This is a genomic window from Kitasatospora sp. NPDC004531, assembly GCF_053602195.1.
The window spans coordinates 1-52228 of sequence record NZ_JBSGDD010000019.1 but is presented as its reverse complement, the minus strand read 5'-3'; the positions used below and the strand labels follow the sequence as shown (position 1 = coordinate 52228).

Here is a 52228-nt window from a genome sequence, read left to right as displayed (position 1 = left end):
CGGCGAACGAGGCGGCGACCGGATCGTGCGTCACCATCACCACCGTGGCGCCCAGGCCGTCCACCGCATCGCGCAGCAGACCGAGGACCTCCTGCGCAGTACGCGTGTCGAGCGCGCCGGTGGGCTCGTCGGCGAAGATCACATCGGGCCGGGTGATCAGGGCACGGGCCAGGGCGACGCGCTGCTGCTGGCCACCGGAGAGCTGAGCCGGGCGGCGGGCGGCGAGCTCACGCACACCGACCCGGGCGAGCAGTTCGTGGGCCCGCGCCTTGTCCTGCCGGTCGCCCGCCAGCCGCTGCGGAAGCAGTACGTTCTGGAGGACCGTCAGCGAGGGCAGCAGGTTGAACGCCTGGAAGACGAAGCCGATCCGGCTGCGCCTGAGCTTGGTCAACGCCTCCTCGCCGAGCGAGCTGATCGGCTGGCCCGACAGCAGCACCTGCCCCGCGTCGGGCCGGTCGAGGCCGGCGGCGCACTGCAGGAAGGTGCTCTTGCCGGAGCCGGACGGGCCCATCACGGCGGTGAAGGTGCCCGCGCCCAGCGCCAGATCGATGCCGCCGAGGGCGTGCACCGCGTCTGTGCCGCGACCGTAAGTCCGACGAACCCCGCGCAGTTCGACTGCCGGCTGTCCGACCGGCTGCCCGAAACCGGCTTGTCCGACCGGTGGGTGCCCGAACGCCGGCTGTCCGATCGGCGGCAGCCCGCTCGGCGGCCGTCCGGGCTGCGGCGCGTGCCCAGGGGCGTAGGCGGGCGCCGCGGCAGCGTCGAAGTCGGGGGAGTGGGCAGGCCGGCCGGGCTGGGAGCGGCGCAGGCGGGGCGACATGATGAGGCCTTCCTCGGAGGTGACGCCCCGGTGGTCCTCGCTTTCGGGGCATCGCCAACGCTAGGAAAACCGCACGTCACTCACCATGAAGGGGACAGGAGGCTTCGAGGTGGGGTTATCCCCACCGCCGCCCGGCTGCCAACCCCCGGTGCGTTCGGAGTGGGAGGGACTGGTTCCGGAAAGCGGCCAGTGAGGAGCTCAGACCGGTCTGGTCGCGTGCGCCGGGACTTGGTTGGTGGCCGCCAGTACCTCGCCCTGCGGCCGCGTCCCGCCGGCGCGCCGCAGTTCGGCCACCTCCGGGTCCGCCACCGAGACCGTGACGGTGAACGGCGCGGGGCCGGTGACGGTGCTGCCGTCGTCGGTGCGGGGCACCAGTCCGGCCGCGAGAGCCTGCCCGTCCACGCCCGGGCAGAGGGCCGCCGCCGGCAGGACGACGTGCGCGACCGCCCCGTGGGCGGCCACCAGCCAGCCCCGCCCATCGGCGGTGTGCGCTGCGCCCTCAACCGTCGCGGGCAGCCCGTAGGCGCCGGCCACCAATCCGTCCGGCCCTTCGATCTCCACTGCCACACCGTCCGTGCCGAGCGGCGCCGACAGCACCATCGGCGTCGTGGAGCCCGAACCGAGCCGCAGGTCGAAGGTGAACTCGCCGGGGCGGCCCGCGTCGAGGCTCCGGTAGCCGTGGGCGGCGAGCAGCAGCGCCGGTCCTGACGACCCGTCGACGCTGAGCGAGACCGGCGCGGTCGGGAAGCGGTGGTAGCCGTGCGTCCCGCACCGGCTGCCGGTGAACACGCCGCCGCCGGGCAGCGCGCGGTCCACCGACGGCGAGGGCCGGCCCAGGTCACCGGTGGGGCGGCCCAGTTGCGGAGTGTGGGCGCGCTGCGGCACCAGCAGCACGCCGCCGACCACCAGCAGGACGATCAGCAGTCCGAGCGCCACCGTCCACTGCTCGCCCCGACTGAGCAGGCGGAACCGGCTCAGCCGCCCGAAACGGGTCCTGCGGTACAGGGGTTGGGTTCCGTCGTCCGGGCGACGGAAGCGGTGGCGGAACCGACCGGCAGACCGGTGCCCGCGCCGGGACGGGCCGGGGCCGTCGGGCGTCCAGCGGCGGCCGCCCGGATCGACCGGCGGTTCGTGGCGCCAGCGCTCGGCCAGCATCCGGGCCCGCGCAGACGGCTCGCTCACGGTGGCGGAGCGGATGAATTCCTCGTCCAGGACCAGACCTTCGAACGGGTCCGGCGGCTCGACGGCATCGGGCGGGCGATGGTCGGACATTGCGCCAGTATGCCTGCCGACGGCGACATCGCGGGGCTATGTTTTCGATCACGGACGCCACTCTGCCTCGGGAAGGTCCCGGGGCCGCCGCAGTTCCAGGAGGACTCCCCGCCATGCCGCAGATCCTGATCGACCACTCGCCCGGTCTCGACTTCGACGCCACCGCCTTCGCCAAGGAGGTGCACCAGTTGATCCCCGAGGTGATCGACACGGCCACCGCCGACTGCAAGACCCTGGTGCGACCGGCCGCCGGCCACCTGGTCGGGGACGGTTCGACGGGTGAGGCGGTCGTCCTCGTCGAGATCAAGATTCTGGCCGGGCGCAGCGCCGAGGCGCGCGGTGAGCTGTCGGCCCGGGTCACCGATCTGCTGCGCTCGCACGTTCGGGTGCCGGCCGCGTTCTGCGTGGAGGTGAGCGAACTCGACCGCGAGACCTATGTGTTCGTCCACCACGCCGGGCACTGAGGGTGCAGGTGCACCCCCCGTTCGGGGCCGGTGCGGAGTGTTCCGCCTCGGCCTCGGACAGGTCCCGGCCCTTTCGGATTCGGGGAGAGACCGAAGCGGGGCCGTCGGCGGGGGCGTTCGGTCGGCGGGCGCGTTCGGTGGGCTACTGCTTCGTGGGGACGCTGCCGGTGTCGGTCTCGGCGGGGGTGTCGAGCTTGACGAGGCGCTTCGGCTTGGCTCGGGTGCTTTTGGCGCGCTTCGGCAGGAGTTCGGGGTCGAGGGCTTCGCGGCCGTTACGGGCACGGAGGGGATCGGTGGCCTCGTTGAGGACGGAGAGGATGCGCGGGCGCCCCGGGGGATCCGGCAGTTCGGGCGAGGACGGGCCGTCCGGGAGGAGGTCGGCGAGGGAGAGCACGGTCTTGCGGGTGATCGCGAGGTGTTCGAGATGGACCTGCGTCTCCTGCAGTCGGCCGTGCAGGTCCTCGATCTGCACGTGGAGTTCGTCGGCCACGTAGTGTGCGGCCTTCTCCTGGAGGTCGAGTACGTCGAGCAGGGGCTGGATGTTCATGCCGTCACCGCTTTCGGGTCGCGCCGGGTGGGGGTGTTCGTGCCGCTGGGGCGGAAGGCCGTGGAGGCGGGGTCCAGGACCGTCAGGGTTGGGTCGTGCGGATGGCGGGCCGGGCGGGGGGACGGTTCGGGGATGACGTGGTCGGTCCCGTCGTTGCGCCGGGCGGCGAAGCAGTGGTTCGGCGTGCTCTTCGGGGGCAGGCCGAGCGGGAGGTGGGCCCGCTGGCGGCCGGTGCCTTGAGGGCCGCCTGCCGGTAGTACCGGTCTGACCAGCAGTAACTGCTCGTGTGCCAAGTCGGGTGGACAGGGCTTGGGTTCGCTCACGCCACCACCCCAGCAGAACACCGCCCCTGGAAGGGCGGACTCCGTTCCTCTCCACACCATCAGGTGACAGGAAATCAGGTCAAATCGAGATGAACGGCACGCTTGGCTTGATCTTTAACCTGTGGCTACTGGGGGTCCGGACGGGGAGGCTGGGTCCATGGCTGTTGACCCGTCGTCCGACTCGGCGAAGGCACGAGACCGGAAAGCTGTCGAGCGCATCCTGTGCCGTCCCCTGCACCAGGCCTGGCCGGCGGACGCACTGGCGCCCGGCAGTCGGGTAACGGTGATCCGCGACCCGGCGTGGGACGGGCCGTGGCAGGTCGAGTTCCTGGGCACCGTGGACGACCTTGGGGCACCGGAGTCGGTCGAGAACCCCCGTGCGCAGGTCGGCGAGTTGTCGTACTGGGTCGTCTTCGACGAACCGCAGTACGACAGCAGCGGCAGCGGTCCGTATCGCAGGGCCCAGATCTGGGGCCGGCACCTGCGGCCCAAGCCGACCTCTCCGGCGTAACCGGAGCGAGGCCGCTGTCGCCTCCCGTCCGCTCGTTCTGGTTCTGGGCTTTGGACCGGGCGAGCATCGCCGTTCGTTGGATGGTGGGACGGCCCCTGGCGTGAGCACGTGCGCCGTCGAGAGGATGGTGGCCCAACTCCGAGGGTATAGGCGGGAGTTTGCCGGACGATGGCGTCCGCATCTAGGACATGACCGTGCTGTCGATCTCGCCCTGACGCCCGAGCTCAGCCGACAGTTCGGGCCGCTTCGGACGATGGGTGGATTCGGATCGTCTCAAGTCCGGTTGCTTCGCAGGGCGTTGGCGAGGGCGTTGGCTTGGGTGTGGGTGAGGTTGGGTGACCATGGGGTGGGCGAATGGTGGGAGGGGTGGCTGCCGCCGCTCAGTGGGGAGTTGGTGGAGCTCGGGTGGCGGGGGGAGGGGCGTCGGTTGTGGAGGAGGTGGGCGGATGCGGTGGGGGCGAGGTCGGTGGGGGTGCCGGTGGTGGTGAGGGCGGTGCTCAGGAGGGGTGCTGCTTGTGGGGGCAGGTGGTCGGCGGAGAGGAGGGGGAGGAGGAGTAGGAGTCGGGCGGCGGGGTCGTGTATGCCGGGGGTGGTGGGGGCCGGTGCTTCGGCGATGTGGACGAGGTCGCGCCAGGAGAGGCCGGGGCCGTACCAGTCGCCGTTGAAGCTGGAGAGGGGTTCTGCCCGGGGCCAGGTCGGGTGGGTCAGGAGGTAGTCGATGCCGGGGTCGCCGGTGAGGTTGCGGTAGACGACGACGGCACTGTGGCCGCCCTGGAACGGGATGCGGAAGGTCGGCCAGGCCCGGTGGTCGAGGAGAATCTCGGAGAGGGCGTCGGTGTCCGCACCGTCGGCTCCGAACCACTCCGGTTCCGGCCGGGCCTCGTCCGGGGTGAACCGGCACATGGCCAGCAGGTGGTTGGGCCAGAACCCGGCGCGCTCAAGCAGCGGTTCGCCGGCGACCAGCGGGCCGTGGTTGTATCCCTTGATCAGCACGGACGGGAGTGTGTCAGACCCCACCGACGGGGCTTCCATGGCGACTGCCCCTGGCGCCGGTAACTTCTCGGTGGGAAGACCGTTTTGCCGGCTCCAGCGGCGGACGGCGGACGGGCGCGACGCGGGTTGGGACGGGCTGCAGTGGTGATGGATCGTGAGGCCGCCGTGTCGACGGTGCAGCGGATCATGGACGGGGAGTACGCCGATGACGCAGAGGTCGACCGTGCGCTGGTGGCTCTGGCCAGGGGGCTCGGGTGTCCGGGCGGGTACGTCAGCAACTTGATCTTCTGGCCGGAGGGGGGTTCGCCGACGGCCGCGGAGATTGTCGAAAAGGCCCTGGCGTACCGGCCCTTCGCCCTGTGAGCGGTGCCGTCGGGGGAGGGAGGCTCCCGGTCGCGGGGGGTGGGGTTATGCGTATTTGAGGAGCAGTTGCAGCATGCGGGGGTCCTGGTGGGTGAAGCCCAGGCCGGGTTGGTGGCGGTCGAGTTGGGTGAGGGCGTGCATGTCGTCGGGGGTGAGGTGGAAGTCGTGGACGGCGATGTTCTGGCGCAGGCGGGCGGGGTTGGTGCTCTTGGCGACGAGGGGGATGCCGCGTTGGAGCAGCCAGCGGAGGACGATCTGGGGGACGGACCGGCCGTGGGTGGCGGCGATGTGCTGGAGGACGGGGTGGGAGTACAGGTCGGGGTTGCCCTGGGCGAGCGGGCCCCAGGCCTGGAGGACGGTGCCGTGGGTGTCCTGCAGGGCCCTGGTCTCGTGCTGCTGGTGGAAGGGGTGGACCTCGCGCTGGTTGACGGCCGGGACGACGCGGTGGTGGGTGACCAGGTCGAGGTAGCGGTCGGGGTGGAGGTTGGAGACGCCGATGGCCCGGACGCGTCCCTCGTCGAGGAGCTCCTCCATGGCTCGCCAGGCCCCGTAGTAGTCGTTGAAGGGCTGGTGCATCAGGTACAGGTCGAGGTAGTCCAGGCCCAGGTTGTCGAGCGAGACCTGGAAGGCCTGCTTGGTCGTCCGGTAGCCGTAGTCCTTGAACCACAGCTTGGTGGTCACGAACACCTCCTCGCGCGGGATGCCGTGGTCGCGCAGGGCCGCGCCGACGGCCTTCTCGTTGTAGTAGCGGGAGGCCGTGTCGATCAGCCGGTAGCCGGCGTCGAGGGCGGCGGGGACGGTCCGGGCGACCTCTTCGTCGGTCATCCGGAAGACGCCCAGACCGATGCTCGGCAGCTGCACGCCGTTGTTGAGGGTGGTGAATTCCATGGGTTCTCCCGGTGCGTCGAAGGGTGGCACGGACCAGGCAACACCGGGCGGCGACGCGGTGGGAGGCCGCGCCGTGAGGGGTACTGGCAGGGACCCTCACCCGGGGCGCGGGCTGCCTAGGCTGGCGGGCATGGACAACCGCGAAGAAGCCGCCGCGTTCCTGCGCTCCCGCCGCGATCGGATCACCCCCGAGCAAGCGGGTCTGCCGGTGCACGGCCTGCGACGGGTGGCGGGGCTGCGGCGCGGCGAGGTGGCGATGCTGGCCGGGGTCAGCGTCGAGTACTACACCCGGCTGGAGCGCGGCAATCTCAAGGGCGTGTCGGAGAGTGTGCTGGACGCCGTCGCGCTGGCGCTGCGCCTGGACGACACCGAGCGGATGCACCTGTACGACCTGGCTCGCGCCGCCGGCTCGACAACTCGGCTCAGGAGGAAGGGAGTTGAGGAAGGTCGGGTGGTGCGGGCGAGTGTGCGGCGGATCATCGAGGGGATGCCGGACCTGCCGGCCTTTGTGACCAACGACCGCCTGGACACGCTGGCCGCCAACCCGCTCGGGCGGGCCCTGTTCGCGCCGATGTTCGCCGATCCCACGGGCTCCCCGAACACCGCGCGGTTCGTCTTCCTCGACCCCGCCGCCCGCCGGTTCTACGCCGACCGGGAGCAGGTCGCGCGCGACGCGGTGGGCGGGCTGCGGGTCGCGGCCGGCAAGAACCCGTTCGACCCGGAGCTGACCCGGCTGATCGGCGAACTGTCCACCCGCAGCGCGGAGTTCAGCAGGCTCTGGGGCGCCGGGGACGTGCACGTGTTCCGGCGCGGCGTGAAGCGGCTGCGGCATCCCGTGGTCGGCGAACTGGAACTCGACCACGAGAGCATGCGGCTGCCGGACGAGAACGGGCTGAGCGTGGTCGTCTACAGCGCGCCCCCGGGCGGCCCGGCCGCCGACGCGCTGTCCGTGCTGGCCAGTTGGGCCGCGACGGCCGATCGACGGTCGGAGGCCGTCGCCCGGGAGGAGTGACCCGGCTCACATCCGGCTGCTGTCAGCAATCGGCGCGCCGTCCCGTTCAGAGGGCACGCGAACCAGACAGGAGCACTGAGATGAGGCACCGCATCGTCGTCCTCGGCGCCGGTTACGCCGGAGCCTTCGCCGCCGGCCGGCTGGCCCGCCGGCTGTCGCCCGCCGAGACCGGGATCACCGTCGTCAACGCCGCCCCCGACTTCGTCGAGCGGATGCGCATGCACCAGCTCGCCAGCGGCCACCGGCTCCCACACCGGCCGCTCGCCGAGCTGTTCGCGGGCACCGGCGTCCAGGTCCGGGTGGCCCGCGTCACCGGGCTCGACCTCGAACGGCGCAGCGTCGCCGTCACCGACGAGGACGGCGACGCCGAACTCGCCTATGACACGCTGCTGTACGCGCTCGGCAGCGGCGTGGACCGGCACCAGGTGCCCGGCGTGGCCGAGTACGCGTTCGACGTCAGCGGTCTGCCGTCGGCGCTGCGCCTGCGCGAGCGGCTGGCCGAACTCGGCGCGGGGGCAAGCGTGTTGGTGGTCGGGGAGGGCCTGACCGGGATCGAGACCGCCACCGAGATCGCCGAGGCCCGGCCCGATCTCCGGGTGGCGCTCGCCGCCCGCGGCGAACTCGGGGCGTGGCTCTCCCCGAAGGCCCGCCGCCACCTGCGCGCGTCCTTCGCCCGGTTCGGGATCACCGTCCACGAGCACACCGCGATCGAGGCCGTCGAGCCCGGACGGGCGCTCGCCGCCGGAGGTGTCGTCGTCCCCGCCGAGGTGACGGTGTGGACCGCCGGTTTCGCCGTGCCGCCGCTGGCGGCCGCGAGCGGGCTGGAGGTCGCCGCCGACGGCCGGATCGTGGTCGACCGCACCATGAGGTCGCGCTCGCACCCCGAGGTGTACGCGGCCGGGGACAGCGTCCACGCGATCGGCGAGAACGGCCGCCCGCTGCCGATGTCCTGCGCCTCGGCCGGCTTCACCGGGCTCCAGGCGACCGCCGCGATCATCGCCCGACTGACCGGCCGCGACGTGCCGCTCTCCGGACTGAAGTACTACGGCAACCACATCAGCCTCGGGCAGCGCGACGCGATCGTGCAGATGGTGGACGGCAGCGTCCGCTCGAAGTCCTGGTACCTGGGCGGCCGGACCGCCGCCGGGTTCAAGGCGGGCGTGCTCAAGGGCTCGCTGTGGAGCATCGCCCACCCGACGTACGGCCTGCCCCGGCGCAGGCACCGGCCGACGGCCGCGCCGAGCGTCCCGCCGACGGTGCGGCCGGCCCGTCGGGCCGCCTGATCCCGGGCCGGGCGGGCCCCGATCGGCAAGCCACGGGCGGAAGTCGTGCGTGAACAGTTGAGTAGGTTGAGGGCATGGACAGTGCAGCGATCGACCGGTTCGAGGCCAGCCGGAGCCGACTGGCCTCGCTCGCCTACCGGCTGCTCGGCTCGGCCGCCGACGCCGAGGACGCCGTGCAGGAGGCGTTCCTGCGCTGGCAGGGCGCGGACCGGGCGCGGATCGAGGTGCCGGAGGCGTGGCTGACCAAGGTGGTCGCCAACCTCTGCCTGGACCAGCTGCGTTCGGCCCACGCCCGGCACGAGCGGGCGGCCGGCGACCTGCTGCCCGAGCCGCTGCTGGCGGGCGACCCGCTGCTCGGGCCCGCCGAGACCTTCGAGCAGCGCGAATCGGTGTCGCTGGCCGTGCTGACGGTGATGCAGCGGCTCGCGCCGGTCGAACGCGCCGCGTACGTGCTGCGCGAGGCGTTCTCCTACCCGCACGCCGAGATCGCCGGCCTGCTCGACATCAGCGAATCCGCCAGCCAGCAGCACGTCCACCGGGCCCGCCGGCGGGTCGCCGCCGAACACCGCAGCGGCGCGGAGGTGGACCGGGCCTCCGCACGCCGGGTGGTCGAGGAGTTCCTGACCGCCGCCACCTCCGGACGGGTCGACCAGCTGGTGGCGATGCTCACCGCCGACGCCACCGCGGTCTCCGACGGCGCCGGGCTGGCCAAGCGGCTGCTGCGGCTCACCACCCGCGAGCAGATCGCCGCCAACGTGCGGGCCGGGTTCCGCCCCACCCCCGCCAAACGGCGCCTGGCCGGCGGCACCCCCGTCCTGCACATCGCCGAGGTCAACGGTGCTCCCGCGCTCGTCGCCGTGGTCGGCGGCCGGGTGCGGGGCGTCGTGGTGCTCGCGCTGCGTGACGGCAAGATCGCCGGGCTGTGCGGGATCGCCGCCCAGCACCGTCTGGCCCGGGTGGACGCGGCCTGGCAGCGCCTCGCCGACCGGCCACCGGCGGTTGCCAGTTGGTGAGTTCGGGCCCGGGGCGGAGTGGGCACCGAGCTGGGCCAGGGGGCGGAGCCTGGCCGGGGCCGGAGAGCAGGCCGAGGTCGGCGCGGGGAGGCGGCGGCCGGCCCGCGCGGTGGGGCTTGACCTTGACCTCGGGTCAAGCTCCAGGCTGGCGGCATGACGAAGAACGCGAACACGAACGTCGGCCGTGCCGCTGCCTGGTCGGGCCTGGTGCCGGTGGAGGACACCGCTCTGGCCGTCACCGACAGCGGCGGGCCCGGGCAGCCGGTGGTCTACCTCAACGGGTCCTATGCGACGCAGCGGAACTGGCGGCGCGTCATCGCCGAACTCGGGGACGGCTACTACCGGCACATCACCTTCGACGAGCGGGCCCGGGGACGGTCGGGGCAGTCCGGCGACTACTCGTTCGCCGCGTGCCTGCGCGACATCGACGCGGTGCTGGAAGCGACCGGGGTGCGGCGGCCGCTGCTGGTGGGCTGGTCGTACGGGGCGGCGCTGGCGCTGCACTGGGGGACGCGCAATCCCGGGCGGGCCGTGGGGGCGGTGATGGTCGACGGCGGGTATCCGTGGGACTACCTGGCCACCGTAGAGGGCGGCCGGGAGGCGGGGCGCGAGCAGATCAGGGGGATGTTCCGGAAGTTCGGCCCGATCATGCCGCTGGTGCGGCCGCTGGGCATGGCAGCGCGGATGTCCGCCGCCGAGCACGCCGAGATCAACATCGAGCTGAACGAGATCGTGGCCGACAGCGACCCGCTGTTCGACCTGGTCACCTTCCCGATGCGGTTCGTGGTCGCCACCGGCGCCAGCCTCGGCGGCACCGAGGAGGGCCTCACCGCGATGCGCGCCACCCTGGACCCGATCCTCGCCCGGAACCCGAACGTCCGGGTCGGCGCCACCGTCGCGAGCAAGCACACCACCGTCCTGCGCAAGGACTTCCGGGCCGTCGCCGCCACCGTCCGCGAGCTCTGCCAGGACACCGTGCGGTGAGGTTCTCCGACGAAATGACAGACCGGATGTCGGACGGGATCACCATCGGCCAGGCCGCCGCGTTCGCCGGCATCACGGTGAAGACCATCCGGGTCTACCACCGCAGCGGCCTGGTCGAGGAACCCCGCCGCGACAGCTCCGGCTACCGCCGCTACGGCACTGCCGAGCTGCTCCGCCTGGTCCAGGTCCGCACCCTCGCCCAGGCGGGCGTCCCGCTCGCCGGGATCGGTGCGATCCTGGCCGCCGAGGGCGACGACTTCGGCAGCGCGCTCGACCGGGTCGAGGCGGACCTCACCCGGCGGATCGAGGAACTGGCCGCCCGCCGCGCCACGTTGCGCCGCCTCGCCACCGGCGACCGGGTCCTGCTGCCCGACCGGGCCTGCGCGATCCTCGACCGGATGCCCGGCCTCGGCTTCCCCACCGAGGACGTCGCCACCGCCCGCGAAGGACTCGTCCTGGTCCGGGCGCTGATGCCGGCGGGCTTCGACGACTACCTCGCGCAGATCGAGCACGGCCTGGCCGATCCCCGGCATGTCGCGCTGATCGGACTCACCTGGAGCGCGGGCCGTTGGGACGCCGACGACCCGCGGATCGAGGAGCTCGCGGAGGAGGTGGCGCGGCACTTCGCCGAGGACCCGTCCCTGCTGCCGACCCTGGCGGGCCTGCGGGGGACGGCCGACGCGGGCACCCGCCGGGACCTGCTCACCCACCACGGGGAGGACGAGCGGCCCGGCTGGGCCAGGCTCACCGCGCTGATCCAGCAGAAGCTGCGCGCGGCGGGCGTGGACCTGTCCTGACGGCGGGTCGGATCGGCGGGGTCAGCGCCGGAGGAAGGCCTCCAGGGACGCGGCGAGGGCCACCGGGGCCTCGTACATCGGGTAGTGGCCGCTGCCGGCCAGCTCCTCGAGTTCGGCGTTGGGGTAGTGGGCGAGGAAGGTGCCGCGCATCACGTCGGCGGTCAGGGCGAGGTCGTGCTCGCCGACGATCACCTTGACCGGGACGGGGTTGCCGGTGACGCGGTCGGCCAGGTCGGCCGTCGCCCAGTCGTGGACGTAGCCGTCGAAGGCCTTCGGGTCGGACAGCCGGAGCGACTGGTCGACCATGCGGTCCAGCCAGACCCGGCCGGCGCGTCGGCCGGTGACCAGGTCGAGGATCGCCAGCCGCTTGTCGCGGTCCTCGGCGGCCCCGTAGAACAGCGCCTCGCCCGCCTCGTCCAGCGGGTACGCCCCGGCGGGCACGGGCGCCAGGCCGACCAGCTTGCGCACTCGCTGCGGGGCGTCGGCGAGGACCTGCTGGGCCGCCTTGCCGCCCATGGAGTGGCCGACCAGGGAGAAGCGCTCCCAACCGAGTTGGTCGGCGAGGGCGAGTGCGTCGGCGGCGATCTCGGCGAGGGTGTACGCGCCAGGGACGTCCTTGCGCTGCCCGTAGCCGCGGTAGTCGAGGAAGGCGTAGCGGAAGGCGTCGCCGTCGAGGTAGTCCAGGAAGGGGCCCCAGCCGGCGCTGGTGCCGAACCAGTCGTGGAGGACCAGGACGTGGTGGTCGCCGGTGCCGACGGAGTGGTGAGGGATCGTCATGCCTTCGGTCGTTCCCCGCGAGTCGCCTGTCCGAACGGACGGTTCGCGGAGGAACCGGGCGGGGGAGCGGCCGGCAGCCTGCCGGGCATGTTCGAGTACCACGGCCGGGTGACGATCCGGGAGAGCGCCGGAGCGCAGGACGAGGAGGACGTCGCGGTCGAACGGGCGCGCCTGGAGCGGCTGGTGGCGGGGATCGAGGAGCAGGCGCGGGAGGCTGGCGGGCCGTTCGGCGCGGTGGCCGGGGTGCGCCGTGCGTGCCGGTGCTGGAGGCCCCCTGGCCGGGCTGACGGGCGGTCAGGGGCGGCGGGCCAGGAAGACGAACTCGCGGCCCGGGCGGTCGGGCGCGTCACGGACCTCGCGGAGGTCGAAGCCGGCCGTGCGCAGGTCGTCGGCCACCTCGGCGCGCTCGCGGAAACGCAGGGTGGAGTCGGCGGTGAGGTGCTCGCCGGTCGCGGCGAACACGTAGTGCGAACGGTACGTCACCAACGGGCCGGTGGCGTCGAGCAGTTCGACCCAGGCCTCGACCCGGCCGGCGTCCGGGAAGTCGGCGACCTGCCGGGTGGTCGCGCGGGTCCAGCCCTCCCAGGCGCGGCGGGCCGGGTCGCGGGTCTCGAACACCAGGTGGCCGCCGGGGCGCAGCGCGCCGTGGACGCCGCGCAGGGTGGCGAGCCAGTGCGCGGGTTCGGTGATCTCCTGGGCGGCGTTGGCGGTCATGGTGACCAGGTCGACCCGCAGCGGCGGCAGGGCGGTGGCGTCGCCGCAGATCCAGTGGATGCCCTCGCCGCCGGGTTTGGCGCGGGCGATGTCGACGGAGGCCGCCGCCGGGTCCACCCCCGTCACCGCGACGCCGCGCGCGGCGAGCAGGAGCGCCAGCACGCCGGTGCCGCAGCCGAGGTCGAGCACGCTGCGCGCGCCGAGCTCCGCCGCCAGGTCGAGGTAGGGGAGCAGGTCGGAGCGGTCCGGGTCCAACCCGTCGTACAGGGCGGCCAGTCGGGGGTCGGTGAAGCACTCGTCTGCCATGCGGGCGAGGGTACGGCCGAGGGGCGGCCGGGCACCCGCGGTTTTCCGGGGGAGGCGGAAAACCCGTTGCGGGTGGGGCGGGGCGCTGCGTACGGTGAGCGGGTGAACACCGGAACGGCCTTGGGCCACGCACGGATCGGCGACCCGGTGGGCGGCTGAGGCCGCCCCGGGTGCCCGCGGGTTGCCCGCCGGTCAGGGGACCGCCCGGTCCCGGGAGCAGCACTCCCGGCTCGACCAGGCTCGTCAACACCCCCTACCCGGAACGAGGTTCATCCCGTCATGCCTGCCGCTTTCAACCACACCATCATCCCCGCCACGGACCGCGAGGCCTCGGCACGCTTCTACCTGGAGCTGCTGGAGGCCGAACAGGCGCCGTCCTGGGGGCCGTTCACCAACCTGACGCTGGCCGACGGCGTGCTGCTGCAGTTTGCCGAGCCGCCGGTGGAGATCCAGCGCCACCACTACGCCTTCCTGGTGGACGACGACCACTTCGACCGCGCCTACGCGCTGCTCGTCGAGCGCGATATCCCGCACTGGGCCGACCCGCAGATGCAGCGCCTCGGCGAGACCAACACCGAGCACGGCGGGCGCGGCGTGTACGTGCTCGACCCGGCGGGCCACGGGGTGGAGCTGATCACCCGCCCCTACCTGTAGGCCGTACGCGGTGCGGGTGCGAGGATGACCTGATGGACCATCAGGACGTGCGCGCCGCCCTCGCGGAGCTGCAACTCACCCTCGCCCCGCACCTGGACGCCGACTGGAGCGTCCCGGCCGGCGGGCTGGAGTGGTCGTGCCAGGAGACCCTGGCGCACATCGGCCATGACCTGCTCGCCTACGCCGGCCAGCTGGCGGCCCGGCCCGCCGACCGCTACCTGCCCTTCGACCTGACGGTCCGCCCGGGCACCGACCCCGCCACCACCCTGCAGATCGCGCTGGCCTGCGGCGAGCTGCTGGCGCTCGCGCTGGCCGCCGCCGACCCCGCGCTGCGGGCCTGGCACTGGGGGCCGGCCGACCCCACCGGCTTCGCCGCGATGGGCGTCGCCGAGATCCTGCTGCACACCCACGACATCGCCGCCGGCCTCGGCCTCGTCCGGACGCCGCCGCCCGAGCTGTACGCCGCCGTGCTGGCCCGGCTGTTCCCGGACGCGCCGGCCGGCGACCCGGTGCGGGTGCTGCTGTGGTGCACCGGGCGCGGCGAACTGCCGGGCCTGGCGCGGCGCGAGTCCTGGGGGTGGAAGGCCGCGCTGTCCGAGTGAGGCGGCCGGCCCGTCAGGAGGGGGTCGGCACCATGCGGTGCAGGCCCTTGCGGTCGTAGTAGGCGGTCATCGCGAAGCCGAAGACCAGCGCCACCACGAACCCCACCGCGATCATCACCCAGCCGCGGGTCAGCCCGGCGTCCGCCTGCGCGTCGAAGTACAGGATCGCCCGCACCCCGCCCGCGAGCTGCCGCATCGGCTCGAACGAGCCGAGGAAGCGGTAGAAGCCCGGGGTGGCCTGGAGCGGGATCGTCGCGCCCGAGGACGGCAGGGCGAGCGCGATGAAGACGAACATCGCGACCAGCTGGCCGAGGCTGCCGAAGGCCGCGTTGATCGCCTGCACGCCGAGCCCCACCGAGGTGCAGGCGGCGAACGAGAACACCCACAGCAGCGGCAGGTGCGGGGCGTCCATGCCGAGGATGCCGATCGTCGCCACCATGATCATCGTGGCGGTGACGGCGGACAGGCCCGCCGTCATCTCCATCTTCACGATCAGCGTCTGGGTCCGGTTGATCGGCACCGTCGGCCGCCGGGTGTGCCACGGCCCGATCTCGCTGTCCGCGTAGCCGAGCGCCGTGTCCACCCCGTTGTGCACCAGGTTGGCGCTCAGGAACCCGGCCAGCACCAGCAGCAGCGTGTAGTAGAACGCGCCCAGGCCCAGCCCCGTGTGCCGGGCGATCGGATGCCCCTGCTGCACCTGCACGTCGACCGGGTCGGCCAGCAGCAGCCGCGCGGTCGCCGGGGCGTCCGGCACCGCCGCCGTCAACTGCCTGCCGATCGCCTGCGAGGAGCGGTGCGCCGCCTGCTGGGTGATCTGGCCCGCCAGCGAGGACGCCAGCGAACCCGTGCCCGGGTTGGTCAGCGACAGCAGCACCGGACGGGCCGAGGCCTGATCGCCCGCCAGCGCCGCCACCGTCCGGGAGAAGTCCTCCGGCACCACCAGCGCCCCGTACACCCGGCCCGAGGACAGCAGATCCTGCGCCTCGGCGCGCGACACCCGCCGCCACTGCACCTGGCCCGGCGGCGTCCCGGCCGCCACCGCGTCCGCCACCTGCGCGCCGAGCGGCGCGGACTGGCCCGGCAGCGGTGGGCCGGCGTCCGCGTCCACCAGCGCGATCGGCATCCGGTGCAGGTCCTCCGAGGGGGTCAGGATGCCGCCCATGTACAGCAGCGACAGCCCCAGCGCCACCAGCGCGCTCAGCACCCCCGGGATCAGCCACAGTTTCCAGTGCCGCAGCACCTGCCAGGCCTGCACCTTCGGGGGACTTCCGGTCGCCATTGCCGCTCCGCCCAGTTGACGCCAGCTCGGCCCCCGGGCGGGGGCTCCGACGAGGCTAGGGGCGCGGACGGCCGCCGCGGCGGCGACACCGGCGGGGCTCACCCCAACGGGCCAGCGCTAGGGTGGGCGGCATGGACGAGAGGGCTGTGGTGGACGAGCAGGTGACGGTGCCGTTCGGGAACTTCGCGACGGTACGGCGGGCGGTGGACGTGGACCTGGTCGGTCCCGTCGCCGCGGCGCTGAAGCAGTGGGACGCCGAACTCGCGTCCGCCGTACGGTACGTGGACACCGACCCCGAACTCGCGGACACCGCCGTGTTCTGCGCCGCCTACGACGTCCCCGTCGAGGCGTCCGCGAACTGCGTGGTGGTCGCCGCCAAGCGCGGCGGCGAGACCACGCTGGCCGCCGGCCTGGTGCTGGCCACCACCCGGCTCGACGTCAACAAGGCGGTGCGCGGCCACCTCGGCGCGCGCAAGGCCTCGTTCGCCCCGATGGACACCGCCGTCGGCGAGAGCGGCATGGAGTACGGCGGCATCACCCCCGTCGGCCTCCCCGCGCACTGGCCGCTGCTGATCGACGCCGCCGTCGCCGCCACGCCCTGGGTGCTGATCGGCAGCGGGCGGCGGCGCGGCAAGCTGGTGCTGCCCGGCGCGGCACTGGCCGCGCTGCCCGGCGCGCAGGTGCTGGAAGGCCTGGCCGGCTGACCTGTGCCCGGCGGGAACACCGGCCGGGCGGCGGAGGTTGGAGCGGATGGTCCCCGCCCGGCGGCGCCGGGCGGACGGGCCACGCACCGCACCAGGAGTGCGGACGTCCCACGCGAGGAGTGAGAACGAGATGACCACGGACCGGGCTGTCCTGGCCGGCGGCTGCTTCTGGGGAATGCAGGAGCTGATCCGCAAACTCCCCGGCGTCCAGTCGACCCGCACCGGCTACACCGGCGGCGAGAACGCGCACGCCACCTACCGCAACCACCCCGGCCACGCCGAGGCGCTGGAGATCGTCTACGACCCGGAGCGGATCAGCTACCGCACGCTGCTGGAGTACTTCTTCCAGATCCACGACCCGAGCACCGTGGACCGGCAGGGCAACGACATCGGCAGCAGCTACCGCTCCGCGATCTTCTACGCCGACGAGCAGCAGCGCGCCACCGCGCTCGACACCATCGCCGACGTGGACGCGAGCGGGCTGTGGCCGGGGAAGGTGGTCACCGAGGTGACGCCGGTCGGCGACTTCTGGGAGGCCGAGCCCGAGCACCAGGACTACCTGCAGCACTACCCCAACGGCTACACCTGCCACTACCCGCGGCCCGGGTGGAAGCTGCCGGTGCGCGACGCCGGCTGACGGCCGGAGGATCGGGACCGCCGACCGGGACCGCCGCCCGGGTGCGCCGACCGGGACCGCCGATCGGGTGCGCCCGGTCGGCGGTCGCTGCGATTCGGCTGTGCGGCGTCGGCGTCAGTGGCCGCCGCGGGCGCGCAGCAGGGCGTCCAGCGAATCGACGATCCACTCCCAGGAGGACTGCGGATCCACCGGCGTGTGGGCGAACCCGCCGGCGGCCTCCAGCTCGATGTACCCGTGGAACGCCCCGCCGAGCAGGCGCACCGCGTGCGTCCGGTCCGGCTCCGGCAGGTCGTAGCCGCGCAGGATCGCCCTGGTCAGCTGGGCGTGCCGGGGCGCCGCACTCGCCGCCGCCGTCTCCGGGTCCAGCCGCAGCCGGGTGGCCTGGTAGCGGCCCGGGTGCTCGCGCGCATAGCCCCGGTACGCCTCCGCGAACGCCGCCAGCGCGTCCCGCCCCGCCCGTCCGGCGACCGCCTCGGCCGCCCGGTCGGCGAGCTCGGTCAGCGCCAGCAGGGCGATCCGCACCTTCAGGTCCTGCGAGCTCTTCACGTGCGAGTACAGGCTGGCCACCTTCACGTCGAAGCGCCGCGCCACCTCCGTCACCGTGACGTTCTCGAAGCCCACCTCGTCGGCCAGCTCCGCACCCGCCCTGGTGAGGACCTCCGCCGACAGACCTGCACGTGCCACCGGGCCCGCCTCCTGCTTTCTTGATCGGATCGTACGGTCCATGATTATCCATCTGCCTAAGTGATTTAGGTGTCGGGGCACGGCGTTTCGTGAAGGGGCGGGCACGTGGACGAGGTAGACGAGGTGGACGCGTTCGACGCGCTGGAGCGGCGGATCTGGGCCCGGAGCACCGAGGCGTACGGCGCGAGCGTCGGCCGGCTGTGCGCCCACCCGGTGCCCGCGCTGCTCGACGCCGCCGGGGTCCGGCCCGGGAGCGCGGTGCTCGACGTCGGCACCGGGACGGGCACCGCCGCGGCGGGGGCCTGCGCACGCGGGGCCCGGGTGACCGCCGTGGACGCCGAACCCGGCATGCTGGCCGAGGCCCGGCGGGCCGCGCCCGGGGCGGCGGTGCGGGCCGCGACGCTACCCGAACTCCCCTTCGGTGACGGCGAGTTCGACGCCGTGGTGGGCAACTTCGTGCTGGGCCACGTCGGCCGGGTGGGCGCCGCCATCGCCGAGCTGCGCCGCGTGCTGCGCCCCGGCGGGCGGCTCGCCCTCACCGCCTGGGCCGCCCCCGCGCCGCCCGGGCAGTCGCTGCTGGCCCGGGCCTTCGAGGCCGCCGGGGCGGTCCGGCCCGCCGACCTGCCGTCGCCGCCCGCCGCGCTCGCGGCCGTCACCGACCCGGACGGGTTCCGCGCGCTGCTGGCGGACGGCGGGTTCGCGGAGGCGCGGGGCCGGGTGCTGCGCTGGGAGCACCGGACGAGCGCCGAGGCGTGGTGGGGCGGACCCGGCGGCGGGGTGGCGTTCCTGGGGGAGCTGCTGCGGCGGCAGTCGCCGCAGGTACGGGCCTCGGTGCGGCGGGAGTTCGACCGGCTGGCACGCGAATTCGCCTGCGCGGACGGGGAGTTGGCACTGCCGCACGCCGCCGTGCTGGTGTCGGCGCGGCGCTGAGGCCGGGTGCTGCGCTGAGGCCAGGTGCGTGGCGTGCTGCGGTCAGGCGGTGCGGTCGGCCGCCTCGCGGGCGTCCAGCAGTTCGGACAGGTGGGTCTCGGCCCAGGCGCGGGCCGTGGCCAGGACGTCGAGGAGGCTGCGGCCGAGCGGGGTCAGCTCGTACTCGACGTGGCGGGCCGGGGCGGTGTGGACGGTACGGCGGACGAAGCCGTCGCGCTCCAGCGCGCGGAGCGACGCCGTGAGCACCTTGGGCGTGATGGTGCGCAGCGGGACGCGGAGCTCGGAGAACCGGCGCGGCCCGCCCTCCAGGCACTGGACGATCATGCCGGCCCATTTGTCGCCGACCCGGATCGGCATCAGCTCGGACGGGCACACCGGGTCGAACATCTCGGGATCCAGGGGTTCGCGCACGGGCCCACGGTAGTGCGGTATCCCGGCGGTAACCACGGGGGTGACTAGCTTTCGGACAGGTCGGGCGGAGAGTCCGGCGGACGATTCGAGAGATGAGGCGGTTGTCCGATGAGCGAGATCGTGGTGTTCGGCGCGGGTGGACGGGCGGGGCGGGCGGCCGTCGTGGAGGCCGTCCGGCGCGGGCATCGGGTCACCGCCGTGGTCCGGAACCCCGACGCGCACCGGGAACTGACGGCCCACCCGGGCGTCCGCGTGCTGGCCGGCGACGTCACCGACCCCGACGCGGTAGCGGACCGGGCCGCCGGGCACGACGCCGCGATCGCGGCCGCGTACGACGCCGGGGCCCGGCCGGAGGCGTTCTTCACCGACGCCGCGCACGCCCTGCTGGCCGGACTGGAACGGGCGGGCGTCGGGCGGCTGATCACCGTCGGCCTGGGCGCGACACTGGAACTGGCCCCCGGCGTGCCGCTGATGGACGCCCCCGGCTTCCCGGCCGAGTTCCGCCCCTTCGCCCTCGCTCACGCCGCCGGCACCGCCGTGCTCCGGGCCGCGAACACCCCGGTGGACTGGCTGGTGGTCAGCCCAGCCGGCGACTTCGACCACACCGCCGAGCCCACCGGCGCGTACATGGTCGGCGGCGGCGACTTCGCCGGGCGGGTGACGTACGGGGACTTCGCGCTGGCGCTGCTCGACGAGATCGACGCTCCGCGACACCGGCGGGTGCATGTGGGAATCGTCGGGGGCTGAATGGCCGAGCGTGGCGGCGGTGTTGCGGGCGCAGGGTGGTCGCCGGCCGGTTGGGCTGCGGATCCTGAGGAGGGGCGCTGTGGTTCACGTGAGCGATATGACGGTCGCCGAGGGTGGCCCTGCGGACGTGTGGGACTTCCTGTCGATGTTCCACGACGACAGTTCCTGGCTGGTGCCGGTGCCGCCCGTCGACCTGTACGCGGCCCTTGAGCGGGAGGAGCGCCTACCTCTCGTCGACCAAGTGCTGCGCCACGTCCGGGCCGGGCAGACGCGGATCTGCCGCGACCTCCTGAGCCGCGTGACGGGTGGCTCGGTGCTGACCGGCGAGGCCCCGGAGTTCGCCCCGCCGGCCGGGGAGCCCGAGCTCTACCTGCACCACCTGGTGACCAGGAGGCGATTCCGGCCGCTCATCATCGCCGCCCTGGTCGCCGACGCCCGGCCGAGGCCGCCCGCCGCGGTGCGCGGCTGCTCCGGACGCACTGCTGGGCCGGGGAGGACGGCCGCCTGGTGCGCGAGTACGAGGAACACGGCTTCACAGCGACCGTCGAGTTCGACGAGCTGTGGTCGGACGGGTCGCCCCGGCCGGGGCGTGAGGGGGCGGCTCAGGGGACTTCGGCGGAGAGTTGGGTGCCGAGTTCGTGGAAGCCGAGGTGGGCGGCGACGCGGCGGGAGGCCGGGACGCGGGCGCGCCATTGGGGGAGGAGGCCGGCGGCGAGGGCGTGGTGGGCGGCGACTGTCGCGGTGTGGCGGGCCAGGGCGCGGCCGCGGTGGGCAGGGTCGGTGAGGACGGCGAAGTGGGCGAGGTCGAACGGCCAGCGGCGGTAGCCGCAGGCGGCGACCACCTGGCCGTCGGCGAGCACGGCGAAGGCGGGGGAGGTGAGGCCGGCCAGCCCGGCTTCTTCGGCGTCCGTCGGGTCGGTGCGGTGTTCGAGGTCGCGCAGGCGGGGGTCGGTGGGCGCGAGTCGGACGACGACCGGGTCGGTGGCGGGCGGCTGGGGGCGGAGCCCGTCCGGGGCGAGGTAGGCGAGTGAGGCCGGGCCCAACAGCTCACCGACAGGCAGGAGTTGACGCAGCCGGTCGGCGTCTGCGGCGGTCTGCGCCGGACGCTCCCGCAGGGCCGCCCGCACCAGGGCTGCCCGTCGCTCGTCCGGGGCGGTCGCCAGCACCGCGCCGCCCAGCGCGACCAGCCCGACCCAGCCGGGCGGGCACAGGCCGGAGCCCGGGGCGACCACGACGGTGGCCGCGCCCGGGCCGGGGAAGGGAGCCGGTACGCCCGCCAGGGCCTCCCAGCGATGCCAAACGGTTTGCAGCAGTGGGGAGTTCGTCATTGCCGCATCCTGCCCGGCACATCCGGATGCCGGCATCCCGATTTCCCGGCCGTAGCCAGGGGACATGCGCAGAGCGACACCGGTGGTGCACCTGCTGCTCGGGCTGCCCGGGGCCGGAAAGACCGCGTACGCCCGGGAGTTGGAGCGGGGCGGGGTGGTTCGGCTGTCCGTGGACGGGCGGATGGCGGCGCGGCACGGACGGTACGGGGTGGACTGTCCGCAGGCGACGCACCTGGAGCTGCTCGGGGCCGTGGTGGATCAAGTGCGCGAGGAGCCGGCGGAGCTCGTCGGGGCCGGTCGGTCGGTGGTGCCGCACCACGGGCTGGGGACGCGCGCCGAACGGGACGCGTACAAGCGGCTGGCCGTCGGGCTCGGTGCGCGGTGGAGGCTGTCGCACTTTCCGGTGGAGCAGCCGGAGTTGCTGCGGCAGTCGGCCGCGCGGGAGGCGCGGGGCGAGGGTGTGGATCGCCGAGCACTCGGAGCAGCCGTGCGGGGAGGGGAAGGAGCGGCCCCCGGGCCTGCGGTAGGTGGTGGGGCGGGCCCGGGTCCGGTCGGTGGGGCTGGTGCCGGTGCCGTCCGACGTGGATCCGGGCCGCGCGGGGTCAGGGGTTGGCCGGGGCCTGGATGGTGGCGCCCTGGCAGGCGGTGGGGGTCTGGGCGCAGAGCTTCGCGACGTCGGGGAGCTTCTGGTCGGTGCTGGCGGGGTCGCGCTGCCAGTGCTGCTGGGGCTCGGAGGCCGCGGGCTTCGGCGCCGCGCCGGGGTCGGCGGCGTGGGTGGTGCCGCAGGCGGTCAGGGCCCCGGCGGCGAACACGGCGGCGGCGATGGCCAGGACAGGACGTTTCACGGCGAGTGCTCCAAAGGACAGTGGCAGGCCCCGGGCGGGCCGTCCCCCCGGCGCGCATTCTTCCGTGTGCGACGCGGCGACCGCCAGAGGATTCGGGGGCGGATTCGAAAACCTGGGCGGGCGGGGCGAAAGCCGCTGGTGTCCGCCGGGGTTCGGCTGTCACGATCATCGGATGGGTGCTCTGGACGCGGTGGCGGCGAGGGTGGCGGGCGGGGCGACGGTCGGGTTCCGGCCGAGCGGTTCGTCGATGGTGCCGCTGATCCGCAGCCGGCAGCCGGTGGTCGTCGCGCCGGTCGAGGCACCGCTGCTGACGGCCGGTGACATCGTGCTGGCCCGGGTCGCCGGCACTGTGTACCTGCACCTGGTGTCGGCCCTCGATCCGGCCCGGCGGCGCGTGCAGATCAGCAACAACCGGGGCCGCGTCAACGGATGGACGGGCTACGACCGGGTGTTCGGCATCTGCGTCTCGGTCGACGGCGTCGCCCGTCCTGGCGCGGCGGTTCGGACGGCGACAGCGACGGAGGCCCCGGAGTGAGCGATCGGCAGGCTTACGCGACGGGCCCGGCAGAACTGCGTCAGCGGCACCGCTGCTCGTTCGGCGAGGCGGCCGGTGCCTGCGCCGCGCACCGCCCCGACCACGCGCCGGGCGCCGTCCGGTAGGCGATCGAACTCGCGCCCGGCCGACGGGAGTTGGACCTCGGGGCGGGGACGGGCAAGCTCACCGGCTGCCTGCTCGCGGCGGGCGTCGAGGTGGTGGCCGTCGAACCGGACGCGGCGATGCCGGCCCAGCTCCGCCGGGAGCTGCCGCAGGTGTGGTCGCGGGCGGGCAGTGCGGAGTCGATTCCGCTGCCGGACGGGGCAGTTGACGCGGTGGTGTCCGGCAATGCGATGCACTGGTTCGACATGGACGCAGTCGGGCCGGGATCGCCCGGGTGCTCGCCCCGGCGGCGGCTGGTCGAGGAACTCCCCGGCCCGGCACCGCCGGTGGTGGGCGTCGACGAGTACGCGACGCGCAAGGGCCGCTCCTACGGGACGGTGCTGGTCGACGCCGAGACCCGCCGGCCGGTGGATCTGTTGCCCGACCGGGAGGCGTCGAGCCTGGCGTCGAGGTCGTCTGCCGTGACCGCGCGCCGTTCTTCGCCGAGGGCGCCACCGCCGGAGCCCCACAGGCCGTCCAGGTCGCGGACCGCTGGCACCTTCGGCACAACCTCAGTGAGGCGGCCGAGCGGGCCGTCGCCCGCCACCGACAGTGCCTGAACGCGGCAACTCCACTGCCAAGTCGGGCCGTTGCCTTCAAATCCTGTGGGGCGAGACCAGAGTGTGGACCAGCCCTGGCCGACGGGCTTCCGGTTCGCAGACCGCACCCGGACCCGGCACGCCGCGGTGCACGCCCTGCTGGCCGCAGGCCACAGTCGGCGCGCCGTCCAGCGGCAACTCGGCATGACCGGGCGCACGGTCAAAGCCTTGGCCGACGCCGCGAACCCGGAGGAGCTCTTCCGGAGCCAGTGGTAGAACCGGACATCCGTCCTCGACGAGTACAAGCCTTACCTCGACGACCGGTGGGACGAGGGCTGCACCAACGCCTGGAAGCTCTGGGAAGAGATCGTTCCGCTCGGCTACAAGGGCAGTTACCAGCGCGTCAGCGCGTATCTGCGGCAGAAGCGGACCTCACCCCGATCGGTGACCGGGCAGCCGCCGTCGCCCCGCACCGTCGCCGACCGGATCCTGCGGCGACCCACGGCGCTGCCAGAGGCCGAACAGCTCCAGCTCAAGGCCGTGCTGGCCCGCTGCCCCGAGTTGGACGCCCTGACCCCGCACGTCCGCGCCTTCGCCGTCATGCTCACCGAGCGCCAGGGCGAGCGTCTCCCCAATTGGCTTGACGCGGTCCGCCAGGACGACCTCCCCAGCCTCCACACCCTCGCTGCTGGCATCGACCGCGACCGGGACGCCGTCATCGCAGGACCCACCCTCCCCTGGAACTCAGGCGTCGTTGAAGGCCACGTCAACCGGATCAAGATGCTCGAACGCCAGATGTTCGGTCGCGCAGGCTTCGAACTCCTACGCAAGCGCGTCCTGCTCTACACGTGACACCCCACGCAGTACTGGCTCGGCGTCGGTATAGCCTCCGCCTGTGACCGACAACCCCGGCCGGACCGAGAATCCGCACCTCCACGTGCTACCTGACTATCAAACGCTTCTGGACGACACTGATTGGGCGTCGCTCGCCACCGCACGGGGGACAGGCGAATCCCTGCCGGCAGCGCTGGCTCTCATCATCGACCCCGACCCAGCCGTCAGAGCAGCCGCCACCGAGGACGCGCTCAGCGAAGTAACCCACCAGAACAGCATCTACGAAGCCACCGCCCCCGTAGCGCTCTACATCGCAGCCATCCTCAACCATCCTGACATTGCGGTGGACCATCTCGGCCACGATGCCAGCGGGCCACCGCACCGCCCGACCCTCGTGAGGCTGCTCGAGTGGCTCAGCGACACCGCTTACGACGCCGACGACGAGATCGTTTCCATCGGTGAACACCGCGCTCCGGGGTTCCTTGACGACTACTGGGAGATGCGTGCGTTCCGAGACCTGCGCCCGACGATTTTCCACGCCGTCCATCCCCTTCTCGACCACGACAACGCGGACGTACGAAACGCGGCCCTCGTCGCTGCGATCCCCCTCGCAGAGCACCCCGTCCTCACCGCACACCGGGCCGAGCTGGTCGGCCACGCCCTCCGCCTGCTGGCCACCAGCACCGACCGCCACAACCGAGACCGAGTCCTGGACGCCATGAAGGCATGGGGCTACGCCACCAACGCCCTGGAGAACGCCGCCGACATCGCGGCCCGCGAACGCTACGCCCGCCTTAAAGCGGAACACGACTCCTGGTGGGCCCTCGACGGAACAGGCGGCTACTCAGAAGAGCCACCGTTCTGACTCAGGGAAGCACGGCACACCCCAGATCCATCGATGACTCAGCGTGGCCGCGCCACGGAAGTTGAGCCAGAACCACAACTCATGATTAAAGCCACCCCCGCACCGTCTTCATCCGCATTTACCACCTCACGTTGTGGCTGAACTGGCTGCATGAGCGCCGGATCGCCACGCTCGCTGCCGTCACCCAGGACCACTGCGAGGCGTTCCTGCGCGAGCACGGCGTCGTCCGGGACAGGGATTCCGGCGCCGTCCTGCGGGACAAGGCCGGTGGCTCGCTGCGGTCGGTGGTGTCAGCCATGCAGGACATCACCGACTACGGCGAGCTGCTGTCAACCGACCGGCACCGCCCTGGGTTCCGGCCCTGGGGCAAGCGATCACCCCGCGTCGTCTCCGGGGCACCGTCCCGGCCCCACGTGGTGATCAAGACGGAACCGCTGGACGACAAGGTGCTGCGGCCGCTGCTGACGGCCTGCTTGCACCTGGTCGACGTGCTCGGTCCGTACATCGTGGATCTGCGGACCGAGCTGCAGGCCGAGCGTGAGGTCCGGCGGAAAGCCGAGTGGTCGCGGAATCTGCGGGACGCCGACCAGCTCGCCGCGCTCGTCGACGCGCATCTGCGGACGGGCCAGCCGCTGCCACGGTTTGAGGAATCGCAGGTGACCAAGCGCCTCCGGTCCGGATGGGACCCGAAGGATCCGTTGCTGGATGCCAACTTCCAGCACCTGCTTCGGCCGACGGGGCACCGTGACATCGGCAAGGCTCTCCTGATCCAGGCCCGATCGCTGCTGGAGGAGGCGGTCGCCGAGGTCGGCACCGAGTACGTGTGGTGTCGCAAGCCTGCCGACGTCCCTCGCGCGGATACCGGCGAGATGATCCCGTGGTCTCTACCCCTGTCGACCGCCGGCGACGATGCCCTGATCCGGGTCGCCGGCCACGCCTGCAAGGTCGCCACCTCCGCGCTGACCGGCATGCGGTCCAGCGAATTGATGAAGCTCACGGTCGGCTGCCGCCGCACGGACGACGCCGACGGCACCGGTCCGGCCCGGCACCGGCTGGTCGGCAAGGTCGTCAAGGGCCGACCGTGGGGCGGCGAGGCCGACGAGTGGGTTGTCATCGAGGAAGTCGTACGCGCCATCGCGTTGGCCGAACAGCTCACCGACGTCGGCTCCGGTCAGCCGTTGTTCGGGCAGTTCCCCGGCTTCGAGTCCAGGGGGCCATGACCTGGCTCCGGCAGTGGGTCGCCTCGCCCGCTGGCCGACGCATGGGCCTGGAGCCGATCCCCGACAAGCCGGTGCATCCCCGGAACCTGCGGCGGACGCTGTCCGTCGAGATGGCCGCCCGTCCCGGTGGCGTGCTCGCCACCAAGGTCCACTTCAAGCACCTGCAGGTGGCCACCAGCGAGGGGTACGCCGGCCGGCCGGGCGGCGCGCAGGCCGTCTTCCACCACGAATGGAAGAAGGAGGAGGCGAAGGAGAAGCTCAAGCGGACTGTCGAGGCATATCGGCAGTTCGAACAGGGACAACTGCCCGTCGGCCCTGGAGCCGACGCTCTACTGGCGGCTTTCCGCGCCGTCGAGGACGAGCTGGCCGACCATGAGCCGGGTCCGGCGAAGGTGGTCACCGACCGGCAAGTCGAGTTGCTGCTGAAGAAGAAGGCGTCGGTGCTGCACCTGTCCGCGGCGAACTACTGCTGGTTCGAGGACCCGGCGAAGGCGCTGTGTCTCAAGCTCGCCGGCACCAGATCCGCAGCGGCTCCACTGGCCGGGCTGTGTGACAGCTTTCGCTGCCCGCAGGCAACCCACCACCTCGTCCACCGTCCCGTCCGGCAGGCCGCGGCCGACAACGGGGCCGTCCTGTTGGCCGGCCCCCGCATCCCGGTCGGGGAGAAGGAACGGATGCGGGCCGAGCACGAGCGGTCCATGCGGGTCCTCCAGGAGATCGACAAAGCACCCGGAAGGGCCGGATGACATGGCACTCAGCCACCAGCAGCGCGACCAGGTCGAACGACGCATCCGCGCGGCCATCGACCGGCTGTTGGTCGGGCAGATCCCGCCCGGAGGCGCCTGCGACGTCAAGACGCTCGCCCGCGAGGCGGGCATCTCCCGCGCCGCCCTCTACCGGACCTGGGGCCCCCTCAAGGACGAGTTCGAGAAGCGGCGGGCGGCCGCCCAGGCCGCTGGTCAGCAGCCCGATCCGCGCGAGGCCCGCATCGCCCGGTTGCGCGATCCGAACCAGCGGCTCATCGGCAAACTCGCCCGCACCCATGGGGAGTTCAACCAGCTCAAGGAACGCCACCAAATGCGGCTGTCCGCCCTCGCGGCCAAGGACGACGAGCTCCAGCGCCTCCGCCGCGAGAGAAGTACGTTCAGCCGCGAACTCCCCGCCCTGGCCCCCGGCCTGGGGCAGGGGGACGATGCCAGGAGCGTCATTTCCCTGCCCCGCCGCTGAGCGCATACGTGCTTCAGCGGCGGCAGATCCAGTAACTATCGCGGGCCGGGTGCCTGCGTCGCTCGCCATTGGGGCTGGTCACCACGACGTTGCCCTCCTCATACGAGAGCCGGTCGCCCGCTGCGACGAACACCGGCCCGTCCAGTTCGACCTGGAAGTCGGATTGCAGCAGGAACTCGCTGATCAGCAACATTCGCGGCACGGGGGTGACCCCGTCGGCATTCACTCGCATGAGCCGAGCATTCCGGACGGCCCGATGCCGCCGCGACAGGTTTTGGGGTTCAGACAGGCACTGATGTCACACCTGCGGAATCACAAGCGGGTGATCAGGAGCGCGGAGACAAGCAGAGCCAAGGCATGCAGAGCTTGATCAGCCAAGTACATCCCACTGAGCCCGGCCGTCCGCAGGTTGGCGAAGTCCGGCGAGCCGGCGTGCTGCAGCAGCCACCGCACCGGCCAACGTCGATCCAGCACGGCATGGTTGGCCGCCGACCACGCAAAGCCGGCGGCCAGCCCGGTCACGGACAGTGGGAACGGGATGAACAGCCATACCAGGGCGAGAAGTGCGGCCATGACGAGGTGGTACTGGCCGACGTGTGCCAGGCAGGCCATCCAACCCCGGCGCGGACTCACCCCGGCGGACACGTCCTCGGCGCTCGGCGCACCCTTGTTCGCGGCCTGGTGGTCGCTCTGGCCGAGTACGTGGTCCGCGACGTTGTGACCAACGGCCAGCACAGCCCAGACGGAACCGAACGTCGCCAAGGTGGTGATCTGATCGATCGACGTCGTCATGCCGTCACCCCCGAGAGTGCATTCCGAGTCGCAACGTCGACGCCCGCCAACCGAGACACCCGAACAGAATCTCGGGCGGACCGCGCTCGGCGAATGCCCCCGAAAGCGAGACGCCGACGAAGGTGGACACGGCCTTTGCCGCGCTAATCCAGTGTTCGACGACGGCGTGCCGTGGGTGGCCGGGGCTGGCGGCGGTCGGCGGGTGCGAGGCGATCGGCCCGCACGACGTTGTCCGCGTACTTGTTGAAGTGCTCAGCCCAGTTCAGATGAACGTGCTCAGCAAGATGGAGGCTTGATAGCGGCTGTCGTTAGCGCTCCCGCTGACCAGCCGGTGCGTTCGGTCGGTGCCATTCGCTCTCCGGGGGCACCCCGTCCGGCCAGGCGAAGCGCAACTCTCCGTCCATCGCGGCGACTAGCCACTGGGCGAAGGTGATCCCTTGCCGCCAACAGTCTCCGTCTGCGTTGGACCACATCGCGCCGTCCGGGTCGCGGAAGTCGATCATCGACCACATCGTGCAGCCCCAGTCGTAGAGGGGCACGACACCTGCAGGAATGCGCCCGCTGGGATCTGGCCCGTTCTCGTAGGGCACTGCGATGTGCTCCTGCCACGACCCCACATCGACTGGCGGGACCCCGTCGATAGGGCCGAAGCCGCCGTTGGACACCTCCGTGTAGAGACGCCGGAGAAGCGTGGGGAAGGCGAACCCGATGACACGTTCCGCCTCGGCAACGGCCTCCGGCGGGGCTGGCGGGGGCGCCTGCCGTTCCCGGGCGATCCTTCGGAAGGCTTCAATGATCTCGTCATCGGTCACCCGGTGATCGTATGAGCTGGCTCGAACAGTTGAAGCCGGTCCTCCAACGCGACGAATGCGCGTGTGGGTCAGGCCACCTCGCTGTCGCGTTCGATGGCGGCGGGGCGGTTTTTCAGCCGGTAGCTGGGTCCGTTGATGGAGACCACTTCGCAGTGGTGGAGGAGCCGGTCGAGGATGGCGGTGGCGAGGACCTCGTCACCGAAGACCTGGCCCCACTCGCTGAAGGTCTTGTTCGAGGTCAGGATGATCGATCCCTTCTCGTAGCGCTTGGAGATCACCTGGAAGACCAGGTTCGCCTCGGCGCGTTCGAGAGGCTGGTAGCCGACCTCGTCGACCACGAGGACGCTCGGCCGCAGGTAGGTGCGGAGCTTGCTGGTCAGCCGGCCTGCGGTCTCCGCTGCCTTGAGGTGTCCGACCATGTCGTCGAGGCTGGTGAAGTAGATCGAGAATCCCGCCCGGCAGGCGGCAACTGCCAGAGCGACGGCAAGGTGGGTCTGCCGACCCTGGGCGGCCCGAGCAGGGCAGCCTTGGCCTTGGCCTCAACGAAGGAGAGGGTGGCGAGGTCCTTGATCTTGCGGGGGTCGAGCTCGGGCTGGAACGAGAAGTCGTAGTCGTCGAGCGCTTGTGGTGTGGCAGCTTCGACAGCCGCAGGTTCTGGCGGAAGCGGCGGTCGTCGCGGACGCCGAGTTCTTCGCTCAGGACGAGGTCGAGGAAGTCGAGGTAGCCCATCTTCGCCTCGTCCGCTCGCTAGGCGTACTGGTTCAGGCCGTCGGCGAGGTGGGGCAGGCCGAGCTTGGCGGCCGTGGTGCGGATGCGGGTGCCGACCAGCTGGCTCAACGGGACTCCCTCGTCGCGGAGTTGGTGGTGACGGGACGGTTTCCGGTCAGCTCGTCATAGACCGACAGCGGCCTGCGGCCGACCTCGACGTGGGCGGCGGAGGCCGGGCTCAGCAGAGCCTGCAGCGGGCTGGTCTCCTCGACCGCGGAACGATCGCGCCGGGGCCGGGGAAGGACATCCCCCGTGGTGACCCGGCGGGTGTCACCCTTCGGCAGACCGTCCCGGTGGCGTTCGTCGACGACGCGGGTGCCGCGGCCCACCGCCCGAGGATGGATGGCCAGCAGTGTGTTGCCGTTCGCGTCGGGGACAGTGGCGTGGAGCATCACCTGGGACTCCGTGGCCCTGATCTCGACCAGCCGACGGGCACGGACCCTGCGGGCAGGCACCGAGTAGAGGTTGGCGTCGAAGGCGACCAGGCAGTCCTTGCCGACCTGCCGCAGGTGCCGCTGCGTGACGATGTAGGGCGTTCTCGGCATCGGCCGCAGAGCCATGTGGTCCCGGACCGCGCGTAGGCCGATGAACTCCCCGTGGGTGCCGTGGACACGGGATCGCCGCAGCGGCACCCAGGCCGTGAACGCGGCGTCGAGCTCCTCGATCGAGGAGAACGCCCGGCCGGCCAGGACGTGGTCACGGACGATGGCGACCTGCCGCTCGACCCGGCCCTTGCCCTGCGGCCGGTAGGCGGCGAGCACGTCGAAGTCGTAGTGGCCGGCGAACGCCACCGCCTCGGGGAGAGAGAGTGGGACAGCCTCGCCCGGAGCGACGTGCCGACGGACGACGGTCTTGGTGCGGTCGTAGACGATGCTCATCGGCAGCCCGCCGAAGTGCGCGAACGCCTGGCAGTGGCAGTCGAAGAACGTCGCGAGGTCCTGGCTGATGGTGAAGCAGCAGAACGGGTCGCGCGAGTACGACAGCGTCATGTGGAACGAGTAGACGCGCGGGATCCGACGTGGGCGAGGACCTTGCCCTCGTCGCCCCAGTCGACCTGGGCTTGGGCGCCGGGAACGACCTCGAACCGGCGGTGCAGGCCGGCCAGCTCGCCTGGGCTGATGTCGAGCTCCTCGGCGATCCGGGGCCTGGCCTCCTGCAGGTAGATCTTCACGCGCTGGTAGTTGCCCGTGAACCCGTACTCGCTGGCCAGCCGCTCGTGGACGACCGCCCCCTTGATCAGGATCTCGGACCGCAGCATCGCGTCGATCAGCGGCGCGACCTCGTCCACCATCCGTTGCGGGCCTGCCCGTTCGACATCCGGCGGGGCGGCGCGACCGGCCTTGGGCGGAGAGGTACTTGTGGACCGTGCGGCGGTTCAGCCCGGTCTCCTTCGAGATCTCCGACAGGCTCATCGCCCCGGACTCGAACAGACCGCGAAACCGCCGGAGTTCCAACCATCGATGCGGATCCAAGACCATCGTCAGCCGCCCTCCGCCACCCGAACAGGCCACACAGCAGACTGCCGAACGAAAACTCTCCGCACCTCAGGAACTGGGCACTTTCACTCGCACGTGGCTGAGCACATTCACACGTACGCCGACAGACGTCCCGCGAGCTGGTCCGCCGCGACGGCGGCCGTGCACTTGCCGCCGTCCGGCGGGCCTGCCCGGTTCGGGGCGGGCGAGCAGGACCGGTTCCCGTACGGCCGGTGCCGCACCGCGGAGTCGCTGGTGGCGACGCTCGGCACCAAGGCGGGCCTGCTGGTGCTGCCCAAGCCCGAGCAGGGGGTGCGGGCGGGGTGGCCGGAGACTGCGGCGGGTGGGTTCGTCCTGTCGATGCTGACGGGGGTGCTGTGGGCGCGGCGGCTGTGAATGCCGTCAGGGGCGCGGAAGTTCCTCGTTGGGCGGGCTGGGGTGCCTGGGGCGGGGGTCGGTTCGGTCAGGGTGTCGGTCCTGCTCGCCCTTCGGGCGGTGCGGCGCGGCTGCGGGGGAGTGCCTTCGGGGTGTCGGGCCGGGCGGTGGCGGGTCGAGGCAGTCCGCGTCCGGTGGCTGTGGTGGGGGTCGGCGGGCGGGTGGTGTCAGGACGGTTGCTCGTGCAGCGGGACGGCGTAGACCGGCTCCGGGCCGAAGGACGTGAAGCCGAGTCTGCGCAGGATCGGGCCGGAGGTGGTGGGGTTGGCCTTGACCAGGGCCAGGTGTGCGCCGTGGGCCACCGCGTAGGAGAGGCGGGCGGCGAGGATCGCGCGGTACACGCCGCGGCCCCGCCAGGGCGGGGTGACCACGCCGCCGGAGAGGCGGGCGACGCCGTCGACGATCGAGACGCCGCCGGTGCCGACGGGTTCGTCGCCCACGTAGGCGACCAGCAGGCCGCCCCGGCCGGCCGGGACGGTGCCGGTGTTCTTCGCCGCGACCGCCTCGATCCGTTCGGCGGGCGGGAGTTCGCCGCGGAAGCCGGCGGCCTCGATGGCGAGGCCGTGCCGGGCGGTGGGGGCGTCGGTGGCCCAGCGCACCGAGACGTCCGCCGTCGGCGGCTTCGAGCGGGGCGGCCCGGCGGTCAGGTCGGCGGCCAGGATCTCCAGTTCGAGCTTCACCCGGCCGCCGCGGGCGGCCAGTTCGGCGGGCAGGCCGGGCGGGTCGCCGATCAGCACCTGCCAGTCGAGCGCGGGCACCCCGAACGTCCGGGCCCGCGCCACCACCGCGTCCACCGCCCGGTCGAGCGGGCGGGTCGGGGTGAAGGAGACCACCGAGAGGTCGAAGGCGACGTACTCGGGCAGGCGGACCATGGTGAACTCCGGCTCCGCGACGACCTCGGCGTCGTCCGGCATCCACACCCAGGCCGCACCGGCGGCGGCGACATCGGCAGCTGACAGGCTCATGCGGGGGAGCGTACCGGCGGCTGGCCGCGGCGCGGGCCGCGCCCGACTGGTTGTCCCGTTCCGGAGGGGCGTCCGCCGGACCTGCTGTCACTGTTCGTGCGGGCCGGGGGCGGTGGTCCGCTCCGGGTAGGGGCGGTGAGCTCGTCGACGGCCTGGCGGGAGTGGACGAGGCGCATGAGTAGGAGGCGAAGAAGTGCATGTGCGCGGATTCGGTGGAGGTCGGGGTGCGGCTGCCGGACCGGGCGGGGCCGGAGGCGGGCGCGGGCCGGGTCGCGGTAGAGGCGTCCGTGACGACCCGGTCGGAGGGAGGGGAGCAACTGGCCGCGCCGGGGTGTCGGTGTCGTCTGCTTGGGTCTGCGGTACGGAGAGGAGGCGTCGAAATGGCGTGTCGGGGAGTGCTGTTCGCGCTGGCGGCGGACGAGCGGGCGCGGCTGGTGGCGTGCGGCGGGGACGAGGGCGTGCTGGCGCTGGTGGAGGAGGTGGAGGAGCGCTGGGACGAGCCGTGGCTGTGCGAGGTGGACAAGGCGTGGGACGCGCTGCACCGCTGCCTGACGGACGGTCGGCTGGAGTACGGGAACGGGGAGTTCCCGCTGTCGCACGTGATCCTGGGCGGGCGGCCGCTGCACGACGGTGAGGACTACGTGGTCTGCTACGTGGACCCGGAGCAGGTGCGGGCGGTGGCGGCGGCGCTGGAGCAGGTCGACGAGGGGTGGCTGCGCAAGCGGTACGCGGAGCTGGAGTTCGAGGACTACCAGGGCGTCCGGGGCGAGCAGGACCTCGGGTACACGGTGTGCTTCCTGCCGGAGCTGCGGGAGTTCTACCGGCGCGCGGCCGAGGGCGGGCGGGCGGTGGTGTTCACCGTCGACCAGTGACGGCTGCCTTCACGATTTTGCCATCAGATGATCATTCGTTTGCCGGGGCGATGACCACGGGCGGACCACCGGGACGGGTCGGATGTGCTTCGCACACCCGCCCGTCCAGCGAAAGGCGCCCGTCCGATGAGCAGCAGTGCCGACCGTCCCACGCCCGACCAGCAGTTGCGGGCCGCCGCCGCCCGGCTCGACCGGCGGCGGTTCCTGACCGTCACCTCGGCCGCCGCCGCGCTCGCGTTCGGCGTCAACCTGCCGAGCGCGTCCGCCGAGGAGAACGAGCTCGCGCCGCGCGTCCTCACCGAGAACCCGTTCACGCTGGGCGTCGCCTCCGGCGACCCGCTGCCGGACGCCGTGGTGCTGTGGACCCGGCTCGCGCCGCGCCCGCTGGAGCCGGGCGCGGGGCTGCCGCCGACCGGGAACATACGGGTCGGCTGGGAGATCGCCCGGGACGAGCGGTTCCGCCGCGTCGAACGGCGCGGCACCGCACGGGCGCACGCCGAGTTCAACTGGTCGGTGCACGTGGACGCGGACGGCCTGGAGGCGGGCCGCGCGTACTGGTACCGGTTCACCGTCGGCCAGTGGAGCAGCCCCGTCGCCCGCACCCGCACCGCCCCCTCGCACGGCCGCAAGCTGGACAGTACGAAGATCGGGCTGGTGTCCTGCCAGGCGTACGAGGACGGCTACTTCACCGCCTACCGCCACCTCGCGGACGAGGACCTCGACGCGGTGTTCCACGTCGGCGACTACATCTACGAGTACGCCATCGACTCCGCCGGCGGCGACCGCAAGTACACCGACCGCGTGCTGCCCGCCGCCCTCGGCCACGAGACCGCCACGCTGGAGGACTACCGGCTGCGCTACTCGCTCTACAAGGCCGACCCCGACCTGCAGGCCGCGCACGCCGCCCACCCCTGGTACGTCACCTGGGACGACCACGAGGTCGAGAACAACTACGCCGCCGGCGTCCCCGAGAAGAACCAGGACCCGGCCCCGTTCATCGCCCGCCGCGCCGCCGCCTACCGCGCCTACTGGGAGAACCAGCCGCTGCGGATGCCCAAGCCCAACGGCACCGAACTGACCCTCTACCGCCGCTTCCAGTACGGGAAGCTCGCGCAGTTCGACATCCTCGACACCCGCCAGTACCGCGACGACCAGGCCAACGGCGACGGCTGGCAGTACCCCACCCCCGAGTCCGACAACCCGAAGCGCAGCCTGATGGGCGCCACCCAGGAACGCTGGTTCGCCGACGGGCTGCGGCACTCCAAGGCGCTGTGGAACGTGGTGCCGCAGCAGGTGGTGTTCTCCCGCCGCAAGAACACCACCGCCGCCAGCTCCAAGCTCTCCATGGACGCCTGGGACGGCTACCCCGCCGCCCGCGAGCGCTTCCTGACCGCCGTCGAACAGGCCGGCGTCAAGAACCTGGTGCTGCTCACCGGCGACGTCCACGTGGCCTACGCGCTCGACGTCAAGCGGAACTTCGACGACCCGAACTCCCGCACCGTGGGCGTCGAGTTCGTCGGCACCTCGATCAGCAGCGACGGCGACGGCGCGGCCCACCCGTCCAACTGGGCGACGCTGACCGCCGCCAACCCGCACATGAAGTTCTACGACGGCCGGCGCGGCTACACCGTGGTCACCCTCGACCGCCAGCACGCCCGCGCCGACTTCCGCGCCGTCAGCCACATCACCCGCCCCGGCGGCACGCTGCTCACCGCCGCGTCCTTCGTCACCGAGGCCGGCAACCCGGGCATCAAGCCCGCCTGAGAGACCGCCCGACGGCTCGTCCGCGGGCCGGGGGCCATTCGTGGAGACACCGCGCAGGCCCCGGCCCGGGACCGGCCGCCGTTCCCGGGGAGCGGCGGTGCGTGATCTACTGGCCCGGCGTGCTACGTCTCAGGCGGAGGGCAGGTTCAGTGCGAGGGCAGGGATCGGCCGCGCCCGGGCCGGGCGCGGTGCCGGCGGTCGGGGACCTCGGCGGCTACCTGGTGGACGAGGCCGGACGGATCGTCGCCGTCAACGACCGGGCGCTGGAGCTGCTGCGGCTCACCGGCGCGGACGTGCTCGGCCGCGACCACCACGAGCTGCTGCACCGCGACGCGAGCGGGAACACCGGCCCCCGGGCGCTGTGCCCGCTGATGGACGCGGTGCTGTCGCGCGCCGCGTGCAGCGGCGCGGGCGTGTGGTTCGCGCGCGGCGACGGTGGGCTGCTGGCGGTGCGCTGGACGGCCACCCCCCAGCCGGTGCCGGGCGGCGCGGGCACCCTGGTGCTGTTCCACCCCGGCCGCGCGGAGGACCCGGACGCCGCCGGGGCGCTGCCGCAGCTCGAACGCCTCGCGCTGCTCGCCGAGACCACCACCTCGCTGACCTCGACGATGAACGAACAGGAGATGGTGGACCGGCTGGCCCGCCTGGTGCTGCCGAGGCTGGCGGACTGGATGGTGGTGGACCTGATCGCCGAGGGCGGCGACATCCGCCGCACCCGCGTCGTCGAGGACCGCGACGGCGAGGTCGTCCGGCACCCGGAGCTGGAGGGCCCGATCCCCGCCGTCACCGCGCAGTCGCCGCTGCCGCTGTCGCGGGCCCTGCGCGGGAGCGCCGCGTCCCTGGTCGGGCCGCAGGTCTACGAGGGCGAGCCGGACTCCGGGCTCGCCGTGGTCCAGCACGACCTGTTCGCCGCCACCGGCATGCACTCGGCCGCGATCGCCCCGATCCGCGGCGCCCGCGAGGTCCTCGGCGCCCTCACCCTGGGGCGCGCGGCCAACCCGGTGCCCTTCCACACCCGCGACCTGTCACTGCTGGAGGACATCACCCGGCGGGCCGGCCTGGCGATCTCCAACTCGCGGCTCTACCAGCGCCAGCGCCGGGTCGCCGAGACCATGCAGCGCCACCTGCTGCCCCGCCTCCCCGACGTGCCGGGCGTCGAACTGCACGCCGGCTACCTGCCCGCGCCGGACGCCTCCCAGGTCGGCGGCGACTGGTACGACGCGTTCACCCTGCCCGGCGACGCCACCGGCCTGGTGATCGGCGACGTGGTCGGCCACGACCTGGAGGCCGCCGCCCGGATGGCCCAACTGCGCAACATGCTGCGCGCCCTGGCCTGGTCCGAACGCGACCTGCCGAGCGTCCTCGACCAGCTCGACCACGCGATGGCCCGCGCCACCGACCTGTCCTCCGCCACCCTCGTCCTGGGCCGACTCACCCACGACCCGGACGACGGCTGGCAGTGGGAGTGGACCAACGCCGGGCACCCGCCGCCGCTGCTGATCACCCACGACGGCCGCGCCGAGTACCTCAAGGCCCCGCACAGCGTGCTGCTCGGCACCGGCGTCCCGCTCACCCGGGGCCGCGGCAGCGTCGGGCTGCCGCCGGGCTGCACCCTGCTGCTCTACACCGACGGCCTGGTCGAATCCCGCTCCGCCGGCGTCGGCCCCGGCCTCGACCGCCTGCGCCGCCACGCCGCCGCACTCGCCCACCACACCCTCGAAGCCCTCTGCGAACGCCTCCTCGACGAAGTCCGCCCCCCGGACAACGACGACGACGTCGCCCTCCTCGCCCTGCGCGTCCCGGCCCCCCGCCCCACTCAGGCGCCGTAGCGGCGCCGACAGGCCGCGAGGCCGTGCCGGGCACGACGGGGGCCGCCCCGGGCGGGGCGGCCGTATGCGACGGGTCGGTCAGGAGGTGGGGGTGGGGCCGCAGAAGGTCAGGTCGATCAGGGTGAGGACGGCCGGGGTCAACTCGGCGCCCTTGTCGGGGTCGTAGGGGTTGGCCGAGACGGCGAGCTGGCGGGTGCCGGTGCGGGTGCCGAAGAGGTAGGTGACGTAGCCGTGGATGCCGCCCGGGTGGCCCCAGACGTCGCCGCAGGACAGGCGCAGCTGCATCAGGCCCAGGCCGTAGCGGGTGGGGGGCTGTTCGTCGGCCGCGACGGTGGTGGTCATCTCGGCGAGCTGGGCCGGCGGGAGCAGGCGGCCGCCGAGCAGGGCCGCGTGGAAGCGGGCCAGGTCGTCGGTGGTGGAGATCAACTCGCCTGCGGCGCCCGCCATCGACGGGTTCAGCTCGGTGATGTCGGCGGGGCCGTCGGACAGCGCCAGGTAGCCGTGGCTGTGCGGGCCGGGGACGGCGGTGGCGGTGCCCGGGAGGAAGGTGTGCCGCAGGCCGAGCGGCCGGAGCACGCGGCGGTCCACCTCGGTGCGCCAGTCGTGGCCCGTCACCTGCTCGATCAGCTCGCCGAGCACCAGGTAGTCGGTGTTCGAGTAGTGCCAGCCCCGGCCGGGCGCGAAGTACGGGTCGTGCGAGACGCCGACGGCGATCAGGTCGCGGGGCGTGAAGGTCTGCCACCGGTCGGTGGCGAGCAGCCGGCGCAGCGCGTCCTCGGACTCGTACGCGAACCGCGGGTCCTCCAGGAAGTCGAACAGCCCGGCGGTGTGGTTCATCACCTGGCGGACCGTGATGCCCGCGCCGTTCGGGACCAGGCCCGGCAGGTGGCGCTCGATCGGGTCTTCCAGGCCGAGGCGCTGCTCGGCGACCAGCTGGAGGAGGACGGTGGCGACGAAGGTCTTGGTGACGCTGCCCGCCCTGAACTCCCCTTCCACCGGCGCGGGTTGCCCCGTGGCGAGGTCCGCGACGCCCGAGGTGCCGCGCCACACCGTACGCCCGTGGTCGCGCACCTCGGCGACCGCGCCGCTCGCACCGGCCCGCGTCGTCAGGGCGTCCAGGCCCTGCTGGAGCGCGCCCCGCTGCGGCACCGGCGCCGCACCCGCCGCCGGCGCGAGGGCGAACACCGAGGCGCCCGCCACGACCAGGGACGCGGCCAGGCGCAGCGCGGATCGGCAGCTCGCGGATCGGTAGCTCGCGGATCGGTAGCTCTTCATACGAATCTCCTTCGACAGACGTTCCGGTCGGAAGGGGTTCGTCGCCCGACAGCCTCACCGCTGCGCCGCCCGCGCGGCATCCGCCGCCGGGAGGAGGGCGCGGCGCGGAAAGTGGTCCTGCGGGGGGAAGGCAGCGGGGCGCTCAGGGCTTGCGGGCCTCGATCAGGGTGCGGGACATGGTGGAGACGAACGGCCCTTCGCGGCCGATCAGTTCGTGCAGGTCGCGCAGGCGCTCGCGGTGGCGGTCGACGGAGAAGCCGGGCACCGTCCAGATCACCTTGCGCAGAAACCACGCCACCGCGCCGACGTCGAAGAACTCCAGCCGCAGCCGCTCGTTGCGGCACTGCACCACCTCCAGCCCGGCCGCCCGGGCCCGCGCCGCCTCCACCTCGGGCTCGCGGTCGTCGCCGACCTCGAACGGGCCGAGGAAGAACGTGCTCAGCTCGACGTTGGTGCGCCCGCCGACGTGCTGCGCGAAGTAGCTGCCGCCGGGGGCGAGCACCCGGGCGAGCTCCGGCCAGTGCACGGTGGCGGGATGACGGCTGGTCACCAGGTCGAAGGCGCCGTCCGCGAACGGCAGCGGCGCGTCCTCGGGGGCGGCCACCAGCACCGCGCCGAGCGGGTGCAGCAGGCGCGTCGCCCTCGCCGCGTTCGGCGGCCAGCCCTCGGTGGCGACCATGGTGCGCGGGAAGTTCGCCGCCCCGGCGCCGGCCAGCACCTCGCCGCCGCCGGTCTGCACGTCCAGCGCCGCCGAGGCCGCGGACAGCCGCTCGCCCAGCAGCCGCTGGTAGCCCCAGGAGGGCCGCTGCTCGGTGGCACGGCCGTCCAGCCAGGAGAAGTCCCAGCCGTCGACCGGGGCGGACTCGGCCTCGGCGAGGAGGTCGTCGAAGGAACGGTTCATGCCGGGCATCCAAACACGCGGACGCCGCGCCGGACGAGCGGTTTCGGGCGGCCGCGCGGCGCCCGGCCGGGCTCAGCGTTCGTCGGCCAGCACCGCGAGTTCGCACAGGCGGGTGAAGTACTCGCGGGCCTCGGCGTCCTCGGCGAGCTCGGGGAGGATGCGGTGCACGGTGGCGATGCCGTTGCGCAGGGCCTGGTGGCGGCGCTGGTCGAGGGGGCCGGTCAGAGCGGCGGAGACGCAGCCCGCCAGGTGGCTGTCGAGCAGGACCAGGTCCTCGCCGGCGGGGGCCTGCCGGTAGCAGCTGCGCGGGAAGGGCAGGGTGAGGAAGTCCTGCCACAGCCGGGCCAGCGGGTCGGGATGCGTGTCGCTCATGGCGTCGATGATGCCCGAGCGAACAGCGGTCGCCCCACCCCGCCCCGGCCGGGGGACGAACAGTCGAGGTACAAAGGGAATTGACGCTCCGTCAGGCCGGGTCGTCCGGGCGGCGGCGTTCGATCAGGGCGGCCAGGCCGTCCAGGATCCGCTCGATGCCGAAGTCGAGGGCGTTGTCGCGGCCCCCGCCCGGCTCGGCCATCGCGGCGGCCAGCGCCGGGTAGCGCTCCGCGTGCTCCGTCACCAGCCCGCCGAGCGCGCGCAGCAGCTCCGCCTCCGGCGAGCCCGCGCGGGACTGCCGCTGCTGGGCGGCGATCGCCCGGACGTGGCCGACCAGCAGCACGGCCGCGTCCATCCGCTCCGCGCCGCTCAGGCCGTGGCCGTCCAGGGCCGCCACCACCCGTTCCAGCCAGGCCAGTTCGCGCGGGCCGGTGAGCCGGGGCCCGGCGGACAGCGCGTCCAGCACCCAGGGGTGGGCGGCGAACAGCGCGGCCATCCGGTGCGCCCAGTCGGCGAGTTGCGCCCGCCAGGGGGCCGGGCTCGGCGGCGGGGGCTCGCCGACGGTGTGCTCGACCATCAGCGCGATCAGTTCCGCCTTGCCCGGGACGTACCGGTACAGCGACATCTTGGTGTAGGCCAGCAGCCCCGCCACCCGCTGCATGGACACCGCCGCCAGGCCCTCGGCGTCCGCGATCTCGATCCCGGCCCGGGCGATCGCCTCCAGGCTGAGGGCCGGCTTCGGCCCCCGGGTCGGGCGGGCCGGCGGGCCCCACAGCAGCCGCACCGCGGCGTCCTGCTCCGACTGCCCGCCCATGCGCCCTCCCTGATGCCGCGTCGGGACGCTTGCGCCCGAACAGAAACTGCGTCTACCGTACACAGCAGCAAACAGTGTCCGCGAGACACACTTTTTGCTCCGGGCCCGGGGAGGGCCCGTCGGAACAGCTCCGAGGGGGAGACAACCGTGCAGATCCTGATCTCCGGCGCCGGCATCGGCGGACCGGCGCTCGCCCACTGGCTCGGCCGCCACGGCCACCGCCCCACCGTCGTCGAACTCGCCCCCGCGCTGCGGCCCGGCGGGCAGGCCGTCGACTTCCGCGGCCCCACCCACCTGACGGTGCTGCGGCGGATGGGCGTGCTCGACGAGCTCCGCGCGCTCGACACCGGCGGCAGCCCGATGACCTTCACCGACCGGCACGGCCGCGTCCGGCTGCGCCTGCCCGCCGAATTCGCCGGCGGCGAGATCGAGATCCCGCGCGGCGAACTCGCCCAACTCCTGTACCGGCACAGCGAATCCACCACCGAGTACCGGTTCGGCGACACCGTCACCGCGCTCCACCAGGACGACCGCGGCGTGCACGTCGAGTTCCGGCACGGCCCCGCACGCCGCTTCGACCTGGTGATCGGCGCCGACGGCCTGCACTCCCGGATCCGCGCCCTCGCCTTCGGACCCGAACAGGACTACGTGCGCCACCTCGGCTACTACGCCGCCACCTGGCAGTTCCCCAACCGGCTCGGCCTGCCCGCCGGCAGCACCGGCGTCAACACCCCCGGCCGGCTCGCCGCCGCCGGCGCCGACCCCCGCGACCCGCGCCGCGCCGGGGCGTTCCTGCTGTTCGCCGCACCGCGGCTCGACCACGACCGGCACGACACCGACGCCCTCAAGTCCCTGCTGCGGCAGCGCTTCGCCGACCTCGGCGGCCCCGTGGCGCAGCTGCTGGACGGCCTGCGCGACGCCGACGACCTCTACTTCGACTCGATCAGCCGCGCCGACGTGCCCAGCTGGTCGACCGGCCGGATCGCGCTGCTCGGCGACGCCGCCTGCGGCGCCACCATCGGCGGCATGGGCACCGGCACCGCGCTGGTCGCCGCGTACGTCCTGGCCACCGAACTCGCCCGCGCCGACGGCGACCACCGCGCCGCCTTCACCCGCTACGAGCAGACCGTGCGCCCCTACGCAGAACGCTGCCAGCGCGGCGGCGACCGCACCGGCCCGTTCCTCGCCCCGCGCACCACCGCCGGCCTGCGCACCCGCGACGCCCTGCTCGGCCGGCGATGGCTCCTCGACCGGATGCTGCGGCTCGGCCAGGACGTCGCCACCATGGAGCTGCCCGAGCCCCTCCGGGCGAGCCCGGCGCGGTAAACGGGTTGCCCGCGTCCGCGCGGCTCGCCGAAGATCACGCCCATGGAACACGTCATCCGCACCACCACCGTCGAGGACTGGCAGCAGACCAAGCAGCTCCGGCTGGACGCCCTGCGCGACCCGGTCGCCCACATCGCCTTCCTGGAGACCTACGACAACGCCGCCGCCAGGCCCGACGAGATCTGGCAGCAGCGCGCCGCCGGAGCGCGCGGCGAGCTGATCACCCAGCAGTTCGTCGCCGAGCGGCCCGACGGCGGCCTCGACGGGTCGGTGACGGTGATGATCGAACGGGCCGGCCGGCAGGACGTCCTCGGCGGGCGGATCGAGGTCGACCAGGCCCACCTGGTCGGCGTGTTCGTCCGCCCCGAGCAGCGCGGCACCGGACTGGCCCGCGCCCTGTTCGACGCCGCGATCGCCTGGGCGCACGCACTCGACGAGCCCGCGATCTCCCGCGTCCGGCTGTACGTGCACCAGGACAACGAACGCGCCGAGGCGTTCTACCGCAAGCTCGGCTTCGTCCGCAGCGGGCACAGCGCACCGGTGCCGGGCGAGGAGTCCGCGATCGAGAACGAGCTGGTGCTGCTCCGGGACTGAGCGCGGCTCAGCGTCCCGCCGTCGGGCGGCGGGCGCGGGCGCTGCGCCAGGCCGCCGGGGCCATGCCGATCCGCCGCTCCGGGCGCCGGCGCGGCGACCGGCCGGAGCTCGGCCCGCCGCGGTCGGCCACCCGGCCCGACCGCGCGGGGGCGGCCCGAACGTGGCGTGGGGGAGCGGGCCATACTTGGGCGATCCACTCGTCGAGAGGCGTCGCCCCCATGGCCAACAACTCCGCCGCGCCGCGCCCCGCCGCGCGCCCGGCACTGCTGCGACTCACCGGCGTGAGCCGGTCGTACGGCGCCCGGGAGGTGCTCCACCCCGTCGACCTCGACCTGGCGGCCGGCGAGTGCGTGGCGCTGCTCGGACACAACGGCTCCGGCAAGTCGACGCTGCTGCGGATCGCCGCCGGCCGCGACCTGCCGACCGCCGGAACCGTCCGGTTCGACGGCCTGGCGATGAACGAGAACGACCCCCGGATCCGGGCCCGGGTCGCCGTCGTCGGCGACACCGTCGCCTGCTACCCCGACCTGACGGTGCGGGAACACCTGCTGCTGGTCGCCGTCGCCCACGGCGTCGCCGACGCCGCCGACTGGGTCGAACAGGTCCTGGAGATGCGCGCGCTCACCGAACGGGCCGACGCCCTGCCCTCCGCCCTCTCCTCCGGCCAGCACCAGGCCCTGCTGCTGGCCTGCGCCCTGGTCCGCCCCCGCGACCTGCTGCTGCTCGACGAACCCGAACAGCGCCTCGACCCGGAGGCACGACGACGGCTCGCCGACCTGCTGAAGGCCGAACTCGCCGACGGCGTCGCGGTGTTGCTGGTCACCCACCACACCGACCTGGCCCGCGACGTCGCCGACCGGGTGATGGTGCTGGAGGACGGACGGGTCCTCCGGCAGGGCCCGCCCGACACCGTCCTCGGCGCCGAGGACACCCCCGGCGCACCGGCGGGCAACCGATGAGCCGCGAGACGGTGGCCGGGACGGTGGCCGAGTCGGCGCCCGAGGAGTGGACGGCCGACGACGACTGGACCGACGAGGCGCTCGCGCTGCTGCGCGCCCTGCGCGCACCGCACCGCCGCAGCCGGGCCAAGCAGGCCGCGTTCGCGCTCTACTGCACCGTGCTGATCGTGGTGATGTGGGGCGGCCTGCCCAGCCTCGGCCTCTTCGTGCACGCCTCGCTGGGCGCCGACTACACCGGACACGGACCCGACCTGCTCGCCGCGATGCCCGCCGGCATCGCCGCCGCCGGCCTCGCCACCGTGCTGCTCGCCGTCCGCGACGGACTGTGGCGCGGACCGGTCGTGCCGCCCCGCGCCACCACCGACTGGCTGCTCGCCCACCCCGTCCGGCAACGGCCCGTCCTGCGGCCGTGGCTGTGGCTGTCCTGCGGCCTCGCGGTCTTCCCCGGGCTGGTCGCCGCCGTCGCCGGCATGGTCGCGCTCGGCCTGACCGTCCGCGTAGGCCTGCCCGCCGCCCTCGGCTGGTGCCTGGTCGGCGCGGTCTGCCTGCCGCTGCTCGGCGTCTGCGCCGGCCTGCTGGTGCAGCACGACCCCCGGGCCGCGCACTGGGCGCGCCGGCTCACCCCCTGGGCGACCGTGCTGATCCTCGCCCTCGCCGCACAGAGCGCGCTGGCCGTCGCCGGGCACCCCGTCCGGTGGCTGGAACGCGTCGAGATGTGGTCCGGCCCGTGGGGCTGGGCCGCCCTCGCCGCCCTCGCCCCCACGCCCGCCGCCGCCCCGGGCGGCTTGCTCGCCGCCGTCCTGCTGACCGCGTCGGCCGCCGCCGCCCTGCTGTTCGCCGACCGGGCCGCCGCCACCCTCCCGCTGCCGCTGCTGCGCGAACGCGCCCGGACGGCGGCCGGGGTGCTGGCCGCGCTGCGGACGGTCGAACCGCGCGCCGCACGACTCGCCGTGAACGGCGCGTCCGGCGGCCGGCAGTTCCGGGTCCGGCTGCCCGCACCCCGCCGGCCCTGGCTGATCCTGTACTGGCGGGACGCGCTCGCGCTGCTTCGCGCACCCGCCCGGCTCGGGCGCGCCGTCCTGCTGACCGTCCCCGCCGTGCTCTGCGCGGTGCCGGCCGGCGACACCCCGGGCGTGGCGTCCTGGGCCGTGACCGTCCTCGCGCTGGCCTTCGGCTACCTCGCCGTCGCCCAACTCCTGGAGCCCGCGCGGGTGGAGACCGACGACGTCCGCCGGGCGTCCTGGTCGCCGTACCCGTTCGCCGGCCTGATGCTGCGCCACGCCGTGGTGCCCACCGTCCTCGGGCTCGTCCTGGCCACGGCGGGATCGGCGGCGGTGCTCGCGCTCGGCGGCGGGGCGGCCGCCTGGCTGGTACCCGCCGCCGTGCCGCCGCTGGTCGCCGCCGGCCTGGTGAACGCCTGCCGCGGCGCGGCCCGCCGCGACCTGCTCTACCGCTCGTCCGGGGCGGGCGGCAGCAGCGCCGTCGTGCTGTTCACCGCCTGGTACGCCGCCGGCCCGGCCGTCGCCGTCCCCGTCCTGGCGCTCCCGTTCTCGGCGGTCCTGCGCAGCGGCACGGCCGACGCCCTGCCGCAGTCACTGGCCGTCGCCGTGACGCTCGCCCTCACCCTCGCCCACTGGGCCCGGGCCCGGGCGACCCGCCTCCCGGCCCAGGCCCGCCCGGCGGTGGCCGAGCGGGCGTGACGGGCGCGTCAGGTGGTTCCGGCGCCGCTGTTGCGGGACGGGAAGAGGTCTGTCAGGGCCTCGACGGTAATGACGATGACCACGACGGCGGCGAAGACGGTCTGCACCTTCTTCGCGATCGTGCCGACGTGGCCCGCCCCGGCGGCCACGTCACCTGCCACGGCCCTGATGCGGGCCGCGTGTTCGCGCCACTTTCGCGTTCCGTCGCCGGTCGGTGTCCTGTCCATGGTTCCCCCCAGGGGTTCGAAGTGCGGCACCGTGGCAACGACCCCGGCCGCAGAAGGTCACCGTGGACAGCGTTCGGCGAGGAGGTCGGCCAGGGCCTCCGGGGCGGTGACCATCGCGTCGTGGCCGACCGGCAACTCGACGCCCTGCCAGCCGAATTGCTCGGCGATGCGGGGGAACGGCATCGGGCCGCCGGGGGTGCAGAGGACGGCGTGGCACGGGAGGGCGTCGACGGCTCCGGACAGGCGGGTGGGGTCGTGGAAGGTGCGCTGCGGGTGCGGGGTCAGCCGGGGTTCGAGCCGGCGGGCCTGCTCCGGGTCCGTCACGCCGACCGTGGCGGGCGGCGGGGCCGGCACCGAACCGTCCACCGCCGCCGCGTCGAGCCAGTCGACGAACCAGCCCGGCGCCAGGCCCGCCAGCGACTGCCCGTCGCGGCCCGCCCAGGCGTCGACCATGACCAGGCGGTCCACCCGTTCGGGCATCCGGTCGGCGGCCTCGCGGACCACCAGACCGGCGTAGCTGTGCCCGACCAGGACGACCTCCCGCAGCTCCTCGGCGCGCAACACGCCCAGCACGTCCTCGACATGGGTGCGCAGCCCGATCCCGGGGTCGAACAGGTGGGCCCGCTCGCCGAGGCCGGTCAGCGTCGGCGTGAAGACCTGATGCCCCGCCGCCCGCAGCCGCTCCGCCACCGGCCGCCAGCACCAGCCGCCGTGCCACGCCCCGTGCACCAGCACGTACGTCGTCATCGCGGGACCCCCTGGGAACGCTCCCGCCAGGCGGCGAACCGGGCCCCGGCGGCGTCGGTGGACAGGCCCAGCTGCTCGCACATCTGGTTCAGGTCGAAGAAGAACCGCTCGTGCGCGATCAGCCCGTTCCACACCCGCCAGTGGCAGGCGAACGGCAGCGCGTACGTCCGGCCGGTGGGTTCGATCCCGGCCAGCGGCCCGGCCATGGTCGCCCGGACGGTGCCGGCGCCGACCACCAGGCCGCCGGCGGCCTCGTTCAGGTACTCCAGCTCCACCCGGTAGTCCGGGAACGCCCGCAGGAAGCCCGTGAACTGCCGTGCGGCCTCCGCGACTCCGCGCGCGACGGCCTGGAAGGGGACGGTCTCGAAGACGACGTCCGGATGGCAGGCCGTCAACGCCGCCGGGACGTCGCCGCGGCTCTTGGCCTCCGCGTAGGCCCGGACGACCTCCGCCGCCGATCGCGGCACGGACACCTCGCGCTCCTCTCGGGGATGCCAGGTCATCGTCCGGCCCCGACCGGCTCGGCGACATCGAGCACGACCTTGCCGACGGTGCGGCCCTCCGCCACCACGCGGTGCGCCTCGGCGGCCCGCGCCAGCGGGAAGCGGCGGTCGACGTGCACCTTCAGCCGCCCGTTCCGGACCAGGTCGGCGAGCGCGTCGAGGCCCGCGCCGTCCGGGTCGACGAGGTATCCGGCGGCGCGCACGCCGAGTTCGGCGGCCCGCTCGTGCAGCCCGGGCGTCCAGGCCGCCTGGCCACTGACCAGGATGCCGCCCGGCCGCAGGCATTCGAGCGCCCGCAGCCCCGAGCGGCCGCCGAACATCTGGACCACCACGTCCACGTCGCGCACCGCGGTGGGCACGTCCGTGACGGTGCGGTCGACCGCCTCGTCCACCCCGAGACCGGCCAGGAACGCGTGCTTGGCCGCCCGGGCCGTACCGATCACCCGCGCCCCGAGCGCCTTCGCGACCTGGACGGCCAGGTGCCCCACGCCGCCCGCCGCGCCCGCCACCAGCACCCGCTGACCGGGCTCCACCCGGGCGACCTCGGTCAGCATCTGCCACGCCGTCAGCCCGGCCAGCGGCAGCGCGGCGGCCTCGGCGAAGCCCAACCCGTCCGGCATGCGGGCGAAGTGACGGGCCGGCGCGGCGGTGTACTCGGCGTACGCACCGGCCGCGCGCGGAAACCACGGCATGCCGAACACCCGGTCGCCGACCCGGAAGCGGGTCGTCCCGTAGCCGACCTCCTCCACCACGCCCGCGACGTCCCAGCCGTTGACGAACGGCAGCTCCAACACCCGGTTGTACGCGGTGCCTTGACGGGTGTACACGTCCACCGGGTTGACCCCGGCGGCGACCACCCTGACCAGCACCTCGCCGAACACCGGCTCCGGCGTCGGCATCTCGACCAGCGCCATGGACGCGCGGTCACCCCACTCGGTCTGCTGCATTGCGCGCACGACTCGCCCCCTCCTTCGGCCGGCCCGGCCGGCGGCTCCCGAACATACATACCGACAGCATGTATGTAAATGGTTGCCCGACGCACCGGAGGCCGGTAGCGTCACGATCATGACCACGGCACCCCGCACCGACCAGGCGCCCGCGAACCCTGCCGCCACCGACGACACGCTCGCCACCCAGCCGATCGGCTACTGGTGCGGCCTGACCCACGCGGCCGTCACCCGGCAGCTGCGCGACGCCATGGCCAGGATCGACGCCACCCAGCCGCAGTACTGGGTGCTCAATCGCGTCAACGGCGGCCCCACCGCGCCGAGTCGCGAGGAAGTCGCCGCACAGCTCACCCACCTCGCCGACGGGCCGCACGAAATCGCCCGCGCCGTCGACCAGTTGCTCCACCGCGGCTGGCTCCGCACCGACGACGACCGGCGCCTGCACCTCACCGACCCCGGGGAGAGCGCCCGACTGCGCCTGCGCGAACTGGCCACCGAGACGCGCGCCGTGGTCCACCGGGGCATCAGCGACGAGGAGTACGTGGCCGCCCTCAAGGTGCTGCGCACCATGCTGGCCAACGTCGAGGGCGCCGCCGGCCCGTCCTGACTACCCGCCCCCGGGGAGGGCCTTCAGCATGATCGTGGCCAGCGGGCCGGAGGACGCCGGATTCTGGCCGGTGTACAGGTTGCGGTCGACCACCGTGTACGGCTCCCACATCGGGCCGCGCGAGTAGTCCGTGGGCAGGTTCCTGACCTCGTCCTCCATGAGCCACCTGGCCCGGTCGGCGAAACCGACGCCCGCCTCCTCGTCGTTCGTGAACCCGGTGACGCGGTAGCCGGCGAACGGCGTGCCGCCCCGCTCGTCCCGGGTGGCGAGCAGCGCCGCCGGGGCGTGGCAGACCAGGCCGAGCGGCTTCCCGGACGCGAGCGCCCTCCTCAGCAGCAGCCCGGAATCGGCATCGCGCCAGAGGTCCTCCATCGGCCCGTGGCCGCCCGGGTAGTAGACCGCGTCGTAGCCGCCGAGGTCCACGTCCTTGATCGCGAGGGCGTGCCGGAGCTGCTCGGCCTCCTCGATGACGCCCTCCTGCCGGACGGACGCCTCCTCGCCCCCGGTGAAGCTCGGCCGCAGGCTCATCGTGTCGCAGACGGGCACGACACCGCCCGGGGTGGCGACGGCGACCTCGTGGCCGGCCCCGGTGAACACGCCGTACGGGCTGGTGAACTCCTCGGCCCAGTAGCCGGTGGGGTGCCGGTGGCCGTTCTTGAGCGTCCAGTAGCTCGCTCCGGTCAGCACGAAAAGGATCTTGGCCATGGGAGAACGCCTCTGAAGGTCGGAGGAATCTGCGGCCGGCGCGAGCGGTCCGGGCCGCCGGCGTCGTCCACCTGGAGCTTCACCTCGCGCCCGACCGACCGCCACTCCAGCCGCCGCATCCGGGCGACCGCGGCCGCCCCGCCGGGCCGCTCCGATCGGGCAGGATGAGCGGCGTGAACGCCAACCCGAACGCAGCGCTGGAAGACCTCGTCACCTTGCGCGGGAACCTCGACGACCTCGTGCGAGCCGCACGCGGCACCGACCCGTCGGCCCGCGCCGTCGTGGACCGCGCCGCCGTCGAGGCCGTGCTGGCCAGGGCCGTCGGCGGCGCGGTGGCCCGTGCGGAGCTCACCGCCTGGGCGCAGGCCGTGCACCTCCACGACGGCGTGGACCTCGAAGACGGCCATGAAGAGCTCGTCGCGCAGTTCCTCTTCGAGGCATCCACCCCGGAGATCTTCGAACCGGTCACACCCGAGTTCTGCCGCCGCTGGCTGGACCTGATCGGGACCTCGCGTGCGAAGTCGCCGAGTACGGAGGGCTGAACGTCAGGCCGTCCGGTCCCGGTGGGCGCAGCCCGGGGTGACGCGGCCGGCGGCACCGGCGAGCAGGAGGCCGAGTTGGGCCGAGGTGTCGCGCAGGGCGGTGTGTCGGTCGTCGGCGTGGGCGATGTCGAGGGCGCTCTCGCCGATCGCGCCGTAGAGGAGCGAGGTGAGCGGGGCCAGCGGGCGGGCGGGGAGGCAGCCGGCCTCGACGGCGAGGGAGAGACCGGTGCGCAACTGCTCCTTGCAACCGGCCTGGATGGTCCGCATGGTGTTCCGGTCGAGCGCCGCCGGGGCCTCGACCAGGGTGATCCGGCGTACGGCGGGTTCGAGCGACGACTCCAGCAGGGCCCGGCAGCCCGCGAACACGCCGTCCCACGGATCCGCCTCCGCCCGGAACGCCCGCCTGACGACGGCGGCCAGAGCCTTCTGCTCCGCCGTGTACACCTCGCGGAAGATCTCCTCCTTGTTGCCGAAGTGGTGGTAGAACGCGCCGCGGGTCACCCCCGCGCGCTCACAGATCGCCCCCAGCGAGGTGGCCGCGAACCCCTGCTCGACGAAGAACCCGCGAGCGACCGACAGCAGCGCGTCCGTGGTCGCCCTCGTGCGCTCCTGCTGAGTCCGGCGTGAACCCGTGCTCGTCGCCACTCTTCCAACCCCTCTCGGTCCGCGACCGGTCCGCGACCGGTCCGCGGCCCACGGAGAAACATACGCGGACGTTCCCGGGCCGGTGGCCCCGAGCCGGGCCGGCGGCCCCGAGCCGGGCCGGTGGGCCGCCGAGCGGCCGGTTCGCGGCGGGGGCGGAGAGTATCCTCTTCTCCATAGAATTACCGAGAAAGGGGCCGCAGCCATGGCGGACCGGGCCGCGAAAACCGAGCTCTACGAGGCGTTCGCCGCCACCGGGAAAGCCCTCTCCAGCGGCAAACGGCTCGAACTGCTCGACCTGCTGGCCCAGGGCGAACGCACCGTCGACGCGCTGGCGAAGGCCGCCGGACTCAACCTCACCACCGCCTCCGCGCACCTCCAGACCCTCAAGCAGACCGGCCTGGTCGCCACCCGCCGCGACGGCGTGCGCATCCACTACCGCCTCGCCGGCGCGGACGTCGCCCAACTCCTCGACCTGCTGCGCCGCGTCGCCGAACGCCACCAGGCCGCCGTCGCCCCCGCCCGCACCGCCTACCTCGGCCCCGAAACCGCCGACGAGCCCGACGCCGTCTCCCGCGAGGACCTGCTCACCCGCATCGCCGCCGGCCGCGCCGTCGCCCTCGACGTCCGCCCCGCCGAGGAGTACGCCGCCGGGCACATCCCCGGCGCCCTCTCCATCCCCGTCGAGGAGCTCGCCGAGCGGATCGGCGAACTCCCCGAGGACGCCGAGGTCGTGGTCTACTGCCGCGGCGCGTACTGCGCCCTCGCCTACGACGCCGTCCGGCTGCTCACCGCGCGGGGACGGCGGGCGATCCGGCTGGACGACGGGATGCTGGAGTGGCGCCTCGCCGAGCTCCCGGTGGACGCCGGCCCCGCAGGCGCGGCGGCCTGACGCCCCGGCATGTGACCGCAGCGTGTCAGGGGCGTGCGGAGCCCGTGAAGCCCGGGGGCGCGCTCGCGGCCGTGGCGGCGCGCGCGACTTGCGGACGCTTCGTCGACGGAACACCGTTGCCGATCAAGGGCGTTGAGGTCCGCACCGGTGAACGGGCGTGCTCGGGGCCGGGTCGCGCGACGGTGGAGGAGTGGTGACGAGCTTCCGTGCGCCCTGTCGACGGCATGGCTCGGCACTGATTCGGGCCCTATGATGCAGGGACGAAAATTGGACCCGCCGGCGTTGCAGCCGACCGGGGTCACGAACTCACGGGGCCGGCAGTGCGGACGGCGGCCCCGGCGTTCCGAGTCGGGGGCGGGCATGTCTCAGCAGATTGTGGTCGATTCGGGGAGCCTGCGGACCGAGGGCCGGAACATGGCCGCCGTCGGGCAGGACTTCCTCGCCGCCCTCGAATCCCTCTCGGGCCGGCTCGAAGCCCTCGAACAGGGCGACACGCCCCCCTGGGGCGACGACAGCCTCGGCGAGAAGTTCGGCATCGTCTACGAGGGCCTGCGGGACGGCATGAAGGAGTCGATGGACTCCCTCGGCACCCGGATCGGTGAGATCGGCGACAAGCTGCAGAGCATGGCCGACAAGCACGAGGCCAACGAGAGCCAGACCGAGGGCGACCTGCGCACCATGGAGGCCCGCGCGGGCGAACTCGGCGGCCAGATCGGCTCCTTGCAGCGGCCGCGGGTCTACTGACCCGTCCGTCCCGACGGGCGCGGCGCCGATGCCGCCGCCCGTCCCCTTGCCGTCGCGCTGGTTGACGGTCCGTCGGTCGAACCGGCCCGTTGGAGCCGGTCCGTCCGTTTGTTCTGTAGTTCGTTCCCGTGAGGCGCAGGGGGTTTGGCGAAGTGTCGCTGATGTTGCCGGACAGTGTCGAGTGGGTCCTGGAGATGCTCGGCTTCGACTGGCCGACCGCCGACGAGGACAAACTCCGGGAGTCCGCGCAGGTCTGGCGGGACTTCGCCGACCAGGTCGAGGAGCTCCACTACCGGGGCGCCGGCATCGCCAACAACGTGCTCGCCACCAACTCCGGCGACAGCATCGACGCCTTCGGCAAGACCTGGGAGAAGTTCTCCGGCGGCGGTTCGGACGGCTACCTCGCCGACGCCGCCATGGCCTCGCGCCTGATCGCCGCCGCGTTCGACGCGGCGGCCGTCATCGTGGTCACCTGCAAGATCGCCGTGATTGCGCAACTGGTGGCGCTGGCGGTCGAGTTGATCGCCGCGCAGGCGGCGGCGCCGTTCACGCTGGGTCTGTCGGAGCTGGGCGCGGCGGGCGCGACGGCGGCGACCAAGATGATCGTCCGACGGCTGCTCAAGGAACTCCGTGAAGCGCTGATGGAAGCGATCATGGAGACCCTGAAGGAGCCGGCCGTCTCGGCGATCCAGGGCATGATCAGCGACCTGATCGCGCAGACCGTCAACCAGGGCTTCGGCGCGCAGAAC

General features: G+C 73.3%; 62 protein-coding genes and 2 pseudogenes (1 of these 64 cut by a window edge). 35 read left to right on the top strand and 29 right to left on the bottom strand.

The window, feature by feature from the left end; all coding sequences use genetic code 11:
- A protein-coding gene (locus ACWEMJ_RS11425; RefSeq protein ID WP_452136773.1) for an ABC transporter ATP-binding protein crosses the window boundary here: on the bottom strand, positions 1-820 show its 5' portion. It extends 119 nt beyond the left edge of the window; the window shows 820 of its 939 coding nt (coding positions 1-820); it begins with the start codon at positions 818-820; its stop codon lies beyond the left edge, outside the window.
- Positions 821-1018: 198 nt separating this feature from the next.
- Entirely contained in the window at positions 1019-2092 is a 1074-nt protein-coding gene (locus ACWEMJ_RS11420) for an SCO2583/SCO2584 N-terminal domain-containing protein (RefSeq protein WP_452136772.1), read from the bottom strand.
- A 113-nt stretch (positions 2093-2205) separates the two neighbouring features.
- Here ACWEMJ_RS11420 and ACWEMJ_RS11415 point away from each other — a divergent pair, with 113 nt between their 5' ends.
- Entirely contained in the window at positions 2206-2556 is a 351-nt protein-coding gene (locus ACWEMJ_RS11415; RefSeq protein WP_452136771.1) for a 5-carboxymethyl-2-hydroxymuconate Delta-isomerase, read from the top strand.
- Between the two features lie 142 nt (positions 2557-2698).
- Here the strand turns inward: ACWEMJ_RS11415 and ACWEMJ_RS11410 are convergent, their stop codons facing one another.
- A complete protein-coding gene (locus tag ACWEMJ_RS11410; RefSeq protein ID WP_452136770.1) occupies positions 2699-3103 on the bottom strand; it encodes a hypothetical protein in 405 nt (134 codons plus the stop codon).
- A 480-nt stretch (positions 3104-3583) separates the two neighbouring features.
- Here ACWEMJ_RS11410 and ACWEMJ_RS11405 point away from each other — a divergent pair, with 480 nt between their 5' ends.
- On the top strand, positions 3584-3937 hold the full coding sequence (locus ACWEMJ_RS11405; RefSeq protein ID WP_452136769.1) for a ferrous iron transport protein A: 354 nt from the start codon (positions 3584-3586) through the stop codon (positions 3935-3937).
- A 273-nt stretch (positions 3938-4210) separates the two neighbouring features.
- Here ACWEMJ_RS11405 and ACWEMJ_RS11400 read toward each other — a convergent pair whose 3' ends face one another.
- Positions 4211-4930, bottom strand: a complete 720-nt coding sequence (locus tag ACWEMJ_RS11400; RefSeq protein ID WP_452136768.1) for a hypothetical protein — start codon at positions 4928-4930, stop codon at positions 4211-4213.
- 147 nt (positions 4931-5077) lie between these two features.
- Here ACWEMJ_RS11400 and ACWEMJ_RS11395 point away from each other — a divergent pair, with 147 nt between their 5' ends.
- Entirely contained in the window at positions 5078-5293 is a 216-nt protein-coding gene (locus tag ACWEMJ_RS11395) for an e9imm peptide (RefSeq protein WP_452136809.1), read from the top strand.
- 45 nt (positions 5294-5338) lie between these two features.
- Here the strand turns inward: ACWEMJ_RS11395 and ACWEMJ_RS11390 are convergent, their stop codons facing one another.
- A complete protein-coding gene (locus ACWEMJ_RS11390) occupies positions 5339-6181 on the bottom strand; it encodes an aldo/keto reductase (RefSeq protein ID WP_452136767.1) in 843 nt (280 codons plus the stop codon).
- A gap of 130 nt (positions 6182-6311) precedes the next feature.
- Here ACWEMJ_RS11390 and ACWEMJ_RS11385 point away from each other — a divergent pair, with 130 nt between their 5' ends.
- The 5 genes from ACWEMJ_RS11385 to ACWEMJ_RS11365 all read left to right on the top strand — a co-directional run bounded on the left by ACWEMJ_RS11385 (position 6312) and on the right by ACWEMJ_RS11365 (position 11270).
- Entirely contained in the window at positions 6312-7193 is an 882-nt protein-coding gene (locus tag ACWEMJ_RS11385) for a helix-turn-helix transcriptional regulator (RefSeq protein WP_452136766.1), read from the top strand.
- An 80-nt stretch (positions 7194-7273) separates the two neighbouring features.
- A complete protein-coding gene (locus tag ACWEMJ_RS11380) occupies positions 7274-8476 on the top strand; it encodes an NAD(P)/FAD-dependent oxidoreductase (protein WP_452136765.1) in 1203 nt (400 codons plus the stop codon).
- Between the two features lie 74 nt (positions 8477-8550).
- A complete protein-coding gene (locus tag ACWEMJ_RS11375; protein WP_452136764.1) occupies positions 8551-9489 on the top strand; it encodes a sigma-70 family RNA polymerase sigma factor in 939 nt (312 codons plus the stop codon).
- Between the two features lie 153 nt (positions 9490-9642).
- Complete coding sequence (locus ACWEMJ_RS11370; protein ID WP_452136763.1) at positions 9643-10473, top strand: alpha/beta fold hydrolase; 831 nt, start codon at positions 9643-9645, stop codon at positions 10471-10473.
- Positions 10474-10487: 14 nt separating this feature from the next.
- Complete coding sequence (locus ACWEMJ_RS11365; protein WP_452136762.1) at positions 10488-11270, top strand: MerR family transcriptional regulator; 783 nt, start codon at positions 10488-10490, stop codon at positions 11268-11270.
- Between the two features lie 21 nt (positions 11271-11291).
- On the opposite strand, the gene ACWEMJ_RS11360 is transcribed toward ACWEMJ_RS11365, so the two are convergent.
- Together ACWEMJ_RS11360 and ACWEMJ_RS11355 are read right to left on the bottom strand one after the other, a co-directional pair.
- Positions 11292-12047 carry an alpha/beta fold hydrolase gene (locus ACWEMJ_RS11360; protein WP_452136761.1) on the bottom strand — a complete coding sequence of 252 codons (756 nt, stop codon included), beginning with the start codon at positions 12045-12047 and terminating at the stop codon, positions 11292-11294.
- A 294-nt stretch (positions 12048-12341) separates the two neighbouring features.
- Positions 12342-13067, bottom strand: coding sequence for a class I SAM-dependent methyltransferase (locus ACWEMJ_RS11355; protein ID WP_452136760.1), 726 nt, complete (start codon positions 13065-13067; stop codon positions 12342-12344).
- 279 nt (positions 13068-13346) lie between these two features.
- Here ACWEMJ_RS11355 and ACWEMJ_RS11350 point away from each other — a divergent pair, with 279 nt between their 5' ends.
- Together ACWEMJ_RS11350 and ACWEMJ_RS11345 are read left to right on the top strand one after the other, a co-directional pair.
- Positions 13347-13721: a VOC family protein gene (locus ACWEMJ_RS11350; protein WP_452136759.1), complete on the top strand. Its 375-nt coding sequence runs from the start codon at positions 13347-13349 to the stop codon at positions 13719-13721.
- A gap of 32 nt (positions 13722-13753) precedes the next feature.
- A complete protein-coding gene (locus ACWEMJ_RS11345) occupies positions 13754-14323 on the top strand; it encodes a maleylpyruvate isomerase N-terminal domain-containing protein (protein WP_452136758.1) in 570 nt (189 codons plus the stop codon).
- Between the two features lie 13 nt (positions 14324-14336).
- On the opposite strand, the gene ACWEMJ_RS11340 is transcribed toward ACWEMJ_RS11345, so the two are convergent.
- Entirely contained in the window at positions 14337-15602 is a 1266-nt protein-coding gene (locus ACWEMJ_RS11340) for a YhgE/Pip domain-containing protein (protein ID WP_452136757.1), read from the bottom strand.
- Positions 15603-15733: 131 nt separating this feature from the next.
- Here ACWEMJ_RS11340 and ACWEMJ_RS11335 point away from each other — a divergent pair, with 131 nt between their 5' ends.
- Together ACWEMJ_RS11335 and msrA are read left to right on the top strand one after the other, a co-directional pair.
- Positions 15734-16306 (top strand): YbaK/EbsC family protein, encoded by a 573-nt coding sequence (locus ACWEMJ_RS11335; RefSeq protein WP_452136756.1) that lies wholly within the window; start codon positions 15734-15736, stop codon positions 16304-16306.
- 130 nt (positions 16307-16436) lie between these two features.
- The gene (msrA, locus tag ACWEMJ_RS11330) at positions 16437-16943 is read left to right on the top strand and encodes a peptide-methionine (S)-S-oxide reductase MsrA (protein ID WP_452136755.1); all 507 of its coding nucleotides are present in this window, start codon (positions 16437-16439) and stop codon (positions 16941-16943) included.
- 114 nt (positions 16944-17057) lie between these two features.
- Here msrA and ACWEMJ_RS11325 read toward each other — a convergent pair whose 3' ends face one another.
- The gene (locus ACWEMJ_RS11325) at positions 17058-17627 is read right to left on the bottom strand and encodes a TetR/AcrR family transcriptional regulator (RefSeq protein ID WP_452136754.1); all 570 of its coding nucleotides are present in this window, start codon (positions 17625-17627) and stop codon (positions 17058-17060) included.
- A gap of 105 nt (positions 17628-17732) precedes the next feature.
- Here ACWEMJ_RS11325 and ACWEMJ_RS11320 point away from each other — a divergent pair, with 105 nt between their 5' ends.
- Positions 17733-18557, top strand: a complete 825-nt coding sequence (locus ACWEMJ_RS11320) for a class I SAM-dependent methyltransferase (protein WP_452136753.1) — start codon at positions 17733-17735, stop codon at positions 18555-18557.
- Between the two features lie 42 nt (positions 18558-18599).
- On the opposite strand, the gene ACWEMJ_RS11315 is transcribed toward ACWEMJ_RS11320, so the two are convergent.
- Positions 18600-18968 carry a winged helix-turn-helix transcriptional regulator gene (locus tag ACWEMJ_RS11315; protein ID WP_452136752.1) on the bottom strand — a complete coding sequence of 123 codons (369 nt, stop codon included), beginning with the start codon at positions 18966-18968 and terminating at the stop codon, positions 18600-18602.
- Positions 18969-19076: 108 nt separating this feature from the next.
- Between ACWEMJ_RS11315 and ACWEMJ_RS11310 the strand changes: the two genes are divergently transcribed.
- Positions 19077-19715 carry an NAD(P)-dependent oxidoreductase gene (locus ACWEMJ_RS11310; RefSeq protein WP_452136751.1) on the top strand — a complete coding sequence of 213 codons (639 nt, stop codon included), beginning with the start codon at positions 19077-19079 and terminating at the stop codon, positions 19713-19715.
- Between the two features lie 602 nt (positions 19716-20317).
- Here ACWEMJ_RS11310 and ACWEMJ_RS11305 read toward each other — a convergent pair.
- On the bottom strand, positions 20318-21043 hold the full coding sequence (locus ACWEMJ_RS11305) for a GNAT family N-acetyltransferase (protein ID WP_452136750.1): 726 nt from the start codon (positions 21041-21043) through the stop codon (positions 20318-20320).
- A gap of 64 nt (positions 21044-21107) precedes the next feature.
- Between ACWEMJ_RS11305 and ACWEMJ_RS11300 the strand changes: the two are divergent.
- Positions 21108-21509, top strand: a pseudogene (locus ACWEMJ_RS11300) (AAA family ATPase); the annotation flags it as partial.
- A gap of 136 nt (positions 21510-21645) precedes the next feature.
- Here ACWEMJ_RS11300 and ACWEMJ_RS11295 read toward each other — a convergent pair.
- On the bottom strand, positions 21646-21888 hold the full coding sequence (locus ACWEMJ_RS11295; protein ID WP_452136749.1) for a hypothetical protein: 243 nt from the start codon (positions 21886-21888) through the stop codon (positions 21646-21648).
- 172 nt (positions 21889-22060) lie between these two features.
- Between ACWEMJ_RS11295 and ACWEMJ_RS11290 the strand changes: the two genes are divergently transcribed.
- The 7 genes from ACWEMJ_RS11290 (at position 22061) to ACWEMJ_RS11260 (ending at position 27270) form a co-directional block, all read left to right on the top strand.
- Positions 22061-22423, top strand: a complete 363-nt coding sequence (locus ACWEMJ_RS11290; RefSeq protein ID WP_452136748.1) for a S26 family signal peptidase — start codon at positions 22061-22063, stop codon at positions 22421-22423.
- A 155-nt stretch (positions 22424-22578) separates the two neighbouring features.
- The gene (locus ACWEMJ_RS11285; RefSeq protein WP_452136747.1) at positions 22579-23145 is read left to right on the top strand and encodes a methyltransferase domain-containing protein; all 567 of its coding nucleotides are present in this window, start codon (positions 22579-22581) and stop codon (positions 23143-23145) included.
- A 423-nt stretch (positions 23146-23568) separates the two neighbouring features.
- Positions 23569-23976 (top strand): ISL3 family transposase, encoded by a 408-nt coding sequence (locus tag ACWEMJ_RS11280; RefSeq protein WP_452136746.1) that lies wholly within the window; start codon positions 23569-23571, stop codon positions 23974-23976.
- A 43-nt stretch (positions 23977-24019) separates the two neighbouring features.
- Positions 24020-24823, top strand: a complete 804-nt coding sequence (locus ACWEMJ_RS11275; protein ID WP_452136745.1) for a hypothetical protein — start codon at positions 24020-24022, stop codon at positions 24821-24823.
- Between the two features lie 131 nt (positions 24824-24954).
- Positions 24955-26043, top strand: coding sequence for a hypothetical protein (locus ACWEMJ_RS11270; RefSeq protein WP_452136744.1), 1089 nt, complete (start codon positions 24955-24957; stop codon positions 26041-26043).
- 41 nt (positions 26044-26084) lie between these two features.
- Positions 26085-26789 (top strand): hypothetical protein, encoded by a 705-nt coding sequence (locus ACWEMJ_RS11265; RefSeq protein WP_452136743.1) that lies wholly within the window; start codon positions 26085-26087, stop codon positions 26787-26789.
- A gap of 1 nt (position 26790) precedes the next feature.
- Entirely contained in the window at positions 26791-27270 is a 480-nt protein-coding gene (locus ACWEMJ_RS11260; protein ID WP_452136742.1) for a hypothetical protein, read from the top strand.
- A gap of 13 nt (positions 27271-27283) precedes the next feature.
- Here ACWEMJ_RS11260 and ACWEMJ_RS11255 read toward each other — a convergent pair whose 3' ends face one another.
- The 6 genes and pseudogenes from ACWEMJ_RS11255 to ACWEMJ_RS11230 form a co-directional block, all read right to left on the bottom strand.
- Positions 27284-27502, bottom strand: a complete 219-nt coding sequence (locus ACWEMJ_RS11255; RefSeq protein ID WP_452136741.1) for a hypothetical protein — start codon at positions 27500-27502, stop codon at positions 27284-27286.
- 80 nt (positions 27503-27582) lie between these two features.
- Entirely contained in the window at positions 27583-28062 is a 480-nt protein-coding gene (locus ACWEMJ_RS11250; RefSeq protein ID WP_452136740.1) for a hypothetical protein, read from the bottom strand.
- Between the two features lie 308 nt (positions 28063-28370).
- Positions 28371-28874, bottom strand: coding sequence for a hypothetical protein (locus tag ACWEMJ_RS11245; protein ID WP_452136739.1), 504 nt, complete (start codon positions 28872-28874; stop codon positions 28371-28373).
- 68 nt (positions 28875-28942) lie between these two features.
- A pseudogene (gene istB, locus ACWEMJ_RS11240) lies at positions 28943-29711 on the bottom strand (IS21-like element helper ATPase IstB).
- Positions 29708-30631: a Mu transposase domain-containing protein gene (locus ACWEMJ_RS11235; RefSeq protein ID WP_452136738.1), complete on the bottom strand. Its 924-nt coding sequence runs from the start codon at positions 30629-30631 to the stop codon at positions 29708-29710. The pseudogene istB and the gene ACWEMJ_RS11235 overlap by 4 nt, the downstream one beginning before the upstream one ends.
- Positions 30628-30933: a hypothetical protein gene (locus ACWEMJ_RS11230; RefSeq protein ID WP_452136737.1), complete on the bottom strand. Its 306-nt coding sequence runs from the start codon at positions 30931-30933 to the stop codon at positions 30628-30630. Before ACWEMJ_RS11230 ends, ACWEMJ_RS11235 begins: the two co-directional genes overlap by 4 nt.
- A 280-nt stretch (positions 30934-31213) precedes the next feature.
- On the opposite strand from ACWEMJ_RS11230, the gene ACWEMJ_RS11225 reads away from it, so the two are divergent.
- Entirely contained in the window at positions 31214-31513 is a 300-nt protein-coding gene (locus tag ACWEMJ_RS11225; RefSeq protein ID WP_452136736.1) for a hypothetical protein, read from the top strand.
- 206 nt (positions 31514-31719) lie between these two features.
- Here the strand turns inward: ACWEMJ_RS11225 and ACWEMJ_RS11220 are convergent, their stop codons facing one another.
- Positions 31720-32517 (bottom strand): GNAT family N-acetyltransferase, encoded by a 798-nt coding sequence (locus ACWEMJ_RS11220; protein WP_452136735.1) that lies wholly within the window; start codon positions 32515-32517, stop codon positions 31720-31722.
- Between the two features lie 380 nt (positions 32518-32897).
- On the opposite strand from ACWEMJ_RS11220, the gene ACWEMJ_RS11215 reads away from it, so the two are divergent.
- From ACWEMJ_RS11215 to ACWEMJ_RS11205, 3 genes are all read left to right on the top strand, one after another.
- Positions 32898-33389 carry a YfbM family protein gene (locus ACWEMJ_RS11215; RefSeq protein ID WP_452136734.1) on the top strand — a complete coding sequence of 164 codons (492 nt, stop codon included), beginning with the start codon at positions 32898-32900 and terminating at the stop codon, positions 33387-33389.
- A gap of 126 nt (positions 33390-33515) precedes the next feature.
- Positions 33516-35153 (top strand): alkaline phosphatase D family protein, encoded by a 1638-nt coding sequence (locus ACWEMJ_RS11210; RefSeq protein WP_452136733.1) that lies wholly within the window; start codon positions 33516-33518, stop codon positions 35151-35153.
- Between the two features lie 149 nt (positions 35154-35302).
- The gene (locus ACWEMJ_RS11205; protein ID WP_452136732.1) at positions 35303-36982 is read left to right on the top strand and encodes a SpoIIE family protein phosphatase; all 1680 of its coding nucleotides are present in this window, start codon (positions 35303-35305) and stop codon (positions 36980-36982) included.
- 78 nt (positions 36983-37060) lie between these two features.
- Here ACWEMJ_RS11205 and ACWEMJ_RS11200 read toward each other — a convergent pair whose 3' ends face one another.
- The 4 genes from ACWEMJ_RS11200 to ACWEMJ_RS11185 all read right to left on the bottom strand — a co-directional run bounded on the left by ACWEMJ_RS11200 (position 37061) and on the right by ACWEMJ_RS11185 (position 40344).
- On the bottom strand, positions 37061-38257 hold the full coding sequence (locus ACWEMJ_RS11200; RefSeq protein ID WP_452136731.1) for a serine hydrolase domain-containing protein: 1197 nt from the start codon (positions 38255-38257) through the stop codon (positions 37061-37063).
- A gap of 142 nt (positions 38258-38399) precedes the next feature.
- The gene (locus tag ACWEMJ_RS11195; protein WP_452136730.1) at positions 38400-39158 is read right to left on the bottom strand and encodes a methyltransferase domain-containing protein; all 759 of its coding nucleotides are present in this window, start codon (positions 39156-39158) and stop codon (positions 38400-38402) included.
- Between the two features lie 72 nt (positions 39159-39230).
- The gene (locus ACWEMJ_RS11190) at positions 39231-39530 is read right to left on the bottom strand and encodes a hypothetical protein (protein WP_452136729.1); all 300 of its coding nucleotides are present in this window, start codon (positions 39528-39530) and stop codon (positions 39231-39233) included.
- Positions 39531-39621: 91 nt separating this feature from the next.
- On the bottom strand, positions 39622-40344 hold the full coding sequence (locus ACWEMJ_RS11185) for a TetR/AcrR family transcriptional regulator (protein WP_452136728.1): 723 nt from the start codon (positions 40342-40344) through the stop codon (positions 39622-39624).
- A gap of 147 nt (positions 40345-40491) precedes the next feature.
- Between ACWEMJ_RS11185 and ACWEMJ_RS11180 the strand changes: the two genes are divergently transcribed.
- From ACWEMJ_RS11180 to ACWEMJ_RS11165, 4 genes are all read left to right on the top strand, one after another.
- Positions 40492-41670: an FAD-dependent monooxygenase gene (locus ACWEMJ_RS11180; protein WP_452136727.1), complete on the top strand. Its 1179-nt coding sequence runs from the start codon at positions 40492-40494 to the stop codon at positions 41668-41670.
- 42 nt (positions 41671-41712) lie between these two features.
- Positions 41713-42264, top strand: coding sequence for a GNAT family N-acetyltransferase (locus tag ACWEMJ_RS11175; RefSeq protein WP_452136726.1), 552 nt, complete (start codon positions 41713-41715; stop codon positions 42262-42264).
- 218 nt (positions 42265-42482) lie between these two features.
- On the top strand, positions 42483-43223 hold the full coding sequence (locus tag ACWEMJ_RS11170; protein ID WP_452136725.1) for an ABC transporter ATP-binding protein: 741 nt from the start codon (positions 42483-42485) through the stop codon (positions 43221-43223).
- Positions 43220-44923, top strand: a complete 1704-nt coding sequence (locus ACWEMJ_RS11165) for a hypothetical protein (protein ID WP_452136724.1) — start codon at positions 43220-43222, stop codon at positions 44921-44923. The genes ACWEMJ_RS11170 and ACWEMJ_RS11165 overlap by 4 nt, the downstream gene beginning before the upstream one ends.
- 8 nt (positions 44924-44931) lie before the next feature.
- On the opposite strand, the gene ACWEMJ_RS11160 is transcribed toward ACWEMJ_RS11165, so the two are convergent.
- Genes ACWEMJ_RS11160 through ACWEMJ_RS11145 form a run of 4 tightly spaced genes read right to left on the bottom strand, consistent with a single transcriptional unit; the run spans position 44932 to position 47347 of the window.
- Positions 44932-45150, bottom strand: a complete 219-nt coding sequence (locus ACWEMJ_RS11160) for a hypothetical protein (protein WP_452136723.1) — start codon at positions 45148-45150, stop codon at positions 44932-44934.
- A 57-nt stretch (positions 45151-45207) separates the two neighbouring features.
- On the bottom strand, positions 45208-45897 hold the full coding sequence (locus ACWEMJ_RS11155) for an alpha/beta fold hydrolase (RefSeq protein ID WP_452136722.1): 690 nt from the start codon (positions 45895-45897) through the stop codon (positions 45208-45210).
- Positions 45894-46370 carry an ester cyclase gene (locus ACWEMJ_RS11150; protein WP_452136721.1) on the bottom strand — a complete coding sequence of 159 codons (477 nt, stop codon included), beginning with the start codon at positions 46368-46370 and terminating at the stop codon, positions 45894-45896. Before ACWEMJ_RS11150 ends, ACWEMJ_RS11155 begins: the two co-directional genes overlap by 4 nt.
- A gap of 26 nt (positions 46371-46396) precedes the next feature.
- Positions 46397-47347, bottom strand: a complete 951-nt coding sequence (locus ACWEMJ_RS11145) for an NADP-dependent oxidoreductase (RefSeq protein WP_452136808.1) — start codon at positions 47345-47347, stop codon at positions 46397-46399.
- Positions 47348-47465: 118 nt separating this feature from the next.
- On the opposite strand from ACWEMJ_RS11145, the gene ACWEMJ_RS11140 reads away from it, so the two are divergent.
- Positions 47466-47954, top strand: coding sequence for a MarR family winged helix-turn-helix transcriptional regulator (locus ACWEMJ_RS11140; RefSeq protein ID WP_452136720.1), 489 nt, complete (start codon positions 47466-47468; stop codon positions 47952-47954).
- On the opposite strand, the gene ACWEMJ_RS11135 is transcribed toward ACWEMJ_RS11140, so the two are convergent.
- Positions 47955-48659: a type 1 glutamine amidotransferase domain-containing protein gene (locus ACWEMJ_RS11135; protein ID WP_452136719.1), complete on the bottom strand. Its 705-nt coding sequence runs from the start codon at positions 48657-48659 to the stop codon at positions 47955-47957.
- A 173-nt stretch (positions 48660-48832) separates the two neighbouring features.
- Between ACWEMJ_RS11135 and ACWEMJ_RS11130 the strand changes: the two genes are divergently transcribed.
- Positions 48833-49201: a hypothetical protein gene (locus ACWEMJ_RS11130; RefSeq protein ID WP_452136718.1), complete on the top strand. Its 369-nt coding sequence runs from the start codon at positions 48833-48835 to the stop codon at positions 49199-49201.
- A gap of 3 nt (positions 49202-49204) precedes the next feature.
- Here the strand turns inward: ACWEMJ_RS11130 and ACWEMJ_RS11125 are convergent, their stop codons facing one another.
- Positions 49205-49846 (bottom strand): TetR/AcrR family transcriptional regulator, encoded by a 642-nt coding sequence (locus ACWEMJ_RS11125; protein WP_452136717.1) that lies wholly within the window; start codon positions 49844-49846, stop codon positions 49205-49207.
- Between the two features lie 202 nt (positions 49847-50048).
- Between ACWEMJ_RS11125 and ACWEMJ_RS11120 the strand changes: the two genes are divergently transcribed.
- From ACWEMJ_RS11120 to ACWEMJ_RS11110, 3 genes are all read left to right on the top strand, one after another.
- The gene (locus ACWEMJ_RS11120; protein ID WP_452136716.1) at positions 50049-50735 is read left to right on the top strand and encodes an ArsR/SmtB family transcription factor; all 687 of its coding nucleotides are present in this window, start codon (positions 50049-50051) and stop codon (positions 50733-50735) included.
- A gap of 360 nt (positions 50736-51095) precedes the next feature.
- Entirely contained in the window at positions 51096-51479 is a 384-nt protein-coding gene (locus ACWEMJ_RS11115) for a hypothetical protein (protein WP_452136715.1), read from the top strand.
- 161 nt (positions 51480-51640) lie between these two features.
- On the top strand, positions 51641-52228 hold a 588-nt coding region (locus tag ACWEMJ_RS11110), incomplete at its 3' end, for a WXG100-like domain-containing protein (RefSeq protein WP_452136714.1).

What these genes read in the sequence shown, in the direction of transcription:
- ACWEMJ_RS11420 (WP_452136772.1), bottom strand. Translation starts at nt 2,092, where the DNA reads ATGTCCGACCATCGCCCGCCCGATGCCGTCGAGCCGCCGGACCCGTTC.
- ACWEMJ_RS11415 (WP_452136771.1), top strand. Translation starts at nt 2,206, where the DNA reads ATGCCGCAGATCCTGATCGACCACTCGCCCGGTCTCGACTTCGACGCC.
- ACWEMJ_RS11410 (WP_452136770.1), bottom strand. Translation starts at nt 3,103, where the DNA reads ATGAACATCCAGCCCCTGCTCGACGTACTCGACCTCCAGGAGAAGGCC.
- ACWEMJ_RS11405 (WP_452136769.1), top strand. Translation starts at nt 3,584, where the DNA reads ATGGCTGTTGACCCGTCGTCCGACTCGGCGAAGGCACGAGACCGGAAA.
- ACWEMJ_RS11395 (WP_452136809.1), top strand. Translation starts at nt 5,078, where the DNA reads ATGGATCGTGAGGCCGCCGTGTCGACGGTGCAGCGGATCATGGACGGG.
- ACWEMJ_RS11390 (WP_452136767.1), bottom strand. Translation starts at nt 6,181, where the DNA reads ATGGAATTCACCACCCTCAACAACGGCGTGCAGCTGCCGAGCATCGGT.
- ACWEMJ_RS11385 (WP_452136766.1), top strand. Translation starts at nt 6,312, where the DNA reads ATGGACAACCGCGAAGAAGCCGCCGCGTTCCTGCGCTCCCGCCGCGAT.
- ACWEMJ_RS11380 (WP_452136765.1), top strand. Translation starts at nt 7,274, where the DNA reads ATGAGGCACCGCATCGTCGTCCTCGGCGCCGGTTACGCCGGAGCCTTC.
- ACWEMJ_RS11375 (WP_452136764.1), top strand. Translation starts at nt 8,551, where the DNA reads ATGGACAGTGCAGCGATCGACCGGTTCGAGGCCAGCCGGAGCCGACTG.
- ACWEMJ_RS11370 (WP_452136763.1), top strand. Translation starts at nt 9,643, where the DNA reads ATGACGAAGAACGCGAACACGAACGTCGGCCGTGCCGCTGCCTGGTCG.
- ACWEMJ_RS11365 (WP_452136762.1), top strand. Translation starts at nt 10,488, where the DNA reads ATGACAGACCGGATGTCGGACGGGATCACCATCGGCCAGGCCGCCGCG.
- ACWEMJ_RS11360 (WP_452136761.1), bottom strand. Translation starts at nt 12,047, where the DNA reads ATGACGATCCCTCACCACTCCGTCGGCACCGGCGACCACCACGTCCTG.
- ACWEMJ_RS11355 (WP_452136760.1), bottom strand. Translation starts at nt 13,067, where the DNA reads ATGGCAGACGAGTGCTTCACCGACCCCCGACTGGCCGCCCTGTACGAC.
- ACWEMJ_RS11350 (WP_452136759.1), top strand. Translation starts at nt 13,347, where the DNA reads ATGCCTGCCGCTTTCAACCACACCATCATCCCCGCCACGGACCGCGAG.
- ACWEMJ_RS11345 (WP_452136758.1), top strand. Translation starts at nt 13,754, where the DNA reads ATGGACCATCAGGACGTGCGCGCCGCCCTCGCGGAGCTGCAACTCACC.
- ACWEMJ_RS11340 (WP_452136757.1), bottom strand. Translation starts at nt 15,602, where the DNA reads ATGGCGACCGGAAGTCCCCCGAAGGTGCAGGCCTGGCAGGTGCTGCGG.
- ACWEMJ_RS11335 (WP_452136756.1), top strand. Translation starts at nt 15,734, where the DNA reads ATGGACGAGAGGGCTGTGGTGGACGAGCAGGTGACGGTGCCGTTCGGG.
- msrA (WP_452136755.1), top strand. Translation starts at nt 16,437, where the DNA reads ATGACCACGGACCGGGCTGTCCTGGCCGGCGGCTGCTTCTGGGGAATG.
- ACWEMJ_RS11310 (WP_452136751.1), top strand. Translation starts at nt 19,077, where the DNA reads ATGAGCGAGATCGTGGTGTTCGGCGCGGGTGGACGGGCGGGGCGGGCG.
- ACWEMJ_RS11305 (WP_452136750.1), bottom strand. Translation starts at nt 21,043, where the DNA reads ATGACGAACTCCCCACTGCTGCAAACCGTTTGGCATCGCTGGGAGGCC.
- ACWEMJ_RS11290 (WP_452136748.1), top strand. Translation starts at nt 22,061, where the DNA reads ATGGGTGCTCTGGACGCGGTGGCGGCGAGGGTGGCGGGCGGGGCGACG.
- ACWEMJ_RS11265 (WP_452136743.1), top strand. Translation starts at nt 26,085, where the DNA reads ATGGGCCTGGAGCCGATCCCCGACAAGCCGGTGCATCCCCGGAACCTG.
- ACWEMJ_RS11260 (WP_452136742.1), top strand. Translation starts at nt 26,791, where the DNA reads ATGGCACTCAGCCACCAGCAGCGCGACCAGGTCGAACGACGCATCCGC.
- ACWEMJ_RS11255 (WP_452136741.1), bottom strand. Translation starts at nt 27,502, where the DNA reads ATGCGAGTGAATGCCGACGGGGTCACCCCCGTGCCGCGAATGTTGCTG.
- ACWEMJ_RS11250 (WP_452136740.1), bottom strand. Translation starts at nt 28,062, where the DNA reads ATGACGACGTCGATCGATCAGATCACCACCTTGGCGACGTTCGGTTCC.
- ACWEMJ_RS11235 (WP_452136738.1), bottom strand. Translation starts at nt 30,631, where the DNA reads ATGACGCTGTCGTACTCGCGCGACCCGTTCTGCTGCTTCACCATCAGC.
- ACWEMJ_RS11230 (WP_452136737.1), bottom strand. Translation starts at nt 30,933, where the DNA reads ATGGTGGACGAGGTCGCGCCGCTGATCGACGCGATGCTGCGGTCCGAG.
- ACWEMJ_RS11220 (WP_452136735.1), bottom strand. Translation starts at nt 32,517, where the DNA reads ATGAGCCTGTCAGCTGCCGATGTCGCCGCCGCCGGTGCGGCCTGGGTG.
- ACWEMJ_RS11215 (WP_452136734.1), top strand. Translation starts at nt 32,898, where the DNA reads ATGGCGTGTCGGGGAGTGCTGTTCGCGCTGGCGGCGGACGAGCGGGCG.
- ACWEMJ_RS11210 (WP_452136733.1), top strand. Translation starts at nt 33,516, where the DNA reads ATGAGCAGCAGTGCCGACCGTCCCACGCCCGACCAGCAGTTGCGGGCC.
- ACWEMJ_RS11200 (WP_452136731.1), bottom strand. Translation starts at nt 38,257, where the DNA reads ATGAAGAGCTACCGATCCGCGAGCTACCGATCCGCGAGCTGCCGATCC.
- ACWEMJ_RS11195 (WP_452136730.1), bottom strand. Translation starts at nt 39,158, where the DNA reads ATGAACCGTTCCTTCGACGACCTCCTCGCCGAGGCCGAGTCCGCCCCG.
- ACWEMJ_RS11190 (WP_452136729.1), bottom strand. Translation starts at nt 39,530, where the DNA reads ATGAGCGACACGCATCCCGACCCGCTGGCCCGGCTGTGGCAGGACTTC.
- ACWEMJ_RS11185 (WP_452136728.1), bottom strand. Translation starts at nt 40,344, where the DNA reads ATGGGCGGGCAGTCGGAGCAGGACGCCGCGGTGCGGCTGCTGTGGGGC.
- ACWEMJ_RS11175 (WP_452136726.1), top strand. Translation starts at nt 41,713, where the DNA reads ATGGAACACGTCATCCGCACCACCACCGTCGAGGACTGGCAGCAGACC.
- ACWEMJ_RS11170 (WP_452136725.1), top strand. Translation starts at nt 42,483, where the DNA reads ATGGCCAACAACTCCGCCGCGCCGCGCCCCGCCGCGCGCCCGGCACTG.
- ACWEMJ_RS11165 (WP_452136724.1), top strand. Translation starts at nt 43,220, where the DNA reads ATGAGCCGCGAGACGGTGGCCGGGACGGTGGCCGAGTCGGCGCCCGAG.
- ACWEMJ_RS11160 (WP_452136723.1), bottom strand. Translation starts at nt 45,150, where the DNA reads ATGGACAGGACACCGACCGGCGACGGAACGCGAAAGTGGCGCGAACAC.
- ACWEMJ_RS11155 (WP_452136722.1), bottom strand. Translation starts at nt 45,897, where the DNA reads ATGACGACGTACGTGCTGGTGCACGGGGCGTGGCACGGCGGCTGGTGC.
- ACWEMJ_RS11145 (WP_452136808.1), bottom strand. Translation starts at nt 47,347, where the DNA reads ATGCAGCAGACCGAGTGGGGTGACCGCGCGTCCATGGCGCTGGTCGAG.
- ACWEMJ_RS11140 (WP_452136720.1), top strand. Translation starts at nt 47,466, where the DNA reads ATGACCACGGCACCCCGCACCGACCAGGCGCCCGCGAACCCTGCCGCC.
- ACWEMJ_RS11135 (WP_452136719.1), bottom strand. Translation starts at nt 48,659, where the DNA reads ATGGCCAAGATCCTTTTCGTGCTGACCGGAGCGAGCTACTGGACGCTC.
- ACWEMJ_RS11120 (WP_452136716.1), top strand. Translation starts at nt 50,049, where the DNA reads ATGGCGGACCGGGCCGCGAAAACCGAGCTCTACGAGGCGTTCGCCGCC.
- ACWEMJ_RS11115 (WP_452136715.1), top strand. Translation starts at nt 51,096, where the DNA reads ATGTCTCAGCAGATTGTGGTCGATTCGGGGAGCCTGCGGACCGAGGGC.